Raw genomic sequence first — 57671 nt, 5'->3', positions numbered from 1 at the left:
GACCACTCCAGACGGTGAGCCGCTATTGACGTTTGAGCAAGTTGGTAATGACTTGTATTTAATTGAAGACCGTTTGTCACTGGAGCTGAAGCAGGACTTATTGGCAGCTGGTGAACGGTTGCAGACGAGTGACTTAGCGTCTGTGCTGCACCACCCAAACCCAAAAGTCGTGATGACCACTATGGGTGAAGCTGCCCCCGCAGGCACTCGTGCTGCCTGGGTGACTCAGCAAATGTTGCAGGGTCGTAATTCGTTCACCCCTGACCACAGCAATTTCCAGTTTGACCGCGACACTCGTGGAAACCTCTCGGTCACAGATCGTACGAATCAGCAGGTCTTGTTGTATATGACTCCTAGTGGTCAGGTGACTTGCACGATGAGCGTTGAACAACTGGAACAGTTTAAGCCTGCATTTAATCGGCTGCAGTCATACGAAACGCAACAAGCAGCAGCGAAAGGAGTAGGTCAGGCGGCCCAGTCATCGAAAGGTCTAAGGACGGCTCAATTGGCTCTTGAACGTTAATCACTCATGCTTTGCCCATTCAGCCACCTGTCGCCTCTATGGTACCGTCTTTGAAAGCTGATCAATTGGGGCTTCACTGGGTCTGTGACGTAAGCTGAGTGCTTCTTTCAGATCCCGACCTATGGTCGTAGCAGTTTCAAAAACCGCTGCAAACGATCGTGGTCAGAGATTGGTTGCTGCTTCTACACCCCGACGATTGCTCGTTAGTCATTGCTTGCTTTTTACCCTTGTTTAGTGCATTTGATTCCACAACTCAAGCAGCGCGATTGAGAGAGCCAAGATTGCTCAAGCTTCGGTTTGCATCAGCTAACTCTAACAAAGCTGGAAAGCGGCTCGATCTAGCACTAGAAACAGGACAAATTCTTATGTACAGACACCTTTTCTTATGTACAAAGCATTTTTTTGACTGAGGTGATACCAGAAAAGTTGCGGCAACCCAGTGATGGCTGTTGCTCTAACTCGTTTTAGCTGTTCGAAGTTCGCGAAATACCGTTTGGGGATGTGCTCAAGCTAAGGCTTTCTTGTCCTGGTTGTCCAAAGACGCAGGCTGAGATTTGTTAGGTTCAAGCGATCGACCTTAAGGGTACGCTGCTCGCTAAGCGCTCTGTACATAAGAATTTAAGTTTTGTACATAAGATGAAAACTCTGCTTAACGCTAGCTCAATCAGGAGCAGAAGCAACATTGAGGTACTTTATTCACCACTACATATATCCTTACTTGGGGTTGGGTCGATATACGCTCAATTTGGTGCAGGAAAGGGCTAGAAGCCTGATTCTGGCGTAGATTTTTGACGCTTTTTCCCTTGCTTAGGGCTTGATCCAGAAGCTCAACGTAGCAAGGCTTTCCACCCCATGTTGCACCTTCTTAGTCTCATGTCGGCTCAATCTCTTGAGTCTTTCCCCTATACCCCACACCCTTTATCCCTCCCCTTCTACAATCTCCCACAGTGCATCAATTCCGGCTCCTACACATTCCTCATCCTGATGCTGCCCAATCCACTGAACTAATGTAGGGGTAACCCAACCAACTTTTCTCCCTATGTTGCCTATTGCATCAGCCGCGCTGGAACGCACAAAAAGTGTTTCGTCTTTAAGCAAAGGTAATAGCGCTTGCACTGTTGGTTCTGAAGCAATACCTAAATTACCTAAAACTTTAGTTGCACTGTAACGTACACGAGAATGCTCACTTTTGAGTAATGCCAGAAGCTTTTGTGTTAGTGCTTCTGAAGCGATGCTTAAATTTCCCAGAGCTTCAATTGCGCAATAACGCACTCGATAGTGTTCACTGTTAAGCGATTCTAAAAGGCTTTGCACGATGACATCCGAGGTGGTACCCATCTTGCCTAAAGAACAAACTGCCCAAAACCGTACATCAGAATTCTCATCGTTGAGCAATAGAAGCAGTGCTTCTATTACAGTAGGCGGCGCATTAGATAAACTTCCCAGCGAGTTAGCAGCCCTGAGACGTATAAAAGAATCTTCATCATTAAGTAAAGTCAGCAGTACTTGCACTACATTGTCCGAAACATGACCTAAACTGACTAATGTATTTGCCGCTCCAAGACGTATATAGGAATTTTCATCATGAAGCAGAATTAGAGTCGCTTGTACTAACGAATCTGACGCAATACCCATCTTGCTTAAAGCATTGGCAGCTCTAAGAAAGACAAAAGAATCTTCATCCTTGAGCAATGCAAGCAATGCATTGATTACAGGGTTTGTTACATAATCTAAATTCCTTAAAGCATTGGCAGCACTGAGGCATACGAAAGAATTTTCGTCATTAAGAAGTGCTAAAAGTGACTGCACTATCGACTCTGATGCATTACCTAAGCTACCTAAATCTTTTGCTGCGCTAGCGCGCACAAGGTAATCTTCACTGTTGAGAGATGCCATTAAATTACTAACAACAACTTCTACCTCTCCTAAATCAGCTTGATATTTCTGTAATCTTTTGTGATCAATTCGATCTACTCTATCCTTCAAACGCTGAAGCACTTCAGCTTCAAAGACGCTTTCCTTCAAGCTGCAAAGAATCTGCAATACCTCTCCTCGAATTTTGTCTCCGATTTGCTTTGATTCAGCCAGCTCTAATGCAATCAACCCATTCAAAACTTTGCTGATGAGCACAGTATCGGTTGCTTGCAATCCCTTTGGATCTTCTGCCAAGCAACGACCTGCAAATAATAGATCGCGGTGGAGCCATTGTTCATAGAGGCTGTTGGCAGTGAGGACTTTACGGATGGCTCTCGCGGCTTTTTTGGGGCTTTGTTGGGCGATGAGGAGGAGCAGCACCTCGCGCCAGTGGGGGGCGTGGAGGTGTTGCTCAATGTGGGTAAGGACAATCTCGAAGTCGTCTTCGTTGTCTGCCTGGTAATTGATGTCTTGCGCGGCGAGGTATTCCTGAAAGGTTTTGTGGACGAAGGCGTAGCAGTCCTGTCCCTGTTCGTTGAGGAGTCCGGTTCTGTCGCGAATGAATTTCACGAATCGTTCCGCTTCTGCTTTTGCTTCGTAGTGCTGGAGTTGTTTGAGCGTTTTAATTTCCTGGGTCAGTTTTTGGATCAGTTCATCTTTGTCAATGAGCGTGCCGCCTTCGGTGTCGCCCGTCGTTCCCTGAGTATGAATCCAGTACGCTAGACTTTCCATTAATCGGCGCAGGTCATCCAGTTGTAGGTATTTGAGAACGGTCTGATTGCTCAGTTCTTTGTTGTCATCCCAAGCAGTGAGCAGCGTTTCCACCGCTTTGTCATAGAGTTTGTAGCGTTCGCGGGGCAGTCGTGCCTGATAGCGATGAATCAGGGCAATGATGGTCAGCAGTAAGGGGTTTCGCGCCAACAGCTTGATGCGATCCTGCTGATTCAGCGCTTTTTGCAGGCTTTCTTTGCGGCGTTGCGCCTCTGCTTTGTCTGGTACGCGGCTAGTGTACCAGCGATCGCAAAACTCCTCAATCTTCCCATCATCAAAGGACTGCAACTCGTAGTGCGGAAACTCCTCCGTGCGGAAAAAGTCGCGCTTGTACCCGGCAGGACGCGACGTGATGATGGCGCGATTCTGCGGATACTGTCCCAGAAAGTTTTCGATGCACTGCACGAGATGGTAACGCTTCGATTCTTCTGCGACTTCGTCTAATCCATCCAGGAGGATGAGCGCCCGTCCATTGTTGAGCCAGTGTTCAAAGAAGCCCTTCGGCAACCGCTTGCAAGACATGGTGGTTTCTGCAAACTGTCGAGCATACTCAGGAATGGTGACAGCGGGAGTCCGCGCCCAATCGCGAATGCGAATCAAGATCGGCAGCGGCAATGCGTCTGCATCGGTCTGCAACTCTTGTGTATCGCGATCAATGCCTTCTGCATCCGGATACATTTGTGTTCGATCTCGTTGCCTTTGAGATCGAACACAATCGGTTCCTTGCGTAAGTCGAACAATTTGAGCTTCATCGTAATCGGTTCCTTCTGCATGGCGATCAATTCCTTGTGTCGAGGCATCACTTGCTGGTGCGATCGCTCCTTGCCTCTCTGCCCCCCGTTGCTCTGCCAGCGTCACTGCAAAGAAACTCATGAGCGTTGTTTTTCCTGATCCGGGTGCACCCAACAGCACGACCCTTTTCTGATGCTGGTTGAGGAGTTGCCGTGCCGAAAACTTTCGACCAGAGCGTTCTAGCTGTGCTCTCAAGCGTTGCTCCTGCAAAAGCTCCCTCTGCCGCCCCTGTTCCCCTGGCTCCCCTGGCGCTTCAAAGAACGATCGCTTAAACGCCCCCCGCGAGCGCCGCCCCACGTCCTCCTCCACATCGGGCATCACAAAGATCTGCGCCAAACGCTCAGCGCATTCTACATCCTGTCCCGGCACCGCGACGCCTGCGAACTTGACATCATCAAACCAGTTGGCTAATTGCTCTAGGTAATCGGACTTTGCCACCTGAAACCGAATCGCGGTAATAGCATTAAAGTAAGCATTGGCAAAGGTCTTCAGCCAGGGTTCTAGAGTGTCGTATGGAATGTCAAGAGTGCGATCGACGGCAATGTGTTTAGCAACCTGCACCACCATGGCGACATCAGGCGCACCATCTTGCTCCAACGGTTTCTGCAATTCGCGCTGTACTTCTGGATGTTCGAGCAGTGCGGCTAGAAACGTATCGGCATCTTTATCAGTACAGCGATAGAACACCGCATTGTTGACCTTTTGCCTACGCTCAAAGGCACCCGATTTCTGCAAGCCAACGTTCAGCGCTTTTTCAAGCTCAGTAGGATTCAATTTGTGTTTTACGGCAGTGGCGATCGCGCTTGCCACTTTTGGCAATGCTGCTTTGACCAATCCACCTGTGATCGACTCAAATACCATAGGGCGAGACCTGTTTGCTCTGACCGTATTATGGCTTAGTAGTCTGTCTTAGTAGTTTGAGAGGTACCTTCAACTTAACCATGTCTGTTCAAAATTAAGCACAGTAATCCTTGAACATGCAAGTGTTGCTCAATGTTACACAGCAGCTTTCACACAAGCAATATATTGCCACTCCTCAAAGCCTTGGCATAGCTGTGCTCCTTCGCCTTGCTCTCACTCTGGGTTGATGCGAGTTTGCCGCCCGATGATTCAATCCCTCGTGCTGCCGATGTTCTATGCTCGGTCTCACTCGTTTCTTTGCGGCTTTGTCACGCTTCAATTTGTTGGTGACCATTACCCGTGGCATGCACCCTTGTCTCTTCAACCGTATCCTGATGTCGTTGTAGCAATACCTTCAGTACGTTGCCCTCAGAAGCCACCGCCCGTCATAGATAATATGGGCTGCCCTTTGAGCTGCACCACCGCTGCATCGAGATGCCACTTAGCCGCAATGTACAGACGTTGACATCGCCTTTGGCTGGCAGACTGCTGCCGGCATATCTAACACCCTTCCCGCATCGTTTCGTCAGTCACTACAAGCCCTCGCTACAGTGGCATCTTCGCAAGATCCCGGTCGCTCAGCGGCAAGGTGTAATCAAGCCAACAAACACAGTAGCCGTTAATCATTTCCGGGGGAACCGATAACGAGAGTGCAGGGACAAGCAGTCGCGCACGCAGTGGCATCAGTACGATGATTCTAATTTCTGATTAAGCTGACAATACCCTAATATGCCATCTTCCATGTGAATGATCCGATCAGCAACATCTAAAATTCGATTGTCATGGGTTACCAACAAAATTGTGCAGCCTTGCTCTTTGGCAAGAGCTTGCATCAGGTTGACCACATCCCGACCCGATTTGCGATCTAAAGCGGCAGTGGGTTCATCTGCCAGCACCAGTTTGGGACGGTTGACCAGCGCTCGGGCGATCGCCACTCTTTGCTTCTGTCCACCCGATAACGCATCAGGATAGTAATTAATGTGCTCTCCTAAGCCGACCTGTTCTAGCATTGCGATTGAGCGCGCTTTCATCTCTGCAGGGGCTAACTCTCGATGCAATTCCAAACCCATTTTGACGTTTTGCAGTGCGGTCAAACTGCCATGCAGGTTGTGTGCCTGAAAGATGTAGCCGTGATGTTTGCGGGCTTGCGTTAGTTGTTGAGGGGTTGCTCCACGAAATTCTTGCCCCAGGACTTGTAGACTGCCAGATTGGACAGACCGCAACCCCCCGACCAGCGTCAGCAAGGTTGTTTTTCCAGAGCCGGAAGGCCCTGTCATGATCACAATCTCACCTGTGTTGATGGCGAGCTTAAGCTCGAATAAGACTTGCCTACGCAGTTGACCTTGACCAAAGTAGTGATCAAGCTTTTGAACCGAAATAGCGATCACCATTGTTTGTTCCTAAAACATATCTGCTGGATCAGCGGACTGTAGTTTGCGAGTAGCGATCACTCCTGAAAGCGCACACATCACAACCGTGAGCACGAAGACAAACACCGCCCTTGAGGCCGTCATATAAATCGGTAAAGCGGTTGCGTTCGCAGCTAAGGCATACAGTCCTAACGGCAAAATGGCACCGGGAATAAAGCCGAGAAAGGCCAGGATAACTGCTTCTTCAAACACGATGCTCAGTAAATAGGCATTGCTATAGCCCATCGCTTTGAAGGTGGCATACTCCTTCAGGTGTGCATTCACGTCGGTCGATAACACTTGATAGACAATCACAACGCCGACCACAAACGCCATGGTGGTGCCGAACCCAAAGACAAAGCCAATGGGGCTGGTAGTTTTCCAATAGTTTTCCTCAAATTGCACATACTCCTGAGCCGTTAGCACACGCACATCTTCGGGTAAATGAGCTTTCAAGGCAGCGGCGACTTGTAGTGGATTAGAACCCGGTCTGATCCGAATTAGCCCCAGGCTAATACTGGCGGCATCGCGTCGCGGAAACAGACGGAGAAAGGTTTGATCGCTCACCATCAAGTTAGCATCGGCACCAAACGAAGCTCCTAAGCGAAACAATCCGGCAATCGTGAGGGTGCGGCGATCAACTTCGGCAGTGACTGGTTTTCCTTGATTTACTTGGGCGATCACCTCGGCATACTGACCTTTGGCACCACGATCGAACAGCGCTGTGTCCGGTAACTTTAGTTTGTTAAGTTGTTGATGGACTTCCGGTAGGTTAAAGGTTGGCTGCTCGGGCGCAAAGCCGAACACTCGCACATTGGCGTTGAGGCGCGTTTGAGGATTTTTCCAAGCGATGCTGTTGACGTACAATGCAGTTGATGTTTGGACACCCGGAATATCCTTTGCCTGGAGCAACCGTCGCCGTGCAAAGGTCGATGGATTTTGTAAATTCAGGGCTTTGGGACTGAGCAAGACAATGTCAGCTAACATAGCGCGAATAACACGAGTATTGCTGTCATACAGCGCATTCTGAAAGCCAAGCTGCATAAACATCAGTACATCGGCAAAGGCAATCCCTGCTAGTGCCACCAGCAAGCGACCTTTTTCATGACGCAGTTGCAGCCACCCGAGGGGAGTACGGCGCTGGAGTTGTTGCAGCAATCCCATCATTGTGCAATCACCACCTGCACTTGCAGATTTGTGAATTTAGCAGCTTTTTGACTGGAGGTATTGTCTAAGTTGATCTGCACCTCAACGACCCTGGCATCAATATTAGCGCTGGGATCGGTATTGACGATCGCTTGTCGGCGTACTTGAGACCCTACTCGCTCAACCGTTCCGGTTAATTCACCCGGAATTGAATCACTTGTGACCCGCACTCGTTGCCCAACCCGAACTTGACTGACATCGCTTTGATAGACTTCTGCGATCGCTTGCATTTGCTGCGTTTGCCCAAGCTCGGCAATGCCATCCGTCGAGACAACTTCGCCCGCTCGCGTGTGAACATCCAGCACTTCACCATTGGCAGGAGCACGCACTAAGGCTTGCTCAAAACTTGCCTTTGCCTGTTTGCGGGCTGCGATTACACGCTTCAATTCTGCTTGAGCCGAACGCACATCGACAGGGCGCACTGCAGCAATTTGATCCAGCGTTGCTCTAGCTTTGTTCAATTCCTGCGGAGCGGTAGAACGAATCTGATCGAGAGTGAATTGCGCTTCTTGGACAGACTTTTGAGCCGTGTCTAATGCTAAACGCCTGCTGTCACGTCCAGACGCTGAAATTGCGCCTGCCTGATACAGCAATTGATAACGATTGAACTCAGTTTGGGCATTTTGCCACTCTGCTTGCAGCCGAGCGACAGTTGCTACTTGTGCGGCAATACTGCCCTGGTGTTCTGCACTCAAGCGCTCAATTTCTGCTTGCTGGGTCTTGATTTCACCTTGTTTCGCACCGGCTTGAACCACGTCCAGTTTGGCGTGCGCCACGTTCACTTGTCCCTCAGCTTCTTCGAGGGCAGCTTGGCGCTGATCATACGAGTCCAGAATCGCAATCACTTGACCGGCTTTAACGCGATCGCCTTCTTGCACTAGCAAGCGATCGACTCGATTGCCTTGACTTGACATTGGAGCGGAGAGCTTCACGACTGCACCCTCTGGCTCTAACCGTCCCAATGCCGTCACAGTCTGAATAACAGGGGTGACCACAGGTGTAACAGCCGCCTGTTGCACTGATGCCATTCTCAAGCCATACATCGTGGCACCGACGCCTAGCAAGAATACCCCAGCGAACGCAACGCCCCGCTGTGGTATCACCTTGATGAACTGCTTCCTGTCCTGAGTCGTACCTTGCATAAATGAGGGACTCCTGAAAATGTAGAAATTAACCCAGTTCAACAACCTCATGGCAGTAAGCTTTGGGATCGTTTAGGGAACAACTGGGAGAGGGCAAGGCCATGTCGTTAGCGGATCAGCAAGCCCTTGAGCAATTTGTGGTTTGAACCGTGTCCTTTTGCATTGTTTGGAGCCCTACCAAGCTAGGCTAATCGGCTTAGCTCAGTAGGGCTCCAAATGTAATGATGAAGGAGTAGAGTTTTTTACTTTTCTAATCCCGTGCCAGCCTGCCCCCTTTGTAAGTCTTCCCAAATGGTCAAGCATGGTCACTCCATACTGGAAAACAACGGTTCAAAGGCCAAAATTGCGGACACTAATGCGTTGAGCGACCAACGAAAAAAGTAATCCACCCAGCGACACTTGCTCTTATCGATCAGTTGTTGCTGAAACGTCTTTCACTGGTTGGCATCGCTCGTGCTGCTCAGGTTTCTGAGCCATGGCTGCAAACCTATGTGAATGAGAAGGTGCGCCGCCAAGTGCAGGTAACACCAAAAAAAAGGGTCGGCTAACGCTTCAAGGTGATGAATAATTGTCGTTTGTCGGCAATAAAGGCAACAAGCAGTGGGTTTGGTTAGCACTTGCTATAGACACACGTGAGACTGTGGGTGTCTACATGGGTGCACGCGATGAAGCGGCGACTCACAAACTATGGGCAGTGGTAGAAAGACTCCGAAACGGGAACGTAAACTGATGTTCGACCCAGCTATCTTTCAGGAACGCTTTCGCACCATTGAGCGAGTGTTTGCTTGGGAAGATAAATTCAAGCGCTTACTGCTGCGCTTTGAGCGGATCAGCAAGCTGCACTATGCCCTAAAAACCCTAGCTTACACAATGATCAATTTTCGGCATTTCTGCTAGGGCTAATCCTTTTGTTTGTCCTTCATCCTCTTGGAGGTCTCTGCGACAGAGACCCAGATTTGTCATGCTTTGAAAACCGGAATCGGGGCAAAAGCCGTAGCAAACGATTCAACTCGATCGTTCTGGTGCTTTAAAGGCTCAATTTGACCTTGCTGTTCATTAGACTTCCTGCATGAATCACGAGGAGTGTGCCAGTTCGTAGTTCAGCACCCCAGCGATTAGATTTAAGCGTAAGCCAAACCGCTTTCTACGGTTACGATAACGCCCTGAGAAAAGGCGAAAAATCTTGAAACGACGAATGACATGCTCGACTCGAACTCGCAGTCGTGCTAAAGCTCGATTGTGCCCTTTTTCGTCTTTTGACAAAGCCTGCTTGCGGGGCTTCTTGGTGGGGGTACAAGCGCCAGCATGGCGTTTAGCAAAGCCCTGATACCCTCGGTCGGCTAAACACAATTGCGACGAGACAAACGGCAAGCGACTACGCTTGAGCAGCTTAAAGTCATGCGTTCTACCTGTGTCAACAGCGGTACAAATAATTTGACCAGTTTCAAACGCCACTAACAGTTGCGCTTTCAACGTGTGACACTTCTGCTTGCCACTGTAGTAACATTTCTGTTTTTTTTAGGGCGTTCAATTTCCATCTCCCCCACATCTACCATCAGGACTTTCCATTCCCAGCCCGGTTGATACAACTGCCGTTGGCTTGGCAACCGGAACTTGCCACATTTGATGAGCAGGTCTTCCACTTTTCTGACAATCCGTCCCACTGTCGTTTCGTGCACACCCCAACTCACCCCAATGTGAAACTGACTGCGGTACTCTCGCCAATATTCCAACACCATGAGTAGTTGATCTTCGGCACACAGTTTGGCTTGTCCACCCCGTTGTCCCTGGCGCTCCAAATGAGGACGCACGACTTCGACCATTTCACTAAACGTGGCACGAGGCACACCACACAAGCGTTTGAACTCAGCGCCTGAAAGAGTCTCTAACTCCTTGTACGGCATAGCTGCTTCTCCTGGACAGGATGGTTGCCTACTTCTACACCATGTCGGCACCCTGTGATCGCTAACTGGCACACTCTTTTGCTATTCGTGCAGGAGGTCTATTACTTCAACTCAACTTTGAAGCAAAACCCGCTACCAGTTGAGAGCCGCCGCCGCTTGGTTACGATCACTCTCGGTTTAAATCTCGACAATCAGTCCATGATGTACCAACCAGACATGGTGCTGATACTGACCATCGTCATGTATCTGATTTCTGGCGCGAGCGCAACTTGCAACCTGTAATCTGCCAACCCTGCTGATATGTTTTGGTCAGAATTTTGGTTAGAAGATAAACACGTATGGTGTTAGTAAGAGTATTTTGGGCAAACTAAACACAAGAAAGTGCATTACCACCCTAAATCTATGGCATCAGTACTGCTTTGCGATAAGCACCTCCATTGGGCGACAAAGCAATCCCAATGCACATTCAGGTGGTTAGGTTCCTTAGAGACAGTTTCTTGGGACATTGCGGGAATTCAAACAAAGCTGAATACGATCAAGAAGCCTTGCTATATTGTTCGACAGAATGGGGACATTGGAGTAACCCATGAAGGCACAATTCAAGAAACTGATTCACATCAAGCCATCGAAATTCTAACTGCTGTATCACCTATCCATACACATCAACTGGGTGATTCACAGTTCTGTTCCGCTCATGGTACTAAATACGCCTACATGGCTGGTGCCATGGCGAACGGTATTGCCTCAGAAGAACTTGTGATTGCTCTAGGTAAGACTGGAATCCTCAGCTCTTTTGGCGCTGGAGGCTTGGTGCCCGATCGCATCGAAGCAGCCATCCATCGAATTCAACAGGCATTACCGTCAGGACCTTATGCCTTCAACCTAATTCATAGCCCGAGTGAAGCCGCGATCGAACGCCGTACTGTTGAACTCTATATCAAGCATGGCATCAAAACAATTGAAGCATCTGCATTTCTGGGTCTGACTCCCAGCGTTGTACATTATCGGGTCAGCGGTTTGCAGTTAAGTTCCGCTGGGCACATTGAGATCAACCACAAAATCATTGCGAAAGTGTCGCGGGCAGAGGTTGCGACCAAGTTTATGAGTCCGGCTCCTACGAAAATTTTGCAGCAATTATTAGAACAGGGGCTCATTTCAGAACAACAGGCAAAACTGGCTGAAGCCGTGCCCATGGCAGACGATATTACTGTGGAAGGGGATTCCGGTGGGCATACTGATAATCGTCCGATAGTTGCCTTATTGCCAACCATTTTGCAACTAAGACACGAGATTCAGGAGAAATACCGATATGAAACGCCTATTCGCGTGGGCGCTGCGGGTGGGATTGGCACGCCTCACTCAGTTCTAGCCGCGTTTATGATGGGAGCAGCATACGTCGTCACGGGCTCGGTGAACCAAGCTTGCGTGGAGGCAGGAACCTCCGCACAGGTGAAGCAGCTACTTGCCCAAGCCAGTATTACGGATATGGCGATGGCACCTGCCGCCGACATGTTTGAGATGGGTGTGAGACTTCAAGTCTTGAAACGGGGCAGTTTCTTTCCCATACGGGCGCAAAAGCTGTTTGCTTATTACCAGAAATATGAAGCCATTGAAGAGATTCCTTTAAACGAACGGCAACAACTGGAACAACAGATTTTCAGGAAAGACTTGGATACTGTTTGGCAGGAAACTGTTGCTTATTTCCAACAGCGCGATCCCGATCAAATTGCCCGATCGATCGATCATCCCAAACGTAAAATGGCGCTAATTTTTCGATCGTATCTAGGGCAGGCTTCCCGTTGGGCGATCACGGGAGATGAATCCCGGGAAGCAGACTATCAAATCTGGTGTGGTCCGACGATGGGGACCTTTAATACTTGGGTAAAAGGCACTTATCTGGAACAGCCAGAGAATCGTCGAGTTGTCGATGTGGCAACTCATTTGATGCAGGGAGCCGCAATTCTATACCGCTTGCAAATGCTGAAATTGCAGGGGTTAGAACTGGCACCTCACTACTTCCAGTATTTACCAGAACCCTTCTAGAGGGATGCCCTATGAATCGAGGTGTCGAGTGTTCCTTTCCCTCGCCGGTTCTACAACGACTACTGCAACTGCACCAAGACATTAATCAATTACAAACACAGATCGAACAAGGTATTGGACATCAGTCTATGCAACCGGAACAATCATCAGAAATGGAAGTTTTGAGTACGAAAATGAACCAAACACCGATCGCGATTGTTGGTATGGCAAGTCTTTTCCCGCAATCGAAGGACTTGCAAGCATACTGGACTAATATTGTTCAAAAAGCTGATTGCATTACAGACGTTCCTGCTTCTCGCTGGAATATTGATGATTACTATGATCCAGACCCAACCGCACCCGACAAAACCTATTGCAAACGGGGTGGCTTTCTTCCTGACATTGACTTTAACCCGATGGAATTTGGCTTGCCGCCGAATATTTTAGAAGTCACCGATATTGCCCAAATTCTTTCTCTGGTGGTTGCTAAGCAAGCCCTGAAAGATGCAGGCTGTGACCAAGCAACGGAAGCGGTGCGCGATCGCATCGGTGTGATTTTGGGAGTTGGCGGTGGGCAGAAGCTAATCACTCCCTTAACGGCACGGTTGCAGTCTCCCATTCTGGAAAAAGTTCTGATCAGCAGTGGCTTATCGCAAGAAGAAACCCAAACCATCGTAGAAAAAGTCAAGCTGGCCTACATTGGCTGGGAAGAAAATTCCTTTCCTGGCATGTTAGGAAATGTGATTGCTGGACGAATTGCTAATCGTTTAGATCTTGGTGGCATTAATTGCGTGGTTGATGCGGCCTGTGCAGGGTCACTCAGCGCCTTGCAGATGGCACTCGATCAACTCTCCAGTGGACGGAGCGACATGATGATTACGGGAGGGGTTGATGCTGACAACTCTCCCTTCATGTATCTCTGCTTTAGTAAAACCCCCGCCTTTACTAAACAGGATCAAATGCGCCCGTTTGATGCAGCATCCGATGGCATGCTCGTTGGTGAAGGGATTGGCATGATGGTACTGAAGCGGTTGGCAGATGCAGAGCGGGATGGCGATCGCATCTATGCCGTCATTAAAGGCATGGGCGCGTCGAGCGATGGCAAATATAAAAGTATTTATGCACCACGTCCCTCCGGACAGGCAAAAGCCTTGCGTTGTGCCTATGAGAATGCGGACTGTGACCCCAGTAGTGTGCGGTTAATCGAAGCGCACGGTACGGGGACTGCAGCCGGAGATCCCGTTGAGTTTGCGGCTCTACAAGAGGTATTGAGTGAGGCGAACGCAGAGGTGCAGGCGATCGCTTTAGGGAGTGTCAAGTCACAAATTGGTCATACCAAAGCTGCTTCTGGAGCTGCCGGTCTAATTAAAGCTGCATTGTCTCTGCACCACAAAATCTTACCGCCCACGCTGAATGTCACTCAACCCAATCCCAAACTCAATATCGAACAATCGCCCTTCTACTTGAACACCGAGCCACGCCCCTGGATGCGAAGTGAAGCGGACCCGCCCAGACGAGCCGGGGTTAGTTCCTTTGGGTTTGGTGGCACCAATTTTCACGTAGTGCTGGAAGAATACACAGGCAAACAACCGCAAGCTTATCGGTTACATCAAGTGCCTGCAATTCTCCTATTTGCAGCCAATGATCCTGCTCAATTACTGACCCAATGTGAAACAGTCTGGACAAAATGGCAAACTGATGCAGCGGAGAAACACTACCAGGAATGGGTCCTCGCCAGTCGGGTAATCGCGATTCCCGCCACATCTGCCCGTCTAGGCTTTGTTGCAGCTAGCTTGAGTGAAGCCAGACAACTGTTACAAACCGCGATTCAGACTCTGAAACATCAGATGGCGGTTGATTTTTGGCAGCATCCTCAAGGGATTTGTTATCGCAAGGCGGGCATGGATACGGCAGATAAAGTGGTGGCGCTATTTCCTGGTCAAGGATCGCAATATCTCAATATGGGACGAGAGTTAGCGCTCAATTTCCCCGCTGTCCAACAGAGTTTTGCCACTATGGATTTGTTGTTCCAACGGGATCAGCTATCTCCCATTTCTCAGGTTGTCTATCCGCGCCCTGTCTTTACCACTGCTCAACAGCAACAGCAAACCGAGTCCTTGCAGAAAACAGAACATGCCCAACCTGCGATTGGGGCATTAAGCATGGGACTGTACAAAATCTTGCAACAAGCTGGCTTTCAGGCGGATTTTGTCGCTGGACATAGTTTTGGCGAAGTCACAGCCCTATGGGCAGCAGGTGCCTTAAGTGATGCGGATTACTGCTTCCTAGTGAAAGCTCGCGGTCAAGCATTGGCAGCACCCGCACATCCCAATTTTGATGCCGGTGCCATGTTATCCATCACGGGCGATTTAGAAACTATTCAAAATGTGGCCAAAAACTTTCCCAATGTACTGATTGCGAATTGGAATTCCAATCAACAAATTGTCTTAGCTGGAGCCACGCCAGAAATTGCCAACATTGAGCAACGGTTTACCGAGTTTGGCTGTTCCGTCACCCGCCTACCTGTTTCTGCGGCATTCCATACGCCGTTGGTGAGTCACGCCTATCAACGGTTTGCTCAAGCACTGCGAATTGTCAACTTTAACCGTCCGAGTGTACCTGTTTACTCCAATGTGACTGCCGAGCCTTATCCAAATAATGCAACCGAGATCGGACAAACGCTGGCTTCTCAATTACTCAATCCCGTACACTTCAAGCAGGAGATCGAAAAGATTTATGCCGCTGGTGGTCGCATTTTTGTGGAGATTGGTCCTAGAAGCGTTTTGACTCACCTGACGCAAAATATTCTGGAGGGTCAACCCCATCTGGCGATCGCATTGAATCCCAGCCGCAACGGAGATAGTGATCGTCAGTTCCGCACCGCAGTAATGCAGCTGCAAGTTGCTGGATTGCCCCTGAAAGATTTCGACCCCTACGGATTGGAACCAGAACCCGCTGTACCCAAGAATGGGATGACCGTTCGCGTAAATGGAGGCAACTATGTCAGCGAAAAGACCAGAACCGCGTTTGAGCAAACCTTGCAGGATGGCTATCAAATCTCAAGACAGCCCCAACTTCTGACGCAACCTGTTACCCCATCAGTAGTGCGTCCTACTGTTGCAGTCCCGATCATGGTACAGCAAGTGGTAGAGCCACAAATTGAGCCGCAGCTGGTTCCATCTGTGCGATCGCTAAGGGAGGAACCTAAGAGAGCTTTATCTCAGCCACAGATCGATGTTACTCAGTTCATCGCACCAATGCTGCAAATTGTGAGCGAGAAAACGGGCTATCCTGCTGAGATGTTGAGCCTGAGTATGGATATGGAGGCTGATCTTGGCATTGATTCAATTAAGCGAGTCGAAATTCTGGGTGCGATGCAGGATCAATACCCTGAGTTGCCACCTATGCAGCCAGAGATTCTCTCAGAATTGCGGACGTTAGAGCAAATTGTGGACTATCTAGGTCAGCAAAAAGTTAATTGTGAAAACTCAGAGTCACCCACAATCGTTCCAGTCAACAAAGCAGTTCCATCAATTTCAACGCCTTCGGTAGGAAACTCTCCAAGCACTGTAAGTGTAAAGCCACAAAAAATATCGTTTGACTTGTCTCTGATGCAGACCTTACTCGCGATCGTCAGTGAGAAAACAGGATATCCAGTTCAACTGCTGACGCTTGAGATGGATATGGAGGCGGACTTAGGGATTGATTCCATTAAGCGGGTGGAAATTCTGGGCGCAATGCAAGATCAGTTTGCTTCCCTATCGTCTGTAGAACCAGAAGCACTGGCTGAGTTGCGCACCTTAAGTCAAATTGTGCAACATCTGGGACAACAACCAGAAAGCACCACAATGATGAGGGCAACTGAAGCACAGTCTGTTGCCGTTGAGACCAGTGTTCCCTCGCTATCAGCGCAGCCTCTGGTCGCCCAGTCAGCTCTCTTAGGACCCGCGCTTGCTAGTGTCACAACCGCTCCTGAATTAATCGCCACTCCTGCTTCAGCGTTGGAACCTAGTCAATTGGTCTCACCGTTATTAACCATTGTTAGTGAGAAGACAGGGTATCCATCTGAGATGCTGTCTCTTGAGATGGATATGGAAGCCGACTTGGGAATTGATTCGATTAAGCGAGTCGAAATTCTAGGCGCGATGCAAGATCAATTCCCAGATCTACCGGCTGCAAATCCTGAAACCTTGGCGGAGATGCGTACGCTAGCACAGATTGTCGAATACATGGGGCAGTCCCAAGTTGCCGGATCACATCCAGTTAGCAGTTTGGCTCCTGTTGCGTTCGCAGCACCGACGATGCCAGTCACAATTCCAGCGATCGCTCCAGAGCCGTTTGAAGTGGCTGCATCGACGATCGTCCTCAAGCAACTTATTGCAGACCTGTTAAACATCGTTAGTGAGAAAACGGGTTATCCGGCTGCCATGCTGAATCTGGCGATGGATATGGAAGCCGACCTAGGAATTGATTCGATTAAGCGAGTCGAAATTTTGGGCGCAGTTCAGGATGCGTTCCCAGATTTGCCCGCTGTTAATCCGGAAGCATTAGCTGAGATGCGAACGCTAGAGCAGATTGTGCAATACATGGGGCAACAAGCTGCTACAACTGAAAAAAAAAAGGCCATAGTCTCTGAAGCACCTCCTGTATTCAAGTTGCCAGAAGAGACTTTGATCCAGCGGGGAAAAGCGACCTTAACCCCGCTACCTCCACCCGATTGGTTAGACTTTTCCCTGCCAATTCAATCTGTGTGTTTAGTTACGGATGATGGTAGCCCGTTAACAGGGCAATTGGTGCAGAAATTAACGACCCAGGGCTGGCAGGTTGTTGTATTCAGTTTCCCAGAAACGTTGGTAGCACAGCTACAACCTTCCACTTTGCCCATTCCGCGCATTGTGCTGAAGGATTTGAGTGAAGCCCATTTGAAACAGCAACTTGATGCCGTTACTCAACAGTATGGTTCTATTGCCGTATTTATTCATCTGCAGCCACGATTCGAGACTAGTTCTATAGCTGCCATACCAAAGCGATCGCAAATAATGCTGCATCATCCAGCAGCAACGGCGACTTTAAAGCACCTGTTTTTCATTGCAAAATACCTGAAGCGATCGCTGACGGAAGCGGCTAAAGATCATCGCAGTTGTTTCCTAACGGTGACACGCTTGGATGGCGAATTTGGATTAAAGTCTGCATCGTTAAACAGTGCAGATATGCTCAGTGGTGGACTCTTTGGTCTGACCAAAACTTTGAATTTAGAATGGTCTCAGGTCTTTTGTCGGGCGATTGATATTGCACCAGATTATTCAGTCACCACTGCAGCACAACAGATTGTGCAGGAATTGCATGACCCCAATCAATTAATTGCGGAAGTGGGCTATGGTGCTGCGGGTCGAGTCACGTTAACCTGTGGGCAAGTGATCGAATTGGCATCCACCAGACCTATGACGATTGATCGCCACCCCGTGTTTTTAGTCAGTGGCGGTGGTAAGGGCATTACGGCTCAATGTATTACCCACCTTGCCTGTTATACCCACTGCAAGTTCATCCTAGTGGGACGCTCTGAACTCATTGCAGAACCCAACTGGGCAGAGGGGGTCGAGCCAGCCTCAGAACTCAAGCAGCGCGCGATCGCTGCACTGATGGCAGAAAACCCTAAAACAACCCCTGCTCAAATCCAAAAAGCGGTAAATGCGGTATTGTCACATCGGGAAATTACAGCCACGTTGCAGGCGATTCAGCAGGCGGGTGGTGAAGCTGAGTATCTAAGTGCCGATCTGACTCAAGTGACGGATTTACGCCCTCGCCTTGATACAATCATCCAACGATTTGGACCCATTACAGGAATCATCCACGGTGCAGGCACTCTTGCGGATAAGCTGATTGAAAATAAGTCAGAACGGGATTTTGATCGGGTTTACACGACCAAAATTGTGGGTTTAAACACGCTTTTGGCTAGTGTGGATAATAACCAACTCAAACATCTGGTTTTGTTCTCCTCAGCAGCAGGATTCTACGGCAATATTGGTCAGTCTGACTACGCGATCGCCAATGAAATCTTGAATAAGTTTGCCCATCAGTTCAAACGCCAGCACCCGGACTGCCATGTGGTTTCCTTCAACTGGGGACCCTGGGACAGTGGCATGGTTACACAAGAAGTGAAGCAGATCTTTGCTCAGCGCAAGATTGAGGTGATTCCGACAGAAATCGGCACTCAGGTGTTTGCGTATCAACTCCTACAAGGCAATCCCGAAACCGTACAGGTTCTGGTGGGTAGCCCTTTAGCCGTCCTGGCTGCCAGTATGGGTGGAGACCTCAAAACCTACTGCATTCGCCGTCGCCTGTGTCTATCAGATAATTCATTTCTGGCTGATCACACTATTGGTCAACAGGTTGTGTTGCCAGTCGTTTGTAGTGCTGCCTGGGTCGCCAATACCTGCGAACAACTGTATCCCGGCTATCGCTTTTTTCGCTGTGGGCAGCACAAAGTCTTCAAGGGAATTGTGTTTGATCAATCCTTGGCATCTGAATACATCCTCAGTGTCGAAGAAGTGAACACGGACCAACCGGGCGAGATTCAATTGAAGACCATGATTTGGAGTCAATTACCCAGTGGTCAACCCCGCTATCATTACAGCACAGACATTACTCTGGTGCAGACGCTGCCCCCGGCTCCACGCTATAAATCCTTTGATTTCACCCCCGATCCGGCGATCGTCAAACTCGCAGCATATCAGGATGGCACGTTGTTTCATGGTCCCAGCTTTCAGGGCATTCAGCGCGTTCTCAACCTAACCCCGCAACGACTGACCCTGGAATGTGTGTTGCCTACAGTCAGTTTTGACCAGCGGCAGCAGTTTAGTGATCAGGCGCTGGATGCGATCGTCCAGGATATGTCCTATCAGGGCCTCCTCATCTGGGTACGCCAGTTTCATCAAGCGGGCAGCTTACCACTCAGTTGTCAAAAGAGTGAGCAGTTTGAGGCTGTACCGGTCGGGCAACCATTCTACGTCTCCATAGAGATTGTATCCAGTACATCTACGAAGCTGGTAGCAAATGCTGTGACCCATGATGCTGAAGGGAAAGTCTATTCCCAAATATTCGGTGCAGCAGTAACGATTAGCCAACAGTTGAATCGGTTATTTGGCGTGCCGGATACAACTTCTGCTGGTTTCCCCCCTGCACTCCATCCCAGCTTATTCAGCTAGCGTTCTACCCAGAGAAAAATTATGAGACCCTTGTTTTCCAAACGCACGCTATCCGACAGCGATGATCTCACACTCGTCGTCGAGAGACTTCGCCTCAGAGCCTATGCCAGCTTCTTGGTCGTTGTGCTTGTCGGCATTCTACTGACGAATTTATTCGCCAACATTGACTTGAATGACAGCCTACTCATGCAAGTGTTTGGGTTCAACAATATCTGTGTGTATTTCGACTACCCACCGTCTACTTACGTCCTTCCCTTTTTATGGGCGATTACGCTCGTCTTGATGCTCCAGTACATGGTGGCGCACTGGCTACAAATGAATGCACAAGTTGAGCAAGGCACCTTAAATCGGAAGCTATATAGAATCTTGACCCGCATGAAATTATTCGAGGCATTCACAGTGGTGAGCTTCTCGACGATCTTTGCGGTTAGTCCTGAGGGGTGGAACCACACGTTATTCATCCACACAGCGCCATTCTTTCTCTTGCAGGTCGGTCTTGTTTCGCAGGCTATATCCAACACGCTTCACGGCACAAAATCAGGTTACTGGCGTCGGCTAGGGCTTCCTGCTTGGTTCAACAGGGCCGCGATCATGTATTGCATCCTTTTCAGCATCATTGTTTTTTTCAAGATTCTCTCAGCAACGAACGCAATGGCAGGCAGCCCATGGTGGCATCAAACTGACATGTTGAAGAGGGTTGCCCAAGGCTTTGATCGCATGTTCTTTTTCCTCGCGGTCGTTGTGCCAATGGTCAAGATGACGTACTTAGCGTACTACAGAAGCGAAAAGCTGGAAGTCGTACACCTAACGGTAAGTTCAATCAAACAAGCATTGTTGCGTAAATCAATTCAGTAAGATCAAGGGTTTCAGCGATTTAAAACCGATAAAAATCAAAATTGTGGCTTCTTAAATGTCTGAAATCTTTATCTAGTAGCGAGCATTCATGCAACAACGTTGATCAAACGTGAGATCGATCATGTGCTTGGTGTGAAGATGGGGTTACTCAACAAGAACTAAATCAAATTCTTAACAATAAGTTGATGAACAATGTTCAGTTTTCAATTGAAGAAGTAGATTCTTTTAGTGTTAATGAGAAATCGGGAAAGTTTCAGCTTGTCGTCGTTTAAAGATCTTTTTGCAACTGCCAAATAGCTATGATGGAACCGATCGCGATCGTTGGCTTATCCTGTCTATTTCCCGGTGCCGAAACACCGGAACAATATTGGCAAAACCTGGTTGCTCAGAAAGATCTCACGTCTCTGGCAACGACAGAACAGATTGGGGTCGATCCCGATTGGTTCTATCATCGCCAAAAGGGCAAAGCGGATACGTTCTACTGTCAGCGGGGTGGCTATATCCGCGATTTTCAGTTTGATCCGACAGGCTATCGTTTGGATGCTGAATTGCTCCAGAGTCTCGACTCGATGCATCAATGGTCACTCTACGTGGCAAAGCAGGCATTACAAGATAGTGGCTATTTAGGAAACGCAGAAACCCTAGCACAATGTGGCGTGATTCTGGGCAACCTGTCCTTCCCAACTCGCCGTTCTCATCCCCTATTTGCCCAGATGTATCACCGGGCGTTGCAGCCCTCCCTGCAAGCGTTACTAAACTGTGATCATTTCAGATTCAATGAGAATACGAATCTACCCAATCCATTAAATGGCTTATTAGCTGGCTATCCTTCGGCATTGATTGCCCAGGCACTATCGCTATCGGGCCTGAACTTCTCTTTAGATGCGGCATGTGCGTCATCGCTATATGCTATCAAACTCGCCTGCCATTATCTTCAGACCGGTAAAGCGAACCTAATGCTGGCGGGTGCTGTGAGTGCTGCCGATCCCTTGTTTATCCACATCGGCTTTTCGATTTTTCAAGCCTATCCAGAAAACGATCGCACCTCCCCGCTTGATCGCTCCTCACAGGGGCTAGTCGCCGGGGAAGGAGCCAGCATGGTGGTACTTAAACGCTATGCCGATGCCGTGAAAGATGGCGATCGCATCTATGCAGCCATTCAGGGCGTTGGTCTTTCCAACGATGGCAGCGGGAAATTTGTGCTCAGTCCCAATCCTAAAGGCCAGATTTTAGCCTTCGAACGGGCATACAGCGAGGCTCAGATCAACCCCAGCCAGATTGAGTATGTGGAATGCCATGCTACGGGCACACCACTGGGAGATCGCACTGAACTCAACTCCATGGAGGCATTTTTTGGACGCACGAATACTACACCTTTGATTGGTTCAGTCAAATCGAATTTGGGGCATTTATTGACCGCAGCAGGGATGGCAAGTCTGCTGAAAGTGATTCTGGGTATGAACCATCACTCCATTCCGGCGACCCTGAATCTCACACAGCCTTTGAATTCAGAGCGAGGGAGGTTTACAGGGGAGCAAATGGTGCGATCGCTTATACCCTGGACAACCCCGATTAAACAGGCGGCGATCAGTGCCTTTGGGTTTGGCGGCACCAATGCCCATTTAATTCTGACCTCTGAGTTACTTGCGGTCGCACCTCAATCCACATCTGGTTCATCCTCTATCTCACCAAAACATTCACCTAAGAATTCACCCACTTTCAATCCAACGACCATTTTGCCGCTGGCGATCGTGGGAATGGATGCCCATTTTGGTGAATATGGCAGTCTGGATACCTTTGATCGTGCCATCTACAGCGGTACCCAATGTTTCAAACCTGTTCCCCCTCAGCGCTGGAAAGGAGTGGAATCCGATCCGGACTTGCTCAAAGTCTATGGCTTTACCAATGGTGAAGCGCCCCAGGGTGCTTATATTCAAGACTTTGAACTCGATTTTCTCCGGTTTAAGCTGCCTCCCCGTCAACAGGATCAGTTGATTCCACAACAACTCCTCGCCCTCAAGGTAGCTGATCGGGCAATTCAAGATGCCGGGTTACAAACCAGCCGTCCGGTCGCGGTGATTGTGGCCATGGGGACAGAGCTATCGCTACATCAGTATCGTGGACGTTGCGATTTGGTCTGGCAACTACAACAAAGTCTGGAACAAGCCGGACTAACGTTGACGGAAGCCCAACAAATTGAACTGGAAAAAATCACCAAAGACAGCCTCCATTCGGCAGCTGAGGTAAATCAATACACCAGTTTTATTGGGAATCTGATTGCTACCCGAATTGCCGCCCTGTGGGATTTCTCTGGGCCTGCGTTTACTCTATCGGCAGAAGAGAACTCAACCTTTCGTGCTCTGGAAGTGGCGCAATTGCTGTTAGCGGCTGGCGAAGTCGAAGCGGTGGTGATTAGTGCAATCGACTTGGCTGGAAGCTTTGAACATGTGCTCCTGAGGCAGTCCCAAAATCCGATTAATTGCGGCAGTCACACCCTCAGCTTTGATGGAAACGCGAACGGTTGGATGCTTGGTGAAGGCGCAGGCGCGGTTGTGGTCAAATCCCTGCCCACGGCACAACAGCAGGATGATCGCATCTATGCCATAGTTGACGCGATCGCCCTTGCTACCCAATCCACCCCAACGCAAGGGCAGGATGCCCCCATTGCACCGACTGCCGCAACCGTGACCCAGGCTTGCCAGCTTGCGCTGGACAATGCCGCGATCGAACCTGAACAGATTGGCTATCTGGAAGTCTGTGGGAGCGGTGTTGCGTCCACTGATACAGCGGAAATGGTTGGTCTTCTCGCTGCTTATGGTGCTGTGTCTGGAAGTACACAACCAACCTTAAGCTGTGCCTTGGGCAGTGTCAAAGCCAATATTGGACACACTTTCGTGGCAGCAGGCATGGCGAGTTTGATCAAAACCGCATTGTGTCTCCACCATCGCTACATCCCGGCGGTTCCAGCCTGGACAGCGCCCAAAGAGGGTGATCGCTGGCAGGGCAGCCCGTTCTATGTTGCCACCGACTCGCAATGGTGGTTCCTGCCCCCTGAAACACCCAGACGAATCGCTGCTATCAACGGTATGGGGAACGATGGCACGGTTGCCCATTTGATTTTGTCGGAAGTCGCAAACTCAGCGCCACGTCCCAATTCTCATCTGACCCATACACCGGGCTACTTGTTACCCATCGCTGCACAAAATCAGTCTGATCTGCGATCGCGTCTGCAATCCTTACAGCAGGTGATCGTGCAAACCGCTTGCTTGAAAGCAGTGGTTCACCAAACCCTGCACCAATTTCAAATTCAGGTTCAATCCTCTCTAGGAGAGGCGCCTTACCGATTGGTGATCGTCGGTACCAGTCAGGAGACGATACTTCAGGAAATTCATCTAGCATTTGCAGGCATCACAGCAGCGTTTGAGCAGGACACCGATTGGAAGACCCCATCCGGTAGCTACTTCACAGCAAAGCCGCTGGCAAACCAAGGGCAGATTGCCTTCGTTTATCCTGGCATGGCGAGTTCTGATCTAGGCTTAGGGCGAGATCTGTTTCGGCTATTTCCTTCTCTCTACGATCGCTTCTCTGGTCTAACCAATGAAGTGACTCAGGCGATGCAGACGGATTTGATCTATCCTCGTAGCTTAGAAAAGCCAACGAATCAGGTGCTGTCTCAACAGCACGCAACATTTTTCGGGAATGGAGCCGCCATGTGTTTAAGCGGCATCAGCCTAGCGGTACTGCACAGCCTGGTTCTGCGCGAATATTTTCAGATCCAGCCCCAGGCAGCATTTGGCTACAGTCTAGGTGCTGCCAGTAGTATGCTCTTTGCGTTAGGCGTTTGGCGCGATGACCACAATCTGAGTCAAACCCTGCATGCCTCTCCGCTGTTCACCACTGACCTCTGCGGTCCCTGCGAAACCGGACGACAGGCATGGCGGGTGCCGAATTATCAGACACAATTTTGGCAATCCTATGTATTAAAGGCATCCGTCGCAGAGGTTGAAGCGCTTCTCCAAGATGATCAGCGAGTCTTTATTACCTTTATCAATACTCCTAAAGAACTGGTGATTGCGGGCGATCCGGTGAAGTGCCAGCAAGTGATTCAGACCCTTCAATGTCTTGCCTTTCCAGTACGCTTTGAGAGCGTATTGCATAGCTCGATCGTACAGTCCCAATATAACGATCTGGTGCAGCTACACCAAATTCCGGTTCATCCGGTGACCGATATTCGGTTTTATTCAGGGGTCAGTCACGCGCCAATGCCTTTGGAGCAGAATGCGATCGCACATAATTCTGCCCAGATCTGCTGTCAGGTTGTTGATTTTCCAGCACTGGTGCAGCGTGTATATGCAGATGGCGCGCGCATATTCATTGAATTGGGCACGGGAAATTCCTGCTCACGCTGGATTTCGGAAATTTTACAGGCGCAGCCTCATGTAGCACTGTCGGTCAGTCTCAAGAAAAACGATGATCAGACAGGGCTGTTGCGCCTATTGGCGCAGTTGATCAGTCATGGTGTAGCACTCGATCTAGCACCGCTTTATGCAACCTCAAGCACAGAAAGCGATTTGACGCGATCGCTAATCAAAACCGTGACACTCGGCGGCGAGCGCCTCAGTGATACTCTTTTGAGCACAGACCATCGCCAATTCTTTCAATCTACCCAAACACCTTTGGAACCCCCAAAATTCACCATTATGCAACCACAAGATCCGCACCTAAAAAACTTTAGAATTCTGCAATTGCAACTGGTGAATGCCCAACAATTCACATCAAATCAATCAGCAACTACTGGCTTATTATCACAGAGTCAAGACCCTCAGATTGATCTGAGTCAAACCAATGCAGACGGAAACCAAGCAGCGGTGGTGAACGCACTGGAAACCCTGACCCAGAAACCTGAAAAAGCCAAAGATGCCATTTGGGATGAAGCAGATCTTCTGGAATTTGCTGAGGGGAACATTGCGAATGTGTTTGGCGCAGATTATGCCATTATCGATACTTACTCCCGACGGGTTCGATTGCCCATGCCACCGTATTTGCTGGTTAGTCGCGTGACTCAACTGAAGGCACAGCGCGGAGAGTTTAACCCCTCCTCCATGACTACCGAATACGATATTCCCCTGAATGCACAGTATTCTGTTGATGGTCAGATTTCCTGGGCAGTGGCGGTGGAATCTGGGCAGTGTGATTTGTTGTTGATTAGCTATCTAGGAATTGATTTTGAGAACAAAGGCAATTTAGTGTACCGCTTGTTAGATTGCACTATCACCTTCCTGGATGATTTGCCCAAAGACGGAGAAACGCTCCGTTACGATATTCAAATTAATTCTTTTGCTCGTAACGGTAAGAACCTGTTGTTCTTCTTCAGCTACAACTGTTTTGTCGGTGACAAGATGGTGATCAAAATGGATGGTGGCTGTGCTGGCTTCTTCTCTAATGAACAATTGCAGCAGGGGAAAGGAGTCATCTACTCGGCAAAAGAATTACACCAGCGCCAGCAAATCCAAAAGCAGTATTTCAATCCATTATTGATTTGCCAGAAGACGACGTTCAACTACAGCGATTTACTCAATCTATCAAGCGGTAACATTGCCGCTTGCTTTGGCAAACACTACTGGCAAGATCAACGCAATCCATCCCTCCGGTTGCCTGGAGGGAGTTTTCTCATGCTCGATCGGATTGCTTCGGTGGAGCCAACGAGCGGTGCCTGGGGCTTAGGGATAGTTGTTGGAGAGAAGGATTTGCATCCTGAGGATTGGTATTTTCCCTGCCATTTTAAGGACGATCAGGTGATGGCTGGCTCTCTGATGGCGGAGGGTTGTGGGCAACTTTTGCAGTTTTACATGCTGTATTTAGGCTTGCAACTCTGCACACTCGACGCTCGCTTTCAACCGCTGCCAGGAGTGGGTCAGGTGGTGCGCTGTCGTGGACAGGTCACCCCCACAACAGGAGTGCTCACCTACCGGATGGAAGTGACCGAGATTGGCTTTAACCCCAAACCGTTTATCCGTTGCGATGTTGAAATTATTCTTAACAGCAAGGTAATCGTTCACTTCAAAGATCTGGGTTTGCAACTGTCTGAGAAAAATTCTGCCCAGGCGATCGCTCCAGAGCAATTCTTGAGTTTAGCGCCCTATCCAGCCCAAGCACCCCGCAAACCTGCATTGCTCACTGAAGACCAAATTGCGGAATTCTGTACTGGGGAATTAGCCAAGTGCTTCGGGTCAGAATATGCCATTTACGACCAAGGAACTGTTAAAGCATCACGGATGCCGAACACACACTTGAATGTCGTCAGCCGCATTCTTGCAGTGGAAGGTGCACGGCATCAGATTACGAAAGGTTCGGCGATCGTGACGGAATATGATGTTCCACTCAACCCCTGGTACTATCGCCAAAACGCTGCCCCAACATTGCCCTATTCAATTTTGATGGAAATGGCATTGCAACCCTGTGGGTTTCTCTCGGCATATCTGGGCACGACGTTGATGTTCCCAGATAAGAGTCTTTATTTTCGCAATCTGGATGGTAAAGGGCATGTGCTGAAGGACATTGATCTGAGAGGAAAAACGATTACCAACCGATCGATATTGCTCTCCTCCAGCAATGTTCAGGGCATGATTATTCAAAACTTTGAGTTTCAAATGCACTGTGAAGGGGAGCTGTTTTATACAGGCACTGCCGCTTTTGGACACTTCAGCCCTGAAGCATTGGCAAATCAGGTGGGACTTGATCGCGGTCAAACAGTGTCTCCTTGGCATGAAGTAACGGATCATCATCTGCCTGTGATTATGCGATCGCTTGAAACTCCTGAAAGTCGAGCTAAGTTTTATCGCGTTGATCTCGAACGCCCGCACTATCGTCTCGCAGCGCACCAACTGGATCTCTTGCACCAAGTGACGCTGATCCCGAATGGTGGTTTGCACAATAAGGGGTATATTTTTGCCCAGAAGCAAGTACACCCCAGTGATTGGTTTTTCAAGTGCCACTTCAAAGATGATCCAGTTATGCCAGGTTCTCTGGGGATTGAAGCCATGCTACAAGCCATGCAGGTCTATGCCCTAGAGATGGATCTCGGGAAACATCTGAAATCACCCACCTTTAAACCATTAATCGATCATGCAATCACCTGGCGATATCGCGGGCAAATTCTCCACGGGCAAATAGACATGAGCCTGGAAGTTCATCTAACACAAGTTGAGACAGCCTCTGATCACGTCATCATAGTGGGTGATGCGAGTTTATGGAGATCAAAACTGAGAATCTATGAGGTGAAAAATCTTGCTATCATGCTGTGTTAACGTGATTCTCCAACGAAGGCGCACTAACGGCAAAGGCGCAAGAAACGAGAGACAGAGGGCAATCGGTTGTAGTGTAAGTAGCAAGGCAATGCTCTTACACTACAACCGCTAGAACAATGGTGCGCGTTCGCCCGTTGTGAGTTTGGTTCTAGAAGCTTGAGTGAAAGGCACTGGTGAAAAAGGGCAGTTCCTTTATTCCGTTTTGGAGAATCCAACATTCGCTGCTTCCGGGTGAGGCATTTGTGAATGAGCAAAAGCTCTAGTGCCACTGGCAAATGAGTGGCGTCAGCTTGCAAGGCTAGAACGCTGGTCTAGAGAGATACTGACCCATGGCACTACTCGTTTGCTAATAGCGCTACATCTTCGGCTCATGCACAGGTATTGAGTGCTTTAGTTCAACTTGACTCTGCTGACTTTACCCAGTTGTTGGAGGCAGCACAGTCGCTGCAGTGCTATCGTGCAACAATGGGCACTGTATGGCGGAGCATTGACCGCTGGGTTCAAGGCAGCGAGTTCGCAAGCAAATAGACGAAGCCTCCAGTCGTTACGGCCATGAGATGAATCGGCAGTTGAAGCTTGAACTACATAGCCCTGAGGAAAGGCCAGACTTGAACCAGGGTAGCAAGCAGGCACCCTAACGGAGAAGTATTAAGCAGTGAGAGTGAAGCTGAATTCTGAAGCCTTTGAAGCGTGACACTGACACTATGAATCGTTCTTTTCCACCAGAGCTTCAACGAGCAATTCAGCAAAGCTTGCAGGCAAGCGCTGCTCAAATGGGGCAGCCGCTGCCCGATGTTGTAGCAGAACAACTGTATCAAGACGCCAAGGCTCTGCTGGCTCATCTTTCCTATGAGCCTCTCACCTTAGCACGGGTAGCAGGCACACTGCTCGTGTACCGCGTGCAGGACACAGAACCGGAAGAATTAGAGTGGTTCAAAGCTCAAGTGCAGCAATGCTCCAGTGATGAAGCGATTGAGGAACTCATCGAGTCCATGCATCGGGTTGACGCGCTGTAGCCCAAGATTCTTTGCCTTACAAGTGAATGATCCTGGCAAGCCTCATCCTGCCATAGTACCGTCAACTTAACGGAGCAGCATCAGCATGAAGCACGATTGTCTTTAAAGCTTCAGCGTGGCTCAAAACCATGAAGCAGGTTTCATGCCAGCGCTTGCTCGCCCATCGACGCTTTGTTGGCGTTGCTGTGCTCGGTATAGCCTTGCAAGATGACGCCAGATTTTTGCTCATTCACAACAGTACGGTACTCTGGTAGAGCAAAGTTGCCAGTACTAACTAGCGCACGGACATAACAGGGGAGGAAACAAGAGCCGCTTCATTGGCACATAAACCGGGCGTGGCCAACGGAGCAAGCGGTAACGACCACAGAAGCAGCAAGCCAGTAGTTCTCAGTGTGACGAGCCAACTGAGGCAGAAGCACTTTTGTTCCATTCTGTTATTTCCGTAATTGGTGTGGTGACCAAACCAAAGGCTTTAACGGTGATTGCATTGTAAGGCGCTAGCAGTAGCCGTTATGGTGAAACTTGAGTAGCAACAAGCGAGTACTCTGATCGTTACTCAGCAGTACCTAAAAGTGAACCAAACAGCGTTGGTCGTAAGAGTCATGCTGTCCTTTCTACTATGAACACAGTGACGGGTTTCACCATTGACGGTGCCAGCTCTACAGACCTAGACGACGCGGTTTGGGTCGAGGCAGACGGCAACAACACGCGCGTGCAAGTACACATTGCTGACGTAGCGAGCAATGTGCCACAGGACAGCTTTCTCGACCGTCAGGCACTCAAGCGTGGTGAGACCGCGTACTTGCCCACGACGCGCAAGCCACTGTTTCCCCATAGTCTTGAAGCGTCCATGAGTCTGTTGCCCTTCGTGGAGCGACCGGTCATCACGGTGGACATACTGGTTGACCCACAGGGCGAGCTGTTGGACGTGCAGCTCAGTGAAAGCGTGTTGGTGAGTCAGGAGCAGTTCAGCTATGAAGCCGTTGAGGGCGTACTGAGAGGCGCACCACACCACTTGCAACCCCAATTGCAACTGTTAGAACGTGTGACGGGACTACTAGCCTTGCAACGGCAGCAGCAGGGGGCTGTGTTTGGTCGCACCGTCGGGACCAACTACGTTGACGAAGACGGTCGCGTGGTCACGCAAAGTCTGCGGTCACAGCAAATCATTGCCGAACTCATGATCTTGACCAACCGGGTCATTTCAGAATTTATGCGTGACCACAAGTACGAGTGGCTCTACCGCACACACGATTACCGTGACTTGAGCGAGCTGCCGGCTGAGCGACAGCAGTTTGTGCAGGAGTTGAAGGCAATCGCTGACGACGAGCAACTGAGACGAGCACTCGCAAGCCATTACGACCGTGCGCGTTACAGTCCTGAAGCAAAGCCACACGTGGGACTAGGTTTAGCGGTTTATGCACATACGACCTCGCCCATTCGACGGTACGCTGACCTGGTGAACCAACGGTTGTTGAAGGCAGCGTTAGACGGTCAACCAGTGCCGTACATGCCTGCGGTGCTGACTGACATAGCCACGCAACTGACAGCGCTGCAACACGACAAGCGTGACCAGAAAAACGCGTGGTACAGAGAGCAACGACGCACTGAAGTCGCGCAACAAGTGCAGCAGACTGACCTGTCAAAGTTGTCGCCAGAGTTGTTTAGTAAGGCCTTGAAGCAGGTTGTGCTTGACGGTCAGTGGCAGGCGTTAGAACAGACGCTACTGCAACGGCTAGCAGACGGCACGCTCACTACGGTGGACTTCTACCAGGTGTTGGTAGTCATACCCAACACGCCTGAGAGCGTGAGCTTCAAGCTGCAAGTTTGGGCAGCGATCGCTGACAACTCCATGAGCCTGCAAGTCCTGAACCTGGTCCGTACTCACTGGAAGCCAACGACTACAGTTGAGTTCCAAGAGCAAAGTACACCAGACGGTTGGGCAGCGCTCTGTGTGGTGACCCAGGAAGGCAAAGAGCAGTGTGCGACTGTCTGGTCAGTGGCTCAACGTAAAGCGTTGGCACAGCAGGAGTCTGCGTACCGCTGGCTAGAGGCGTGGGTCTGGGGCGAGCTGGTGACACCAGCACAGGCAGCGTTACCAGAGGCAAAACCAGTCTTGCCGGTTGAGACCGGACGTCCCGCACCAGAACTGTTACTATCCACGCACCAGACACCGGACTACGTCAGTGCGCTTAACCAATACGCCCAGCGCTTGGGTGTGCCGTTACCGTCGTACAGCTTTGCACCAACCCCCGAGCCCAACGGTTTGTTCCAATGCGTCTGTGAGTACCTTGACCTTGTGGGCAAGGGCGAGGGCACAAGCAAAAAGCAAGCCAAGCATAAAGCGGCTCAGTGTGTGTGGATACAGGTGGAGAGGGGTTAAGCCGTGCGTTTTAGATACTGCTTTGCCTGCTAAGCGGCAATGAGGCGGTTAGGATCAAAGGACTGCTGCGACTTTAAGACACTGTAGATAAGCCGTAGTAGTTTATGCATCACGGCTCCAATCGCTTGCATCTTGGTCTTCCCAGCAGCGTAGAGGCGATCACGAAAAGCCGTAATCACAGCACAGTGGTAAATTGCCACGAGCGCTGGGAGATAAAGCGCTTTGCGCAGATGCAGGTTCTCTACTTGACACATGCATATTTTCACGAAATCGGCACCCAGTTGCAGCGACCTCCGGCAGGGGTTCGACCCCTCAGCTTATCTGAAGCCACCTTTGTCCTCCCTGTATTGCTTTAAGCCAACTTTAAGGTGCCGATTTTAGGTAAGAATTAGGTGCCGATTTTTGCGAGAATCACCTGCCGAATTTGAGTGAGAATAGGGTGCCGAAGCAAGTGCAATTTTGCGACACAAGCGCGTCTTACCCTGCACGAGAAACCAAGGGCTTCGAGGCGATGCATGAGTGCTTGCAACTGTTCCACTTCTGGCGGGTGTGGTTGTCACAGCAACGGCTGCATGCGCTCGCAGAAATAGGCAATGGTCACGGCAGCCGCACGGTCGTTTTTGATGCGGCTCAGCTGGCACTGACCGCATGCCTCAAGCCATAAAGATAGGCTGCTAACGCGTTGCCATAAACCTTGGCGGCTTCAAGGCAGGCAGGCACTTGCACGACCCCTTGGTGAGTCAACCACTCGCTCAGTGGCGCAAAGCCTTCCGACTGGTTGGTAAAGACTTTGCTTTTAGGCTGCCGTTCGGCAAAGCATCACCGAGGTGAACTTGAAGGTAAAAGCGTTGTACGGAAGCTGCTTGTAACGGTTGCGTTATTAATTTGCTAATTGCGCCAAATTATGGCTCTTCCCAGGTTTTGGTGATCTGGGTTCTGCAACAGCTTGGAAACCTAGCAGCTGCGTAATCAAGATCAGCGGCTACGCTCTTTTTCACCAAAAGCTGGGAAGAGCCCATTCTTTCTGCTCACTACAATTGAACTCATTAGTTTTTGTGACACAACTCTTTAAACGGAGCAAACAGCATCGAGGGCTTGCGAGAGTAGGGATTCCGGCAGGTGGGGTACCAGGGCAAGGAGGACACTGGTACGGTGAAATCTAGACTGGATGGAGCGAAAAGCATCCAAAGCTTCGGGAATGACCTCCGGCAGGTGGGGTACTAAGGCAGCGAGGCTACTGGCACGGTTAAACTCAGACTGAATGGAGCGAGCGGCTTCAAGGGCTTCAGGAATGACCTCCGGTAGAGAGCACGCCAGAGCAATGAGGACGCTGGCACGGTTAAACTCAGACTGGATGGAGCGAGCGGCTTCAAGGGCTTGTGGGAGTAAGGATTCCGGCAGATAAGGTGCTAGGACCCGGAGAGCCTGAGCACGGTTAAACTCAGATCTGGCACGGTTAAACTTAGATCTGGCACAATCAGCCTCCGACTGGAAGGAGTGAGCCGCATCGAGGGCTTGCGGAAGTAGAGATTCTGGCAGATGGGGAGCAAGGGCATTGAGGGCAAGGGCACGGGCGGATGCTTCCCAGAGGGAGGGAGCGGTATCAAGGGCTTGTGGAAGCAAGGATTCCGGCAGATGAGGCGCAAGGGCAGCAAGGACACGGGCACGGTAAGCCCCAGATTGGACGGAGCGAGCGTCATCAAGGACTTGCGGGAGCAAGGATTTCGGCAGATGGGGTACTAGAGCCGTTAGGGCCATAGCGCGATAAGACCTAGACTGGATACTGCGTGCATCATCGAGGGCCTTAGGGAGTAGCGTTTCTGGCAGATAGGGTGCTAGGGCAATGAGAATACTGGCACGGTAACCGGCTTCCCTAATGTGACGAGCAACATCGAGGGCTTCGGGAATCACCTCTGGCAGGTAAGGTGCCAGCGCTGCCAAGGCAACGACACGGTCATACGCAAACATCCTAGAGCAAGCGGCAGCGAGAGCTTCGGGAACCACCTCTGGCAGGTAAGGTGCTAGGACAGCTAGGGCAATAGCACAATTACCTTCACGCATAGCATAATTACCTTCACGCTGGAATGCTCGAGCGGTAGCAAGAACTTGCGGGATGAAGGGTTGCGGTAAACGGGAAACTAGGGCAGTTTGAGCACCGATAGGAGGAGGTGACGCCGATTGAGTGGAGCAAGCGGCCTTTAAGGTTTGCGGGAGTAGCGATTCCGGCAGATGACTCGGGACACCTGGCGCACAGGCACGATGTGTCTGAGTCCAGATGAAATTTCTGCTATCGCTGAGGCGTTGTGGAAGCAGGGATGATTGTAGGTGGGGTACTAGGGCAGTCAGGACACGAGCGCGACCGGACTCAGACTGAAGGGCATGTACGGCGTCGAAAGCTTGCGGGAGTAGCGTTTCCGGCAGGTAAGGTGCCAGGGCAGCGAGAGCATGGGTTCGCTCTGACTCAGACTGAAGCTTACGTACGACATCGAGGGCTTGCGGGAGTAGCGTTTCCGACAGGTAGGGTGCCAGGGCAGCGAGAGCATGGGTTCGCTCTGACTCAGACTGAAGCTTACGTGCGACATCGAGGGCTTGCGGGAGTAGCGTTTCCGGCAGGTAGGGTGCTAGGGCAGCGAGAGCATGGGCTCTGCTAGAGGCATGACTCTGCTGAACGGAAGCGAGACCTTGAGCCGCTGTCCAGCGTCCTTCTTCTACCAAAACAGCTATCAGTTTACTGGGAATATTAGCAACCATAAAAGTCTAGAGAAAAACTACAAGGGCTGAAAGACTACTTTCCATGTGCCTCATGGTTACCCGTGATCTACCAGATTCAAGGGAATCCCTGCTAGCTTGGCAGAAGATGCAAAGGCTACAAACAGACATTGCTCTTCTTATTTTGCCTCAATAGGAAAATTAGCTTAGTTTGTTTAGTGGGAGGATTTCTCTCTGCTGAACTACAAGGCTTTTTTAACTACATAGTCTTGAAGCCACTTTTCTGCTTGATTCAAAAAATTTTGCGTTCAAAGTTTTCTTCAGCTTTAGGTTAAGCGTCAGGGTAGCGGTGCGATGTAGGGCTCTGGTCTCGAAATTCGTGAGCCTTACGTTTGAAGAAGCTCTACTAGGGCAGTTTTTCAGCAGCCATCCCTCATTAGCAGTCCAGTGCCAACGTAGAAAGCTAAGTGTTAGCGGATGCCGCTAAGCCTCCTAAGTGAGTCAAAAGCCTTCTGTGAATGAGCAAAAAAGAAGATGATAAGTCTACCTGTTGGTGCAAAACAGCCTAGATGAGTAGTGCCTGGACAGGTGAGTGATCATGTCTGCCTTCATCTAATTACATTAGGCTAGGTCATAAATGACAGTACCGTATGCAGTAACAGAGCCAGGAATCACTGAAGAGCCTTATTTAGGGAAAGCTGGGACCGGACACCATAACTGGCTTTGGGACCGGACACCATAACTGGCTTCCTAAATTTCTAGCAAGTGGAGCGCCTAACTCTGAGTAACTGGAGGTGGAAGCTTAGTCAACCCCACTGCGCCTGTGGCACGATGACTGCCGATCAAAAGTGCTGCCACTGCAACAGAGAAGGAGTAGGCATCGGAAGGTAGGGAGGTCAGTTCAGTCTTTCCCACCCTACTATTGGCTATTTTTTGTGACACAACCATAGATTTTTAAGTACAATCACTCAAATTCGATTTCAGCTTTTCAGGATTGATTTGAAATTGAATGCTTGGTGTTTTTCTTTTCCCAGATAGCTCTTGCGCACCAAGAACATACCCCTCTTGCTGCAATTCCTCAACAGTGCGCCAGAAAATTTGATTATTTCGTGAGGAATTACTTCCTAGCAAATCAAGATTTTTGAACAAGTATTGTTTAGAAATCGCTAGATACTGACCCTCTCGCGGGGAATCCCACTTGAGTCGGCTTGCAAGATAAATCAATAGTTTGGTTCTATAGTCATTTTTAGTATTACTACCAAGTTTTTGAGTCACTTCGACATCGCCAGCAAACAAGACGTAATCACCAGTACGGCTCGGTCCTTCAAAGAACTCTAAAGAGACTGTGTAAGAATCAGCTAATTCATAAGTGTAGTCAGCAGCTTTTACGAGATCAAAGTCGCGTGAGAGGTTTTCGATCTTGTAGCTTCGGATACGCAAGATACTCTTGATAATTACCTCTGCTCCAATTTTATTGCCTTCCCTAAGAGACTTCGCTAAAACTAATTCGACTCGATGCAGCGCCACAAGGTCACGGTTTAATTGCGAGCGCACTTTGGCATGAAAACTACCACCCTTGGCACGTGAATAACCGAGGCTTTCCAATAAGTCATTTGAGCGGAAAGTCACTACTGGGCCATTGTTTTGCTCAGCTGCGAGCTTGTAGAGATACAGTACAATCCCAACCTGCCGGGGGTTGAGAAAAGTCAAAAGTGCCATGAAGAGGCGCTGAATCCGACGATCCTGTATTTTTTCAAGCCCTTTACCAATGCCTTGAGCGACCAGAGCCGGAAGGTCAAGGCTATCATACTGCTGCTTTAGTTCTTCCCACTCGTCAGTCGTTAGATCCTCAAGTGGAACCCGCCGCGTCACTGCAACTTCACCAGCATCATTCGCATCTGCCTCAACCCGCATCTCTAGATAGTACCCATCCCCATCGGAACGTAGAATGGGCAACCGGACATCTGGATTATTGACTGATGCTGCAGCTCTAGGCAGGACCATGAGCAACTGTCCATCGACTGGGAAAGTCAGATCTTTTTCACTCAAAGTCATAAGGATAGAGGAGTAAGCATGGAGGAATTCTACTAGAGATACCGAGTTTCGATCCGATACACCTTAGATCTGTTTTACAGGTTCTATCACTCCGGCGTATGTTTTTGCTCTCATGTTCTATCACTCCCACGTATAGATTGGTCTATCACGCCGACGTATTGTTTAAGCAAGATCTATCACTCCGGCGTACAAAAGGGTCTATCACTCTCGCGTATAAATCTGGGCGGGGTTACCTATGCAAACCTACTTTGTGTAGTTACTAAGAGAACTGTTCTATCACTCCCGCGTATCAATTGGTCTATCATACCGAAGGATACAGCAGCTCTGTTCTATCACTCCCGCGTATAGATAGTTCTATCACTCCTGCGTATTGCTGTTCTATCACTCCCGCGTAAAGTGCTGGTATGAATAAATTCAGCACGTTTTGTGAAGAGAGTTTCGGTGTTTAATGAATGGCATCTACCTCCAATGCGTCTGTTTCTGGAGGTAGCAAAGAAGGTTAAGTTCAGTTGCGTGGGGGTTTACATGCCATGATCTATGGCTGCACTGAAGTCATATTAGAAGTGAATTTGGTCTAATCCGCCAAGGAATATCGTTTTAAAGTCACGAAGAAACCGGGACAGAGCCTCGCCAAAGTCTCAATTATCCCGGCTTCCTGCACTTTAGTTGAAGAAACAGCCATTTCTTCAGCTAAGTTTGTATATCTGCATCATAGCAGTTCTGATGATTTACCAAGCAATAGTGTTTGCCAGAGGTATTCTTAATATCTCTGGTAGGCTTTTGTTGGCTTACTAAGCAATCATTTTGTTGCAGTAAATTTTCAGGTAAGCAGGAAACCGTGGTAAAGCGGGTCTAAAGAGAGTTATCTGAACCGGTTCCATTGAAATGGAGCCGTTATGACCATTGCTCAATCAACTACCTGTTTTCGCTACATCCAGGATTGGAGTGATCACTTCCTGCGACTCTTTCCACATCGTTTCGATTTCATTTGGGCAGAACATTCAAGTCCGAGTGCTGAAGTGGAGTGGAAAACTGAAAGTCGTCATCCCTTAAGTGATCGTCTCATCCAACAAGGTGCTTATCTCTTTGGTGTTCGCTTTGGTGCAGAGACAAGCTACTGCTTGCTTGACGTTGACACTGGCAGCGTCTATCACCCTAACAATGATCCATTTGCCCTTTCCCGTATTGTTGCGGCACTAGAACCATTGGGGCTAGTAAGTCCTGTAGCCTGCACGTCTAGCTACAGCGGTGGGTTACATCTCTACTTTCCCTTTCAGTACCCTCAAAGCTCTTGGCAATTGGCGATCGCGCTTGCCTGTCTACTCGAAAATGCTGGCTTCAAACTCCAACCGGGACAACTCGAAGTCTTTCCCAATCCCAAACCCTACTCAACCGACAACATTCCTAGTCTCTTCAACGCCCATAGACTTCCACTTCAAGCAGGCTCCTACTTACTCAATGAAGCATTTGAGCCAATCTGGAGTGATACCTGCACGTTCACCAGCCAATGGCAGCTGGCACAACAGCGGAACGATCTTGCTAGCAGAACACTCAAACAAATCCTGAAGCAAGCTAAACGCAAGCATTTTGGCGTTTCAGGCAAAGCAGAGAAGTTTGTCAATGACTTGAACGCTGAGATTGAACTTGGTTGGACTGGCAGTGGTCAAACCAATCGGCTCTTAGGGCGCATTACGATGCGAGCCTACATTTTTCACCATGTGCTTTCGGGTGGAGCACCCTTAGTAGGCACGGCACTGGTGAGTGAGATTGTCGAAACGGCACAAGCACTCCCAGGTTATAGCGAGTGGTGCCGTCATCAACATGAAATTACACACCGTGCTGAGGAATGGGCACACTGCATTGAGGGGAGCCACTACTTCCACTTTGGCGACCAGCTGAAAAAACCAAAGCCAGATTTTCAAGATCCAGTACTCACAGCCGCGATCGAGCAAGCTCCATCTTGGAATCAACGCCGAGCGGCAGCAACCAGAGACCTCATCCGCCGAGCCATAGCAACTTTACTAGAGCAAAATGCTCTGCCAGTGAGACCTACCGCCCGCTTTCAAGCACTATTGAAATTTGGCATCGGTGGAGCATCCCTGTATCGACACCGTGACCTATGGCATCCCAGTCATTTTGGACTTGACTCAAACCAAACGGTAGCAGATGTCTTTACCGTGCCTGTGGAAAACCCCCCAGACCCCCCAAGCAGCAAAACGGACAGCCAGTTAGATTGCTTTGATGAAGCATCTAACTGGCTCAGTCCTCCAAGCTTATTATCTGACAATGATGGTAATAAGCCTTCTGGCAAGGCTTTGAGCGATCTTTGCACCATGCTTACTTCTGTAATGGACAGTAATCACTCGGTAGAACCTGACGTCTATCAGGTCATTGCAGAGGCACAGCAAGTTGTACGGGATGCTCAACCACTTTCACTGAACGACAGCGGACAACAAGAACCCTTTCAAGCAGTGGCTCGAAGTGCTCGAGCACAGCAGCTTAAAGCTGAGGCAGCTAACCAAAGGCAAAGAACCCGGATGCAGGCATTCTTAAACTCGGGCGATCCTATTTTGGTGGCAGAGGCACTGGCATGGATACAAGTGAACCCAGGTGTCTTGGAGGTTAGTCAGCTACAGCTTGATCTGTTAACCAAACACCAGTCAGAAGCGACATTCATCGAGCGCTCCGTCTTGCTGGCTGCGGTCGAATCACAAAGGCAGCGCTTGACTTGGTCAGAGCAACAAGTAGTGCATGATCTCCAGCAGCGTTTCGGCAAGAGCAGTTTAGCTACGCTGAGTGATCTGGAGTTACAGCACTGGTTAAAGCTGTTGAAGCAGACACCAATTGATCAACGAAGGCGAACGGTTGATTAAAGGCAACGGTCTAATGCCTTTTCCTGCGGGCTGGGGGGAGGCATCCAGCTGTTGACAGAAGCACCGCACTTTTGTCCTGGCAAAACGACTTTTTACCGAAGAAACTATGCCTAAGCGTCTCAACTTCGACAAACTCCGTGAGTCACTCCAGCAACTTAGCTTGGAACAGGCAAGGCAACTCCACACAGATCTAAGCGCCATCGTGCAAGCTCTAGAGCAGAAAGCTGCAAGCTCAGCAACGGTTACGGCAAACAGGCAGGAGGTTCTGGAAACCAAAAATATAGGCGATCGCCTTTATCAGTTAGAGCGCATACGCTGTGGCAAAGTCGGCTGTAAGTGTGCTGGCGAGCATGGCGAGTTGCATGGTCCCTACTGGTATGCCTATTGGCGAGATAATGAGAAGCTGAGAAGTCGTTATGTGGGTAAGCGATTGCGGCAAGTGGAATGAAGTCAGCACCCCGCACTGAGGTGACGGGGCTTCGTGCCTCTAACGACAGTTAGCTGACCAGCCTCAGTCTTTACTGACTACGTTTTCAGGGTCATGACACCGATAGATGCTTTCCAGTCTGTTGCTCTGTCGTCAGCCGTCAAACAGCTTTACGAGGGGTAAGGCAGTGCGGCTGACCGAACAAGCGACTGCCCTTAGTCGAGTAATTAGTTCTTATGTACAAACCGTTATTTCTTATGTAAGTACCGTTGCAGAAGTGGAACAGTAGGAGTACATCACTTTGCACATAAGATTTTGTTGTTTGTACATAAGAAACGTGTAAGCAGCTTTGGCGACAGCACTTGACGTGGAAACCCTCAAAACAATGATGAATGCTGCTAATTTCTTATGTACAGAGGGTCTTTTTCTTATGTACAGAGGGTCTTTTCTTGCAGTCAACTTGTACATAAGATTTTGTTTTTTGTACATAAGAAAATTTGTCACTCACGTAGCGCCAAGCCACCGCCAAGCTCACAAATTAGTTTTGGCAACCATTCCCTGCTCCCGGAGACTGCTGGCAAAATTCTACAGTGGCTCAACCTAATTACATTTTTCCGTCCTGTGCTCTCCGTGTTTGAGCCCGCCGCGCTTCTCGCTGCCGTTTCTCCAATGCCTGTTGTATTTGCACCACGTTTTGCGTCAACGTCGTCTTCACGGTATGCCACGGGTGTGTTCGCAACGCCCGCTGCACCCTGGGCGACTGCTGCAAAAGCCCCACGATCGCCTCCGTCTTATACCCCTGCTGACATGCTAACGCTGTCACCGCAGACTCAATTTGCTGTACGTCCGTCAGCCCTCGCTGTTGGGTCTGTGCTGACAACACTTCCCACCGTTCCTGGTCACTCGCATTCTGTAAGCCCACCCAAACCGCTCGTTGCTCCAGCGCTTCAATGTGGTTTTGCGTCCACTGGAGCAAAGCCTTAAGGCTCTCTGCTTGCACTTGCTTATTCGTGCTTACTGACCAACCATCTCTTAAGCCGTCTTCTTGCTCTGCATCAGCGATCGCTACGGGTGGCAGGTCTAAGGTACCCTCACTTAGTACGACCGCGGCGGCTTCTGGGGCTAAGGCTGATTCTGTTACAGCAGGAGCGCTACTTGGCTCTGTGACCAGCGGTGGTTCAGGCTCAATGAATGCTGTAACAGAAACCGTTTCTACTGTAATTGATTCTGTTACAGCATGTTTGACTAAGCAATCTCGTTCCGGTGGCACGACCGCAAAAGCTCTTCCTGTCTCGGTTTCAGTCGCTTCTGATTCTGTTACAGAATGATCTGAGCCTGCGTTTAACTCAGTTTGTGTTGGCTCAGTTGCTACGTCTATAGGCAGCGCTGCTAATCGTGCAGCATCTACCTGAGCCTCTACCGTTACCTCGTCTGCCCCAAAGCTGATCCCAAAGATGGACTCTAAGCCCCGTTGCGTGTAACGCTTGCCCAACTTAGTGGCTGAAAAGGTGCGCACTTTATTGTTTTCTATTGCTAGCTGGTAGAGCAGTGCCCAACTCCCATCGTCTCTAGGTGTGGCTATGAGCGTCACTCCTGCCTGCTGCAGCTTATTTTGTAAGTCCTCCAGCGTCTCTGTCCCTACGACACAACGTTCAATGCTCTCCTGTATGACCCGTCGGGGTATGGGTTTTCCCGTCTCACGAGACTGCCTAACTTCCGCCACACTGGGCGCTTTGACGTCCACCTCCCAACTGTTCTTGAGCCTCGGTAGGTCAAACTCTTCCTCCAGCGTGCGCATAGCAACTTCGGTGCGGCGTTTCTGGAAGCTGTCGTTGACCACTTGCCCGTCCAGCCGGATACGATTTTCAATTAAATGAAGATGGCAGTCATCAGTGTCGTTGTGTTTGGCTAACACAAACTGGTTCATGACTGGATCAAAACCCATGAGATCCATGAACCGGTGCGCGATCGCTCGTAGTTGAGGCGGTTCTAACTCAGAGGAAAAGGCAATGGAGAAGTGCGCCACATAGTTTTCAGTGTGCCGTTTTGCCCCATTGCGGTGATGGGGTTGAAAGGCGACCTCAAACTCGCGTGCCATCACGGCTGGTGTGTCTGCTGCGCAATTGGTGTCCAGCAGTTCTGCTTTGTCTTTCGTCAGCACATAGTTGAGACAGCCGTAGGCACTTTTGCCCACCGTCACTTTAGCAATTGGCATGGGAGGAGGGAGCGGAAGGAGGGAGCGTGTCCCTTCTAGTGTTCCCTCCAATAGTGGGGTGATTGTAAGGTCAACACGTTTAAGACTGGCATCTTGAAGGTCAACACCGCTGAAGTTGGCTTGGCTCGAGTCCAACAGCCCCTGAGCAGGACTTATGTTTCGTTACCCGATTGCTTTTAAAGGCCTTTTCACCTCAGGAGACAAACTCTGTTTTATATACGGCTGTCTAGTGCCTGGCAGCTTGGTTTAATTCCGTATAAAAAGCGCCAGTAGGGTCATAGTTGGCTAGATAGCTTGTGGTAATTTTTATGCGGTTGCATTTAAAACAGCCAGCATGAAGGTGGCAGTACTCACCTTATTCAGACTTATTCCAAGCCTGTAACCACTTTTCTGTCTCACAGTCCTAGCAAAGTAAGCGCTCTTCTCTGTGGTTCATAAAAGCTAGCTCTTACCGAGCACTTTTTCCGTTTCCAACTCAAACACTCACTGCTTCAGTCCTCAGTAGCTCTTCACTGGCTGTCTCCTGCGGCTCCATACCAAGAAGCGCCAGTCGCATCGTTTTCACTTCTTGTAGGGCGTTGCTTAACAAACTTCTCACTGCTTCTGAGGACTCTCCTTGCACTGCTTGAGTAAGCGTTCCCTGCAATTTACTCAACTCGGCATAAACTAAAACGTTGCTGTCTGGTATCACCGTTACGGCTGGTTCTAAACAGCAACGACGAATGTACTCTGCCTGCGACAAACCGCTCATTTGCACAAATCCGTCAAAGCGTTCCTGGTCCGCTTTGTGTTCTAACTGCGCTTTAATCACGCGTGGTTTCGATTTCGTGTTCTTGTCTTTAGACGTCCTGCTAATGCTGGTCATAGAATCTCGTGACACCTGTTTCAAAATAGGGTTGCTGACCCGTTGTGACTAACCCTGTCCCTTAGCTAGCTCAGCCTTTGAAGCTGTGCCTAATGTCAAAATTGCTTACGGCAGCAGTGGCAGTTGTGGTACCAGGATGCACTGCTTGCTCCTGTTGAACTAGGGGAACACTCAGCCTCCAGCCGGTTCACGGTTCCTGTTAGTTTGGCACGCTTCTCCCCATTCCTCACGCGGTAATTACCCGTAACTTTAGTCATGCATGGGCTAGATTAGCTTACGCAAGACTGCGCCTAATTCGTATTAGTGCCATAACTCACTCAGCTCTTTTACTCTCCTAGGTGCTCTCAGCGTCCTCTCCTCAGGTAGGTTTACCAGGCAAACAAACTCTCACAGTCGGGTACCGTCTCTCTTTGACGGTCAAGCTGTTAAAGCAGATGGCTTTCTTCCGTAGGGTTGCTGTTGCGACTGCTTACCTTCATAGTGTCTTCCTATGGCAGCTTTATTCTAGGGTTAAGTTACTTCCTTTCACGGGTTAATATGATAGCAAGTTTGCTCTAACGGCTCAGTTAGTATGTGATGACTGTAGCAACAACTGCTTGGGTTCGTATGTGACGGCGGCGGCTACTACTGCCGGCCTAGTGTTTTGGCTCCTTCGCTACTACTGCTTTCATTCTGTTTTCGTCAATCCCTACTTTGCACTCAGTTGGTGTCTTCCTACAGTGGCTTTCCAGGTATGGCGAAGGACTTGGGTGGCTGAGCTGGGAGCGGTGCAAGCGGGTGTGAAGGAACGGCTAGGGCAGGGCTTGAGAGCAAGGAAAGGGGAGAGCAAGGAGACAGGGCTTGTCCTGAACAAAAGGTGCTGTGTGTCACTCCCATTGGTGGTCAAACACTCTCCGTCGCTCCACTGCTCACAAGCACTCAGGTTTATCGCTTAAACACCCCAACTGTTGGTGGTGCAACAGACTACCGCTCGCTGTCAGCGATGGTTTTACCCTTCCTGCATGATCCACATCAGAAATCCCAACAGTTGGTCAACTGGCGGGAGCGGGTAGTCCACCAGATCCAGAGTGACGGTACGGTCTTGCAAGTTCAGAAAGCGCCACTGGGTGCCGTTACTGACCACGCCATAGACTACGGGTATGGCTTTGCCGTTTAGTTGTTAGACGGGAAGCCCCGCGCTCTACCTGTACTCAGGTGAGCGTCGGGATAAGAGGCGCGTGAGTTGAGGTGCGTTGCCTGACCGATTCCGCAGGACAGGGAAGGCAACAGCGCCGAAACGAACAGCTAATACCCCTGGTTCTGGACATATTTTCGGAGTACAGCTAGGGGCGCGTCGCCACACGAGTCAATCGAGTAGGATTCATTCCAAAAGCCTTTCTCCCAATCCCAGTACGCCTCTCGTAGTTGCACCTCAAATTCTTGCCTGACTCTACGACTGCTGACTGATTTGACGTTATCAATAAACTTGCTGAGTTGCAGTTGAGGCGCATAGCGAAAGACGAGATGCAAATGGTCAGCTTCCCCATTGCATTCCAATAGCTCACACTGCCACTTGGTACAGAGATCAGCCATGATTGCTTGCAACCGTTGCAGCATAGCAGGCGGTATCACTTTCAACCGAAATTTGGTGGTTAAGACTAAATGAGCGTACAGCCTTGAAACACCTCTAGACCTAGCGATATATCTGTTTGTCGGCATGACGCAATAATATGAGCGTGTTATAATTTTGGCATGAATAAGCCTGCCCTAGCAAGCAACTGAAATCTATGAAAAAATCTAAAGCGCCTCTTAAAAAAGTTGTTGCCACATTTGACAGTTGTGATCACTCTAAATTTATTACTGGTGTTGGTCTTCATGAACTACTTGAATGTGGGCATGTCATCAAGGTGAAGCAAGACATCTACGGCTATATGAATGCAGTGCGACGACGATGTAAGCAATGTGAGAACGGAAGTAGCTGGCATCAAATCCCTGAAAGCATATTGATGCTTAACCACTAGATGAAAAGCGCCTATCAGTACCGACTTTATCCAGATTCGCAGCAGAAAGTGCAACTCAATCAATGGCTGCGGATTTGTCAGTATTGGTACAACCGGATGCTGGGTGAACGCTTCGACTGGTGGGAGCAAAACCGTTGTGCGGTCAATGCGTGTCCGTTGATTTGCCATCTGCCAGCACTCAAGGAAAAGCCCAACTATTACAGCCAGAAAAAGCAGCTACCGGACATCAAAGCTGACTTGGTATTGGTCAGGCATAGCAGGGAATTGGTGGACTTCACGGAGCCGTATTCCACCATCTTGCAGAACGTCTGCAAGCGCGTTGAAAAGACGTTTGAACGGTTTGTGCGGGGTGACTGCAACGGCAAGCGTAGCGGTAGACCACGCTTCAAAGGTGCGGCTCGTTATCGCACAATGCTATTTGATGGCGCTGACGATGCTTGGCTGAAGTTTTGCACCATCAACGGCAAACGGTTGTTCATGACCCTGCCCAAAGTCGGGCTAGTCCAAGTCAGAATGCACCGACCACTGCCAGAAGGTGCGAACCTGAAGCAAGTTTTGGTCACGAAAAAGGCTGATGGTTGGTACGTCTCGCTGGTTTTAAGCGATGAAACGGTGCCTGGGTCAACGCCAGAGGTGATTATCCCCACCTGGGAGAACTCGCTAGGACTAGACGCGGTGCTGCATGAAGACTCCTATCTAGCGACCTCTGAAGGCGAGAAACTACCGTCACTCAAGCCGCTGCGCCGGAACGAAGCGAAGAAAGCGGTTTTGCAAACCAAGAAAAACAGCCGCAAGAAAGGTTCTCGCAGGCGTAGAAAGCTGGCAAAACGGGAAGCACGGCTCGGTTTACGCATCGCTAGAAGCCGTAAGGATTTCCAGTACAAAACCGCTCATAAACTCAAGCGAACTGGCAAGAAAGTTTTCTTTTACGAAAAACTCAACCTGCAAGGTCTGAGCAGGCGTCACGCCCCCAAACAAGACGAGAGTGGGGTTTACTTGCCGAATGGTCAGGCGGCAAAGTCAGGACTGAATAAGTCCTGGCACGATGCTGCCTTTGGTCAGTTCTTTGACATCCTCCGTCTCGTAGCTGCAAAAGCTGGAGCCGTCGCGATGGAACAGAACCCCGCTTATACTTCTCAATTGCTGTCCTATCGGGATGAATTTGTGCTCACCGATTGCAGCATCCGGGAGTATTGGGATGAGGCAGAAAAGTTATGGGTTAACCGTGACATCAATGCCGCCGTCAACCTAAAACGTGTGGGGCTGGACTTGTTCCCCACCTTAAAACGCCGTAGAGGGAATCCGGTCGTGGTTGCTTCCATGACTCATAGTACCTCGAAGGAAGTTCTAATCGCCCTCCGGGGTATTAGAAGCCCGCGCTGTACTGCTTCGGTCAGCGTCGGGTAAGTCACTTGGTTGAACAGTTGAGCTGCCACCGTTGTAGCAACACGACATTGACAAAATTTTGCAGGGTGTAGTCATAGGCTACAACACTAGCCTTAATCCCTTTGCCATCCGTTGCCAGTTGCTCACCGGGTTGCAACTCTAGGGTGGTGATTGCCCAAGCGTTAAACACTGCAGTTAAGGACCCGAAGGGGATACGCTCCAGCACCTGACGAAGGGTGGAATACGAAGGCAAGCGAGAATGTGGCAATGCCAGTAATTCGAGCAAAGCCGCTTGGTGGCGTTCGACAAATTCAGCTAAGGCTCGATCACTGGTGCAACCGCTCCACGTTCCCATAACGACGAGGAGCAGAATCACTCACAACTCGTATCGCGGTTGCGTGCGGAAGTCGCGGACTTGCTTGAGATGCTCAATCAGGCTCATGTGAGACAACCCAGGAGAGAGACAACAGTTTTATTCTGTTTTTTCTCTCCTCAATAAACTAGCCCTGCCCTTTGAAGCGGGGTCTACCGCTACGCTTGCCGTTACAGTCGCCTCTCACAGAGCGTTCAAACGTCTTTTCAACACGCTTGCAGACGTTCTGTAAGATGGTGGCATAGGGTGCCGTGAAGTCCAGTAACTCACCGCTATGCCTGACCAATACCAAGTCAGCTTTGATGTCCGGTAGCTGCTTTTTCTGGCTGTAATAGTTGGGCTTTTCTTTAAGTGCGGGCAAGTGACAGAGGAGTGGACAGGCATTGACCGCACAGCGCTTTTGCTGCCACCAGTCGAAGCGTTCACCCAGCATCCGGTTGTACCAATACTGATAAGTCCGCAGCCAGTGATGCATCGTCACTTTCTGCTGCGGGTCTAGATAGAGTCGGTACTGGTAGGCAGTTTTCATGGAAAAATAGTACCACTGTTCGCCTCCGTTTCACTCCGACTTACCCGCGTTCATCCCGACACTCGGCTGCGCCAGAGTGCGGGGCTTCTGCTGCTTTAGCTAAACAAGTAATGATATCTAAAATAATGCACTGGTTGAGGAACCGTGGCATAGTAACCGTTGACATACTGCTGCAACCAACTCTCACTTAAGCGCAAACTGCGTGTAATGCCAGCAAGGGGGATCTTCTCCAACAACGTTCGCCCAAGGGTGGCTTTTGTCTCATCACTGATGCGTCTCCACTTAGGATGCTCTACAAACTGCCGCCCACAGTCACGGCCTTTGTAGTTCTGATTGCCGTGACGAGTCGTGCCATTTTTGTTAATATCATTCGAGCCACAGGTAGAGCATTGCAGCAGCGGTTGAGTCATGGTAAGAGGAGCGCAGCCAATCTACTGCTCCATGCTCTCTCGCTCTTTTTTCTACGTCCTTTCCTAAATGGCACTACCCTGATGTGATTGTCAGCGATATGGGCATGGCAGAAATGGATGGTTACATGCTGATGCAGCAGATTCGCTCACACCCTCACGGTAGAGGCGGCATGATTCCAGCGATCGCTCTGACGGCTGATGCCGCAGAGATTAATCAGCAGCGGGCGCTTCAAGCAGGATTTCAGGTCCACCGCACAAAGCCCGTAGAGCCAGAGCAATTGTTGCAAATGATCGCACGTCTATGTGGACGGAATGGATGGAGAAGGGCATGATTCAAGATCATTCAGTGGCAGAGCAGCTTTTTGCAGGCAAGGGCGAAATGGCGATGCGGATGCGATCGCACGACTGGTCACAAACACCCGTAGGGTCGGTGCAGTCTTGGTCCCAAAGTCTCAAATCGCTAATCAAGACGCTACTCACTTCACGCTATCCAATGGTGCTGACTTGGGGAGCAGAGTTCACACAGTTTTACAATGATGCCTACTCTCAGTTAATTGGGGATAAGCACCCAGCAGCCCTGGGAACTGACATCCGAGAGACACTGGCAGAAGCGTGGGATACCCTCGGACCGATGATTCAGCGAGTGATGGCAACGGGAGTGGCAAACTGGACTCCGGCACTGTTGCTGTTATTAGAACGTGCCGGCTATCGAGAGGAATCTTACTTTAGCGTGTCGCACGCTCCCGCAGAAGATGATGCGGGACAGATTGTGGGCATGCTGGCGGTTTGTAGCGAGGTGACTCAACAAGTCTTAGGAGAACGACAACTGCGACTGCTGCGAGATCTAGCTGCTCAAACAGGCGAAACGCGAAGTGTGCAAGACACATGTCAGGATTTAATGGCGGCGATCGCGGCTCATCCCTTAGACGTTCCATTGGCGCTACTCTATTTGCGAGAATCGGACGGTAAGACGCTGACACTGCAAGGAACTGTAGGCTTAGCAGCCGATGAACAGCTTGTCCCTGATTCAATTGCCCTCACAACTGATGCAGTGACGAGTCACCCGCTTTGGTCGCTCGCTCCAGCAGCATCTGGTGAAACCATTCTCGTAGAGGAATTGGATCACCACATGACGGTGCCCGGAGGTCCCTGGAATGAACCAGTGCATACTGCCCTGATGATGCCGATTGCGTCCTCTAGTCAAACCGCGACGTTGGGCGTGCTGGTCACTGGTGTAAATCCCAATCGAGCACTCGATGAAGGGTATCGCTCGTTCTACGAGCTTTTGATCGGGCAAGTTTCCTTATCCATTCGCAATGCTCAAGCGTATGAGGAAGAGCGTCGCCGTGCGGAGATGTTAGCCGAACTTGATCGCGCCAAAACTGCCTTCTTCAGCAATGTTTCCCACGAATTTCGCACACCATTAACGCTAATGCTGGGTCCATTGGAAGAACTCTCGAACACGCTTGATGGACAGTTGCAACCCGATCAGCGTGAACAGCTACAGCTAATTCAGCGGAACGGGTTGCGCTTACAAAAGTTAGTCAATACGCTGTTAGACTTTTCCCGCATTGAGGCGGAACGAGTACAGGCATCCTATGAGCCCACCGATTTAGCAGCTTATACAGCAGAACTCGCAAGTATGTTTCGATCGCTGATTGAGCGTACTGGCATGAGTCTAAGCGTAGACTGTCCAGCTTTACCGGCACCCGTGTATGTCGATCGCGACCTGTGGGAAAAAGTTGTTCTAAATCTAATGTCCAATGCGTTTAAGTTTACGTTTACTGGCAGTATCACGGTTCGATTACAACCCGTTGGCAATGCTGTTGCATTGAGCGTTACAGATACTGGAGTTGGCATTCCTGAAGCGGAATTGCCGCGATTATTTGAACGCTTTCATCGCGTGAGTGGAACGAGATCGCGCACCTATGAAGGTTCTGGCATCGGACTTTCATTCGTGCAAGAACTTGTCAAACTACACGGCGGTACCATCCGCGTTACCAGCCAGGTGGATTGTGGGACAACCTTTACGATCGCGATTCCCTTCGGCACGACTCATTTACCTCAGAACCAGATTGAAGTGACTCGCACCCCTGCGTCAACTGCATTAGGAGCAAATCCCTATCTTGCAGAAGCATCGCGTTGGATAGCAGAAGAGGGCACGGAGACACAAAGACACAAAGACACGGGGGCAGCTTTATCAGATCTCTCCGCGTCCCCTCTTCTCCCCTTCTCCACGTCTTCCGATACCTCACCCGTCCGTATTCTCTTAGCAGACGACAACGCCGATATGCGGGATTATGTGAAACGGTTATTAAGCCAGTATTGCGAGGTAGAAACGGTCACTAATGGATTAGAGGCACTGCAAGCGATCGCCCAACGGCTTCCCGATTTGGTCCTTAGCGATGTCATGATGCCAGGGTTGGATGGATTCGGACTGCTGCGTGAACTGCGTGCGAATCCTCGTACCAAAGAAATCCCGATGATTCTGCTCTCAGCGCGTGCCGGGGAAGAGTCTCGTATTGAGGGTTTAGAAGCAGGCGCTGATGACTATTTGATCAAACCGTTTAGCGCCCGTGAACTGTTGGCACGCGTGGAGGCAAGTTTGAAGCTGGGGCAACTCCGTAAAGCAGCAGCCCAGCAAAAACAGGAGGCATTGCGGGTGGAAGCGCAAACCGCTAGAGACAACCTGGAGAGTTTGCTGGCTCGGATTGATGACCAGTTTTTGGCCTTGGATCGGGAATGGCGTTATACCTATGTCAACGATCGCGTGACCGAAGTAACCGGAGTTGCTAGAGAAAATCTGCTGGGCAGGAGCCTTTGGGAGGTGTTTCCCGAGACTGTAAATAGCCAGTTTGAGCGGGAAGTACATCGCGCCATAACAGAACAAACGCCTGTCCAGTTCGAGTATTTTTACCCTCAATGGAATCGCTGGTTTGAAAACCACGTTTATCCATCTGCTGATGGTGTATCCATCATTGTCACAGAAATCACCGCTCGCAAACAGGCAGAAGCGCAATTGCGTGAATCTGAAAAGTTTTTGCAGGCAATCAACGAAACCGCGCCGAATCTACTCTATATTTTTGATTTAAATGAACGACGAAATGTGTACGTCAGTCCACAAATTTTTCCAATGCTGGGTGTTTTGCCCGCAGACGTGCAGGTACTCGATGCGCAGCTTTTGGTTGCATTGTTCCATCCTGATGACATCGAACACATTGAGCAGCATCACGACAGGATGCAAGCGGCACGGGAAGATGATATTTTTACCATCGAATATCGGCTGAAGCACGCCAGCGGCAAGTGGTTGTGGTTATCAAGCCGCGACACGATTTTTGTCCGCGATGAGCAGGGTAAACCGACGCAAATACTGGGTTCAGCCATTGACATCACCGACCGTAAACAGGCAGAACTGATGCTAAGTGAGCAGAAGCGACTGCTGGAGTTGATTGCGACAAACACTCCATTGGATGATTGCCTGACCGCTGTGTGTCGCTCCATCTCTCAACTGAATCCTGGCATCCGCGCCTGTTTTTTGCTCACAGATGCTCAGGGGTTAACGTTTTCCCGATCGATTACCCCCGATCTTGCCCCCTCGTTTAGGCAAGAGTTGCAGGCTATCCCGATTCATGACTTGTGTCTTGGCACCGGCGGCGAAGCGGTGTATCGCAGTCAACCCATCACCCGTGCGGATACCGCGAACGATGGTCTCTGGTCTCAGGAATGGAGAGAATTATGTGTCGCTCACGGTATTTTGGCATGTCATTCCAGCCCAATCCGTGGCTTGGAGCGATCGCCGGTTGGATCACTGCTGTTGTGCTTCAGCGAAGCACGCACCCCCACCGACTGGGAATACCAGCTAGCAGCATTCGGCACTCAAATTGCCAGCATTGCCTTTGAACGCGACTACGCTACGCTCACTTTGCGCCAGAGTGAAGAACGCTATCGTCTCTTGGCTGAAGCGATTCCTCAACTGGTGTGGATGACCGATACCGATGGACAAAATGAATATGTCAATCAACGGTTCTGTGACTACACCGGTCTGACCACCGTGCAATTGCATGGCTTAAACTGGCTATCGATTCTGCACCCAGATGATCTAGCAATGACGCACGATCGCTGGCTAGCGGCAGTGAAAAGCGGTCAAGCCTATGAAATTGAATATCGCTTTCGTCGCGCTGATGGCAGTTACCGCTGGTTCTTAGGACAGGGCATTCCTCTCAAAGATGAGCAAGGTCAAGTCTATAAATGGTTTGGCACCTGTACCGATATTGAGCCGCAAAAGCAGATTGAGCAAGCCCGTCTGCAACTCCTCGAACAAGAACAAGCTGCCCGTGAGCAAGCCGAAACTGCCAATCGCATTAAAGATGAATTTTTGGCCGTGCTCTCTCACGAATTGCGATCGCCCCTTAACCCCATTCTGGGTTGGTCAAAGTTACTTCGCAATGGCAAACTTGACGCAACCAGAACGACTCAGGCCCTAGAAACCATTGAGCGCAACGCTCAGCTCCAAGTGCAGTTGATCGATGACCTACTCGACATCTCCCGCATTCTACGTGGCAAACTAGTTTTGACCGTGACACCCGTTGACTTAAACTTTGTCATTTCAGCCGCATTAGAAACCGTTCGACTCGCTGCCGAAGCGAAGTCACTGCAAGTTCAGACCATCATTTCACCCATCATTAGTACTGTAAAGGGCGATGCTGGGCGGTTGCAGCAGGTTGTCTGGAATCTGCTGTCCAATGCAGTCAAATTCACGCCAGTCGGGGGGCACATCACCATTGAATTATGCTCGGTGGGTACAAAGGCACAGATTCAGGTCAAAGATACTGGAAAAGGCATTAAACCAGACTTTTTGCCCTACATCTTTGAGCATTTCCGACAAGAAGATGGAGCGACGACTCGCAAGTTTGGTGGGTTAGGGTTAGGATTAGCGATCGCCCGGCAGATCGTAGAAATGCACGGTGGCACGGTCAAGGCGGAGAGCCAAGGTGAAGGAATGGGAGCCACCTTTATTGTTGAACTGCCCCTATCAAGGAGTGAGAGAGTAGAGGGGTGGAGAAGTGAAGGCGAGACTAGCCCTCTTGACCCCTCCCTCCCGCACCCTCTCACCGGATTGCACATTTTGCTGGTCGATGACGAAACGGATACCCGCGAATTTCAAGCATTCGTGCTGGAACAAGGCGGGGCAAATGTGATAGCGGTTGCTGCTGGGTTCGAGGCATTGCAAGCCCTGGATCAGTTCACTCCTGATGTCTTAGTGAGTGACATCGGCATGGCGGAGATGGATGGCTATATGTTGATGCAGCAGCTTCGTTCGCGCCTGCCTAATCAAGGTGGAACGATTCCCGCAATTGCTTTAACTGCCTATGCAAGAGATACCGATCAACAGCAAGCGTTCGCTGCTGGCTTTCAAATGCACTTAACAAAACCTGTCGAACCAGAGACATTAATCAGCGCGATCGTCAGTCTCTTAAAGAAGAGTAGAACCAGCCAACGCTAGCAGCAACAGAGTGAAGGAGCGATTTAGGGTGATGAAACAAGACTCTAAATAAATGCAGGGAACTTGCGTCGTAGAACAAGTAAAGTTGCATGATCACGATACTGTCCCTATACCGCTCGCTGACTAAGTCCAAGAACACCTGGAAGCAATCACTGTTGAGCTGGGTGAACTCATAGAAGCAGTGCTCACCAGTGCTCGGTTCCACAACTCCGTATTAATAAGTTGTCTTGAACTGCCACTGCACTTTGCCTTTGGACTTGATACCCCTTGCGGTGAGCTTGCGCCCACTGATGGTTTTAAGTCCAAGCCGCGTTTCTTTCTCGCAGAAGAAGCGCACCTGCCCGCTCAGTCCCATGACCGCCACGGCATATCAAGCTAACATCGCTAGGTTTGCGGCGGCGGTTCAATCCGCCGCCGCAATAGCAGTTGCACGATAATCTTGTGACAGAAGCAACCCTTAACACTGTTTACCTAATTCTGATTGTGGGGTCATGCGTGATCGCCACCTTCGGACGCCTTACCAATAGTACCGCTGTGATCATTGGTGTCATGATTATTGCCCCCTACTGCTGCCCATTGGAGGACTGTTGGCGCACTGGCTGGCAATCTTCTTCTCTTTCGCCAAGGCTTGCTGGCTAGAGCCTGCCAACCAGCCTTAAGGGCAGATGTGGCTCCAAAGCAACGGCGTTTATCCCCAAAGGGGAACTGCTTCGCAACGCTCCCTCCCATTTCACGCTCTATGGTCATGCCGTATACCTGTCACTCTCAGACTGAGGTGATCAGAGGGAGAAACAGTGATACCGCGACGGATCGGACGCACCGGTCTGGAATTAACCAGCGACAGCTCAAACTTAGACATAATCCCATACAGCACCAGCTTCATTTCAAAGAGAGCAAAAGCGGCACCAATACAGCGACGATCGCCGCCACCAAAGGGTAAATACTCGTAGGGTGAATACTGCCGCTCTAAAAACCGTTCGGGTCTAAATTGCTTCGGTTCTGGATAAACGGACTCACGATGATGCGCCAGATAGATGGATGGCATAATCACCGTTCCCGGTTCTAACGGGTAGCCTGCAATGTCGATCGGCTGTTTAACAATGCGCGGAAAGGCACTAAGCGCAATGGGATACAGCCGCAGCGTTTCCTGACACACGGCTTGGAGGTAGGGTAAGCGGGCGATCGCCATTGGGTCAGCACCAGCACCCAACGCCTCAATTTCTGCCAGTAGTTTGGTTTGCACATCCGGCAGGGAGACAAGCCAGTACAGTGCCCAGGCTAAAGCAGAGGCAGTGGTTTCATGTCCAGCAAACAGGAGAGTAATCAGTTCATCCCGCAACTCTACAGCGCTCATTGGGTGCCCTTCAGGGTCACGGGCTGCCATCAGTAGTGCCAGAATGTCGGTTCGTCCGTTATCGGGTTGGTGGTAGCGATCGCGAATTTCGGCATAGAGCAGCGCATCAACTTGCTGTCGCCGTTGCAAAAATTTCCCCCAGGGACTCCAGCCCCACTCCTTCTGCAAGAACGGGTAAAACAGAAACATCGCACCAAGTGGCGAACCAAACCCATCCAGCATCCGGCTCATGGTCTGGCGCAACTGCTCATACCGTTGTCCTTCCTCTAGCCCAAACACCGCCCGCAAAATTACCTGAAGGGAAATGGACTGCATCGCTGGGCGCACTGCAAAGGCTGTGCCAATCTTCCAGGCACTGATGACTTTGGCTGTGATGTGCCCAATCACTTGTGCATAGGAACGCATACGATCGCCATGAAAGGGCGGCATCAAAAGTTGTCGCTGCTGTTGGTGTGCGGCTCCTTCCAGCAGGACAAGCCCATGTTCGCCAATGAGTTCCTTCAAGATTTGGTTGCCTTGTCCCGCGCTTAGCTGCTCTGGCTTGGCAGTGAAAATGGCTTCCAACGCCTGAGGACTGCTGAAGTAGACCAAAGGAGGTTTTGCATCGGGCTGAGAGACGCGGTAATCATCCCCATACGCTTTACGGCGTGCCTCGATTGTTTCAAGCGGTTGAAAGAGAAAACGCAACCCCCAGAGGCGACGCTGCCAGATCGATGTTTGAGGCGGACCGTTGAGCGAACGACGAGAGGTACTTACCATGATCCGTTTAACTTTAGGAGGACGAGCGGGTGCTGAAAGTGACAGTCGCATCTTCCAGGTTAAGAGTTCACGCTAGTCTCTGGGTTCTTTCCCATATTATCTAGCCTATCAGCTACACCGCCTAGCTACCCTTTGTTAAATGGTTGATCCAGTTCTGCCTTGACAGTGAAGCTTGAGACAGCAATAAACCAACCATCATGCTCTAATCAGCGGCTTGGTGATCGCCTTACTCTCAACTAACCAACCTGAGTTCGGGTTAAGCCGGGAGCAAGAGATTGTGGTTGATCGCAATCGACGGCTTCTTCGGCTGGTGGCAGTAGGCAATCAAGCCACCCAGAATGTTGACAAAGCAGTTCACCGGAGAGCGATGACGCGAATGCTCAATCTGCGAAATGTTCTTCAACTGGTCAATAATCGTTTCGTGTGAATGAGCAAAAAATATGGGCTCTTCCCAGCTTTTGGTGAAAAAGGGCATAGCTGCTGATCTTGATTACGAAGCTGCTAGGTTCCCAAGCTGTTGCAGAAATCAGATCACCAAAACCCGGGAAGAGCCAAAATATGGCACAATTTGCAAATGAGTGACACAGTCTTTCGAAGCCAGAGTCCACAAGTGTTCAAGCTTCTAGTCACTGCCGCTTAGACACAGCTCATCCCAGGCTGTTAGAAGCTGGAACGCTCATTTAGAGTCGCGTTGACCGATTGCGCCATATTTTTTGCTCATTCACAATTCCGATCGCGCGACTCCTACTCGACTCGACATGAGCGATACTGTCCTTTAATGCAGTGGTTAAAGAAGCGTCCAGCAGAGCCTGACGCTTGCAGTGCTCCCCAGGTGGCAGCATCGACATCTTCATACTGGTACATTGAGCCACCTTTAAACTCGATTTGTAGCAGATGGCGATTGGGGTCATAGCCAACTGCATTCGCCATTGCAGAGTTAATGGGCTGCATGTGAGCAGTCTGTTTTACTCCTGACAAGTGGTTAAAGTCAACCGCTGCCGCTAGTGCGGGGCAGTCAGAGGCGATGATCGCATCCAGTTGTTGAAGCCCTTCGTAGGCAGCCACAGGAGCTGGGATTTCAATCACGTCCAGGCTATCACCTTGATCGATCACCAGTCCTAGATAACCATCATCATGACTAATGGCTGCAAGCTTGCTAAGGTCGATTTTGGAAAGTCTCATTGTTTGAGTGTCATTTGGTTGGAGGACAAGGGATGGAAAATAGGGTTAGGTCATAGGGGAAAGAGATGGGAGATAGAGAGAAAGTTTGGAGTAAGAGCTAAAGGTTGTAGCTTACTGCCGCTTTGCGATGGACTCGCGCTGAAGTATGATCCTTTTTCCCTACTTCCTATGCTCCACTCCCTACTACCTCTCTATTTGTTCTTGTTCAAATTCTTTGCCTGTTCTAAGGCGATTTCTTTGATGGCTTGATAGGAACTGACATCGGAAGCGCCTTCGATCGCTTTTACTGCCAGATCTTGTACTTGCTTGAGCGCAGCATCCAGTTGCTTTGTCAGGTTTTGAAGGCGAGTTTGTTGGTCTTCGATCGTTTCTTCTAAAGAATCCAACTGCAATTCGTAGGTACGTTTGCTGCCTTCAATTTCTTTGGCCAGCAAATCGGCTTTGACTTTTGCTTGCTGGTTGGCAATGCCTTTGCCTTCTTCTTTGGCGCGTTTAATTGTGGCTTCCAAATCTTTGGGGAAGGCTTCAACTTTGGCTTTGAGTTCAGCAAATTGGCTTTCGCGAGCGACAATTGCCTGTTCTCGCTCTGCCAACTGTTTCGCCTGAGTTTGCTGCAACTCTTCCAACTCCTGGTACAGCAGTTTTTGCGCTTGCTCGTCCTCATCATCGGCAAGCTTGCGTTGTAGCGTCAGGTCGTAGGTATATTCTTTGGTATCTCGCTGACGAGTTTTGGTAAAGGTTTCATGGCGCTCTTTGGTCGATCGCCGCTGGTCTTCCTGTTCTTTTGCCCATGTTTTCTTGGCTTGTGTAACTTCCTGGTCGAGTGCGTCCTGACGCTGACGCAGTGCTTCGTTAAAGGTTTTAGCGCTCGCTTCGTATGCCTGAATCAGCATCTCCAAATTGGTGTCTGCTGCTTGCAGACCATGCAACGCTTCTAACTGCTGCACTTCCTCCGCCACCGATTGCTGCACTTCCTGCAACTGAAAAACTTCCAGCGTCAACTTTTCAGACAGATCGCTGACGGCACCGCCGAAGTTAAGTTGTAGCCCAGTCAAGCCGGCAATAATGGCTTCCATCTGCTGTTGAGTCTGCACGGAGTGCGGTGCTGGCTCAGGTGCAGGTGATGGAAGTTCTATTATTGCTGTTTTGCCATTGCGAGCGGGTTCAGGTTGTTTCGGGAGCACCAGTTGCGCTTCTAGCGCCTTTTTCTCTTGCAATAGCTGGTCAAAGGCAGACAGAATTTCGGTTTTTGTACTTTTTTCGGATGGGCGTTTGGTCGGCATGGGTAGTAGGTGGTAGAAGAGCGGTAATGACGATGGGCAGTAGGGGATTAGGGCATAGAAGGCAGAGCGCAGGGAAAAGGACACGGAGACACAAGGTAGGGGGACGCAGAGACACAAGATCCTCATCGCCCAGCACTATTTCAAACCTTAAAACCTGGTTAGCTGACAACAGCTGTGAGAAGTTAATTGCGGCGTTGCTCACTCGCCCGTGCTTAAAAATCCGGGCTAGCGGCAGGAAACCCGTTGAAACAGGTTAAACCTGTCTGTCGTCCTCTCCAAGAGGATGAAGCGCTGTTAGCCTGCACTTTCAGTGCAAAGCGGGTTGAGCGCTGATCAGAAATTTGTCAGTCAAGCAACCTTGAGACTCAAACCTTAAAACTCATAACTTCCTTTACCCCT

The 57671-nt window shown here is 50.0% G+C and carries 33 protein-coding genes and 1 pseudogene (1 of these 34 running past the window's edge); 14 read left to right on the top strand and 20 right to left on the bottom strand.

The genetic code is table 11. From position 1 onward, the window contains the following. On the top strand, window positions 1–523 hold the 3' portion of the coding sequence (locus tag H6F86_RS05605) for a hypothetical protein (RefSeq protein WP_190447121.1). It extends 320 nt beyond the left edge of the window; only the last 523 of its 843 coding nucleotides appear in the window; the start codon falls outside the window, past its left edge; the stop codon is at window positions 521–523. Between the two features lie 918 nt (window positions 524–1441). Here the strand turns inward: H6F86_RS05605 and H6F86_RS05600 are convergent. From H6F86_RS05600 to H6F86_RS05585, 4 genes are all read right to left on the bottom strand, one after another. Then, window positions 1442–4861: a HEAT repeat domain-containing protein gene (locus H6F86_RS05600; RefSeq protein ID WP_242033374.1), complete on the bottom strand. Its 3420-nt coding sequence runs from the start codon at window positions 4859–4861 to the stop codon at window positions 1442–1444. A gap of 722 nt (window positions 4862–5583) precedes the next feature. Beyond that, window positions 5584–6291 (bottom strand): DevA family ABC transporter ATP-binding protein, encoded by a 708-nt coding sequence (locus H6F86_RS05595; protein WP_190447120.1) that lies wholly within the window; start codon window positions 6289–6291, stop codon window positions 5584–5586. Between the two features lie 9 nt (window positions 6292–6300). Beyond that, window positions 6301–7476 carry an ABC transporter permease DevC gene (devC, locus tag H6F86_RS05590; protein WP_190447119.1) on the bottom strand — a complete coding sequence of 392 codons (1176 nt, stop codon included), beginning with the start codon at window positions 7474–7476 and terminating at the stop codon, window positions 6301–6303. Then, window positions 7473–8657 carry an ABC exporter membrane fusion protein gene (locus tag H6F86_RS05585; RefSeq protein ID WP_190447118.1) on the bottom strand — a complete coding sequence of 395 codons (1185 nt, stop codon included), beginning with the start codon at window positions 8655–8657 and terminating at the stop codon, window positions 7473–7475. Before H6F86_RS05585 ends, devC begins: the two co-directional genes overlap by 4 nt. 729 nt (window positions 8658–9386) lie before the next feature. Here H6F86_RS05585 and H6F86_RS05580 point away from each other — a divergent pair. Next, window positions 9387–9554, top strand: coding sequence for a hypothetical protein (locus H6F86_RS05580; RefSeq protein ID WP_199305108.1), 168 nt, complete (start codon window positions 9387–9389; stop codon window positions 9552–9554). A gap of 177 nt (window positions 9555–9731) precedes the next feature. Here the strand turns inward: H6F86_RS05580 and H6F86_RS31485 are convergent, their stop codons facing one another. Then, complete coding sequence (locus tag H6F86_RS31485; protein WP_199305107.1) at window positions 9732–10130, bottom strand: transposase; 399 nt, start codon at window positions 10128–10130, stop codon at window positions 9732–9734. Next, window positions 10127–10561: a transposase family protein gene (locus tag H6F86_RS31480; RefSeq protein ID WP_199305106.1), complete on the bottom strand. Its 435-nt coding sequence runs from the start codon at window positions 10559–10561 to the stop codon at window positions 10127–10129. Before H6F86_RS31480 ends, H6F86_RS31485 begins: the two co-directional genes overlap by 4 nt. Window positions 10562–10963: 402 nt before the next feature. Between H6F86_RS31480 and H6F86_RS05570 the strand changes: the two genes are divergently transcribed. The 6 genes from H6F86_RS05570 to H6F86_RS05545 all read left to right on the top strand — a co-directional run bounded on the left by H6F86_RS05570 (window position 10964) and on the right by H6F86_RS05545 (window position 31349). Next, a complete protein-coding gene (locus tag H6F86_RS05570; RefSeq protein WP_190447116.1) occupies window positions 10964–12604 on the top strand; it encodes a PfaD family polyunsaturated fatty acid/polyketide biosynthesis protein in 1641 nt (546 codons plus the stop codon). An 11-nt stretch (window positions 12605–12615) separates the two neighbouring features. Beyond that, window positions 12616–19788 carry a type I polyketide synthase gene (locus tag H6F86_RS05565; RefSeq protein WP_190447115.1) on the top strand — a complete coding sequence of 2391 codons (7173 nt, stop codon included), beginning with the start codon at window positions 12616–12618 and terminating at the stop codon, window positions 19786–19788. Between the two features lie 21 nt (window positions 19789–19809). Then, the gene (locus tag H6F86_RS05560) at window positions 19810–20643 is read left to right on the top strand and encodes a hypothetical protein (protein WP_190447114.1); all 834 of its coding nucleotides are present in this window, start codon (window positions 19810–19812) and stop codon (window positions 20641–20643) included. A 299-nt stretch (window positions 20644–20942) separates the two neighbouring features. Next, window positions 20943–27950 carry a PfaB family protein gene (locus tag H6F86_RS05555; RefSeq protein WP_199305105.1) on the top strand — a complete coding sequence of 2336 codons (7008 nt, stop codon included), beginning with the start codon at window positions 20943–20945 and terminating at the stop codon, window positions 27948–27950. A 704-nt stretch (window positions 27951–28654) separates the two neighbouring features. Continuing rightward, a complete protein-coding gene (locus H6F86_RS05550; RefSeq protein ID WP_190447113.1) occupies window positions 28655–28966 on the top strand; it encodes a hypothetical protein in 312 nt (103 codons plus the stop codon). A 619-nt stretch (window positions 28967–29585) separates the two neighbouring features. After that, window positions 29586–31349 carry an RNB domain-containing ribonuclease gene (locus tag H6F86_RS05545; protein WP_190447112.1) on the top strand — a complete coding sequence of 588 codons (1764 nt, stop codon included), beginning with the start codon at window positions 29586–29588 and terminating at the stop codon, window positions 31347–31349. A gap of 29 nt (window positions 31350–31378) precedes the next feature. Here the strand turns inward: H6F86_RS05545 and H6F86_RS05540 are convergent, their stop codons facing one another. The 3 genes from H6F86_RS05540 to H6F86_RS05530 all read right to left on the bottom strand — a co-directional run bounded on the left by H6F86_RS05540 (window position 31379) and on the right by H6F86_RS05530 (window position 36113). Then, window positions 31379–31603, bottom strand: coding sequence for a hypothetical protein (locus H6F86_RS05540; protein WP_190447111.1), 225 nt, complete (start codon window positions 31601–31603; stop codon window positions 31379–31381). Window positions 31604–32417: 814 nt separating this feature from the next. Continuing rightward, the gene (locus H6F86_RS05535; protein WP_190447110.1) at window positions 32418–34100 is read right to left on the bottom strand and encodes an apoptotic protease-activating factor; all 1683 of its coding nucleotides are present in this window, start codon (window positions 34098–34100) and stop codon (window positions 32418–32420) included. 912 nt (window positions 34101–35012) lie between these two features. Beyond that, window positions 35013–36113, bottom strand: coding sequence for a hypothetical protein (locus H6F86_RS05530; RefSeq protein WP_190447109.1), 1101 nt, complete (start codon window positions 36111–36113; stop codon window positions 35013–35015). Window positions 36114–37009: 896 nt separating this feature from the next. Here H6F86_RS05530 and H6F86_RS05525 point away from each other — a divergent pair. Then, the gene (locus H6F86_RS05525) at window positions 37010–38986 is read left to right on the top strand and encodes a hypothetical protein (RefSeq protein WP_190447108.1); all 1977 of its coding nucleotides are present in this window, start codon (window positions 37010–37012) and stop codon (window positions 38984–38986) included. Window positions 38987–39092: 106 nt separating this feature from the next. After that, the gene (locus H6F86_RS05520; protein WP_190447107.1) at window positions 39093–39434 is read left to right on the top strand and encodes a DUF6788 family protein; all 342 of its coding nucleotides are present in this window, start codon (window positions 39093–39095) and stop codon (window positions 39432–39434) included. 583 nt (window positions 39435–40017) lie between these two features. Here the strand turns inward: H6F86_RS05520 and H6F86_RS05510 are convergent. After that, window positions 40018–41628, bottom strand: a complete 1611-nt coding sequence (locus H6F86_RS05510; RefSeq protein WP_190447105.1) for a relaxase/mobilization nuclease domain-containing protein — start codon at window positions 41626–41628, stop codon at window positions 40018–40020. A 475-nt stretch (window positions 41629–42103) separates the two neighbouring features. After that, window positions 42104–42493 carry a hypothetical protein gene (locus H6F86_RS05505; RefSeq protein WP_190447104.1) on the bottom strand — a complete coding sequence of 130 codons (390 nt, stop codon included), beginning with the start codon at window positions 42491–42493 and terminating at the stop codon, window positions 42104–42106. A gap of 856 nt (window positions 42494–43349) precedes the next feature. Here H6F86_RS05505 and H6F86_RS05500 point away from each other — a divergent pair. Beyond that, window positions 43350–43649: a hypothetical protein gene (locus H6F86_RS05500; protein ID WP_190447103.1), complete on the top strand. Its 300-nt coding sequence runs from the start codon at window positions 43350–43352 to the stop codon at window positions 43647–43649. A 128-nt stretch (window positions 43650–43777) separates the two neighbouring features. Here the strand turns inward: H6F86_RS05500 and tnpA are convergent, their stop codons facing one another. Further along, entirely contained in the window at window positions 43778–44191 is a 414-nt protein-coding gene (tnpA, locus tag H6F86_RS05495; protein ID WP_190447102.1) for an IS200/IS605 family transposase, read from the bottom strand. A gap of 302 nt (window positions 44192–44493) precedes the next feature. Between tnpA and H6F86_RS05485 the strand changes: the two genes are divergently transcribed. Then, window positions 44494–45900, top strand: a complete 1407-nt coding sequence (locus H6F86_RS05485; protein ID WP_190447100.1) for an RNA-guided endonuclease TnpB family protein — start codon at window positions 44494–44496, stop codon at window positions 45898–45900. 1 nt (window position 45901) lies between these two features. Here H6F86_RS05485 and H6F86_RS05480 read toward each other — a convergent pair whose 3' ends face one another. The 3 genes from H6F86_RS05480 to H6F86_RS05470 form a co-directional block, all read right to left on the bottom strand. Continuing rightward, window positions 45902–46255 (bottom strand): transposase family protein, encoded by a 354-nt coding sequence (locus H6F86_RS05480; protein WP_190447099.1) that lies wholly within the window; start codon window positions 46253–46255, stop codon window positions 45902–45904. A 124-nt stretch (window positions 46256–46379) separates the two neighbouring features. Further along, window positions 46380–46781 carry a helix-turn-helix domain-containing protein gene (locus H6F86_RS05475; RefSeq protein ID WP_190447098.1) on the bottom strand — a complete coding sequence of 134 codons (402 nt, stop codon included), beginning with the start codon at window positions 46779–46781 and terminating at the stop codon, window positions 46380–46382. Between the two features lie 95 nt (window positions 46782–46876). Then, the gene (locus H6F86_RS05470) at window positions 46877–47191 is read right to left on the bottom strand and encodes a hypothetical protein (RefSeq protein WP_190447097.1); all 315 of its coding nucleotides are present in this window, start codon (window positions 47189–47191) and stop codon (window positions 46877–46879) included. 83 nt (window positions 47192–47274) lie between these two features. Between H6F86_RS05470 and H6F86_RS05465 the strand changes: the two genes are divergently transcribed. After that, window positions 47275–47523, top strand: a complete 249-nt coding sequence (locus H6F86_RS05465; protein WP_347240089.1) for a response regulator — start codon at window positions 47275–47277, stop codon at window positions 47521–47523. Then, window positions 47520–52694, top strand: coding sequence for an ATP-binding protein (locus H6F86_RS05460; protein WP_199305104.1), 5175 nt, complete (start codon window positions 47520–47522; stop codon window positions 52692–52694). The genes H6F86_RS05465 and H6F86_RS05460 overlap by 4 nt, the downstream gene beginning before the upstream one ends. 489 nt (window positions 52695–53183) lie before the next feature. On the opposite strand, the gene H6F86_RS05455 is transcribed toward H6F86_RS05460, so the two are convergent. The 5 genes and pseudogenes from H6F86_RS05455 to H6F86_RS05435 form a co-directional block, all read right to left on the bottom strand. Beyond that, a complete protein-coding gene (locus H6F86_RS05455; protein ID WP_190447096.1) occupies window positions 53184–53441 on the bottom strand; it encodes a hypothetical protein in 258 nt (85 codons plus the stop codon). After that, window positions 53425–54858, bottom strand: coding sequence for a cytochrome P450 (locus tag H6F86_RS05450; protein ID WP_242033373.1), 1434 nt, complete (start codon window positions 54856–54858; stop codon window positions 53425–53427). The genes H6F86_RS05455 and H6F86_RS05450 overlap by 17 nt, the downstream gene beginning before the upstream one ends. Before the next feature lie 205 nt (window positions 54859–55063). After that, window positions 55064–55228 (bottom strand): annotated as a pseudogene (locus H6F86_RS05445) (transposase); the annotation flags it as partial. Between the two features lie 323 nt (window positions 55229–55551). Next, window positions 55552–55989 (bottom strand): KTSC domain-containing protein, encoded by a 438-nt coding sequence (locus tag H6F86_RS05440; RefSeq protein ID WP_190447094.1) that lies wholly within the window; start codon window positions 55987–55989, stop codon window positions 55552–55554. 191 nt (window positions 55990–56180) lie between these two features. After that, the gene (locus tag H6F86_RS05435) at window positions 56181–57272 is read right to left on the bottom strand and encodes a hypothetical protein (RefSeq protein ID WP_190447093.1); all 1092 of its coding nucleotides are present in this window, start codon (window positions 57270–57272) and stop codon (window positions 56181–56183) included. Window positions 57273–57671: the final 399 nt, after the last annotated feature.

The sequence above is a fragment of the Phormidium sp. FACHB-592 genome (genome assembly GCF_014695795.1).
Taxonomy (GTDB): Bacteria; Cyanobacteriota; Cyanobacteriia; order Leptolyngbyales; family Leptolyngbyaceae; genus Stenomitos.
This window is presented reverse-complemented; position numbering and strand designations above follow the sequence as displayed.

Bases quoted from the DNA above. Each gene is read 5' to 3' on its own strand.
- H6F86_RS05580 (WP_199305108.1), top strand. From the start codon at position 9,387: ATGTTCGACCCAGCTATCTTTCAGGAACGCTTTCGCACCATTGAGCGA.
- H6F86_RS05510 (WP_190447105.1), bottom strand. From the start codon at position 41,628: ATGCCAATTGCTAAAGTGACGGTGGGCAAAAGTGCCTACGGCTGTCTC.
- H6F86_RS05505 (WP_190447104.1), bottom strand. From the start codon at position 42,493: ATGACCAGCATTAGCAGGACGTCTAAAGACAAGAACACGAAATCGAAA.
- H6F86_RS05555 (WP_199305105.1), top strand. From the start codon at position 20,943: ATGATGGAACCGATCGCGATCGTTGGCTTATCCTGTCTATTTCCCGGT.
- H6F86_RS05460 (WP_199305104.1), top strand. From the start codon at position 47,520: ATGATTCAAGATCATTCAGTGGCAGAGCAGCTTTTTGCAGGCAAGGGC.
- H6F86_RS05550 (WP_190447113.1), top strand. From the start codon at position 28,655: ATGAATCGTTCTTTTCCACCAGAGCTTCAACGAGCAATTCAGCAAAGC.
- H6F86_RS05520 (WP_190447107.1), top strand. From the start codon at position 39,093: ATGCCTAAGCGTCTCAACTTCGACAAACTCCGTGAGTCACTCCAGCAA.
- H6F86_RS05440 (WP_190447094.1), bottom strand. From the start codon at position 55,989: ATGAGACTTTCCAAAATCGACCTTAGCAAGCTTGCAGCCATTAGTCAT.
- H6F86_RS05525 (WP_190447108.1), top strand. From the start codon at position 37,010: ATGACCATTGCTCAATCAACTACCTGTTTTCGCTACATCCAGGATTGG.
- H6F86_RS05530 (WP_190447109.1), bottom strand. From the start codon at position 36,113: ATGACTTTGAGTGAAAAAGATCTGACTTTCCCAGTCGATGGACAGTTG.
- H6F86_RS05475 (WP_190447098.1), bottom strand. From the start codon at position 46,781: ATGAAAACTGCCTACCAGTACCGACTCTATCTAGACCCGCAGCAGAAA.
- H6F86_RS05565 (WP_190447115.1), top strand. From the start codon at position 12,616: ATGAATCGAGGTGTCGAGTGTTCCTTTCCCTCGCCGGTTCTACAACGA.
- H6F86_RS05570 (WP_190447116.1), top strand. From the start codon at position 10,964: ATGGCATCAGTACTGCTTTGCGATAAGCACCTCCATTGGGCGACAAAG.
- H6F86_RS05595 (WP_190447120.1), bottom strand. From the start codon at position 6,291: ATGGTGATCGCTATTTCGGTTCAAAAGCTTGATCACTACTTTGGTCAA.
- H6F86_RS05585 (WP_190447118.1), bottom strand. From the start codon at position 8,657: ATGCAAGGTACGACTCAGGACAGGAAGCAGTTCATCAAGGTGATACCA.
- H6F86_RS05600 (WP_242033374.1), bottom strand. From the start codon at position 4,861: ATGGTATTTGAGTCGATCACAGGTGGATTGGTCAAAGCAGCATTGCCA.
- H6F86_RS31480 (WP_199305106.1), bottom strand. From the start codon at position 10,561: ATGCCGTACAAGGAGTTAGAGACTCTTTCAGGCGCTGAGTTCAAACGC.
- H6F86_RS05535 (WP_190447110.1), bottom strand. From the start codon at position 34,100: ATGGTTGCTAATATTCCCAGTAAACTGATAGCTGTTTTGGTAGAAGAA.
- tnpA (WP_190447102.1), bottom strand. From the start codon at position 44,191: ATGCCGACAAACAGATATATCGCTAGGTCTAGAGGTGTTTCAAGGCTG.
- H6F86_RS05560 (WP_190447114.1), top strand. From the start codon at position 19,810: ATGAGACCCTTGTTTTCCAAACGCACGCTATCCGACAGCGATGATCTC.
- H6F86_RS05540 (WP_190447111.1), bottom strand. From the start codon at position 31,603: ATGTGTCAAGTAGAGAACCTGCATCTGCGCAAAGCGCTTTATCTCCCA.
- H6F86_RS05485 (WP_190447100.1), top strand. From the start codon at position 44,494: ATGAAAAGCGCCTATCAGTACCGACTTTATCCAGATTCGCAGCAGAAA.
- H6F86_RS05545 (WP_190447112.1), top strand. From the start codon at position 29,586: ATGAACACAGTGACGGGTTTCACCATTGACGGTGCCAGCTCTACAGAC.
- H6F86_RS05470 (WP_190447097.1), bottom strand. From the start codon at position 47,191: ATGACTCAACCGCTGCTGCAATGCTCTACCTGTGGCTCGAATGATATT.
- devC (WP_190447119.1), bottom strand. From the start codon at position 7,476: ATGATGGGATTGCTGCAACAACTCCAGCGCCGTACTCCCCTCGGGTGG.
- H6F86_RS05435 (WP_190447093.1), bottom strand. From the start codon at position 57,272: ATGCCGACCAAACGCCCATCCGAAAAAAGTACAAAAACCGAAATTCTG.
- H6F86_RS05455 (WP_190447096.1), bottom strand. From the start codon at position 53,441: ATGACCATAGAGCGTGAAATGGGAGGGAGCGTTGCGAAGCAGTTCCCC.
- H6F86_RS05450 (WP_242033373.1), bottom strand. From the start codon at position 54,858: ATGCGACTGTCACTTTCAGCACCCGCTCGTCCTCCTAAAGTTAAACGG.